Below are 56,302 nucleotides of genomic sequence, written 5' to 3'. Positions count from 1 at the left end.
CGCGACCCGGAGCGCCCCCGGCGGGCCCCGGCGCACCCCCTTCACACCCCCGTGCGCCGGGTTCGGCCGCGGTCGCCCGGGCATCGATGGATCGACCCGTAACAGTGGCGTACGTCCGACCGGGGGAGGCGCGCCGTGCACGGAGGGGCTCTGACCGGCTGGCTGCTGATGGCGTTGTGCGCGGTGAGCGGCGCCTACTGTCTGCTGCGCACCCGCACGGGGACGCCGCAGGAGCGGCGCACCGCACGCTCGGAGGCGCTCATGGGCTTCGGCATGGCGGCGATGGCCGTTCCGGCGGCGGTGCTGTCGCCCCCGGACTGGACATGGGCGGTGTACGCGGTGCTGTTCGGCGCCGCGGCGCTGCGGTCGCTGCGGCCCGCTCTGCGCGGCGGCCACCACCGGCATCATCTCGTCGGCTCGCTGGCCATGGTCTACATGGCCGTGGCGATGGCCCCGGCGGTCACGGGCAGCGGCGGGGGCGGGCACGCCGGGCACGGGGCGGGCGGCGGATCCGGTGGCATACCCCTGCTGACGGGGGCGCTGCTCGTCTACTACGCGTTCTACGTCCTGGGCTCGGCCGGCCGGCTGCTGCCCGGGACCGGAACGGCCGCGGTCCCGGTCGGCGGTGCGGGCGTCGGCGGGCGCGGCGCGGGTGGATTCGGGGGCGGGTCGGACGGCCGGCCCGAGCTCACGACGGCCTGCCGGCTGACGATGGGCATCGGCATGTTCGCCATGCTGCTCACTCTGTGAGACAGGAAGTGGGACAGAACCCCCGGCAAACCGTGGTCTACGTCACTTGCCGGTCGAGGCCGTACCCCGGCCGACGCGCCCCTCCTAAGCTGAAGCCATGCTGGTCTCCCTCGCGCTGCTGCTGCTCGGTGCACTGACCGCCGTGGTGACCCCGCGCCTGATGGCGCGCGCCCGGTGGCCGGAGCGCGAGCCGGTCGTGGCCCTGTGGGTCTGGCAGTGCGTGGTGGCCGGGGTGCTCCTGTCGTTCGCCCTCTCCATGACGCTGAGCGCGGCCGCCGCCTGGCAGGCGGTGCGCGGCCATGTCTTCGCCCCCGCCCCGCACGCCGTGGTCGAGGCGTACGCCCTGGCGGCGTACGGGCCGTGGTCGGCGGTCATCGCGGTGCTGCTGGCGCTGGGCGGGCTGTGGACCGGGGCGATGCTCCTGCGGGAGATCCGGCGGGCGCGGCGTCGCCGCAAGCAGCGCCGGGCGGAACTGCTGGTGCGCTCCCCGCTGATGCCGGGCGAGGAGCCGGGCGCCGACCGTCTCGTGGTGCTGGAGGGCGAGCGTCCCGACGCCTGGTGGCTGCCCGGCGCGGCTCCGCAACTCGTCATCACCACCGCCGCGCTGGGCCGGTTGAAGGGCCGTCAGCTCGATGCCGTGCTCGCCCATGAACAGGGCCACGCCCAGGCCAGGCACGACTGGCTGCTGCACTGCTCGTCGGCGCTGGCGATCGGCTTTCCACAGATCCCGGTGTTCGCGGCGTTCCGCGACGAGATGCACCGGCTGGTCGAACTGGCCGCCGACGACGTGGCGTCACGTCGCTTCGGCCGGCTGACGACCGCGCTCGCCCTGGTCGGACTCAACGAGGACCGCGGGGTGTTCGGCCCCTGCCCCACGCCGGACGCCCAAGTACCCCTCCGGGTCAACCGGTTGCTGGCTCCGGTCGACCGGCTGACGGCGGGCCGCAGGCTCCGGCTGACGGCCGCCGCCGCTCTGGTGCCGGTCGTCCCGCTGATCGTGACCTTCGTGCCGGGGCTGCGCGCGCTGGGCTAGGACCCGTCCGCCTCGGGTCGTTTCTCGTACCCCGAGTCGGTTCTCCGTGCCCCGGGTTGGCCATCGGGCGGTGTCCTCCGCGAGGATCCCCCTATGTCCTCCCCCCTCCCCCGCTCACCGGACCGCTCCCCCCGCACCGCGGCCGCCCTGTGGACCGGAGCCGCCCTTGTGGCGTCCGTGGCCCTGCTCGTACTGGTGGCGGCGCGCTGGCCGCCGCTGATGTCCCTGGACCGGACGGTCGCCGACGCGCTGCACCGGCACGCGGTGGCCGATCCCGGTCTGGTCCGGGTCAACCGGGTGCTGACCGACTGGGTGTGGGATCCCTGGACCATGCGCGCCCTGATCGCGGTGGCCGTGGTCGTCCTGTGGTGGCGGGGCGCGCGGCTGCTCGCCCTCTGGGTGGCCGCGACGAGTCTGCTCGCCTCGCTCCTCCAGCAGGGGCTCAAGGCCGCGGTGGGCCGGGAGCGCCCGCAGTGGCCCGATCCGGTGGACACCGCCCATTACGCCGCCTTCCCGTCCGGGCACGCCATGTCGGCCGTCGTGAGCTGCGGGCTGCTCGTCTGGCTGCTGCGGCTGTACGGCGCGGGCCCCGGTGCCCGGGGCGCGGCGCTGGCGGTGGCGGTGGTCTCGGCGGCCGGTGTGGCGGCGACCCGGTTGTACCTGGGGGTGCACTGGCTGACCGATGTGGTGGGCGGTGCGCTGCTGGGGGTGGCGGTGGTGGCGTTGAGCGCCGCCGGGTACGCCCGGTACGCGGCGCCCCGCGCCCCGGCGGAGGAGGACCGGCCCCTGCGGGCCTGAGCAGGGCGCTCTTGTCGGCGTGGGGACGGACCGGGAAGGATCGCGCCCATGGTGATCAAAGGTGCGCTGTTCGACTTCTCCGGAACCCTCTTCCGTATCGAGCCGGTCCGGGACTGGCTCGCCGCCGTACTGCGCGAGGAGGGCGTCGACGTCGCCCCGGAGGATTTCGAGCGGTACGTGAGCGGGCTCACGGCCGCCGGCGCCCTCCCGGGCGGCCCGCCTCCGGTCCGGGTGCCGGAGGAACTGGCGGAAGCGATGGCGCGCCGGGACCTGACCGCCGCCCTGCACCGTGCGGCGTACACCGGTCTGGCCCGGACCGTCGCCCTGCCCGATCCGGGGCTGTACGACGCGCTGTACGACCGCCATCTGCGGCCGGAGGCCTGGCAGCCCTACCCGGACGCCGCGGAGGTGCTGGCGGGGCTGCGGAGGGCGGGGATCGCGGTCGGCGTGGTCAGCAACATCGGCTGGGACCTGCGGCCGGTCTTCCGCGCGCACGGGCTCGACGCCCTGGTCGACGCCTATGTCCTGTCCTGCGAGCACGGGCTCCAGAAGCCCGCCGCGGGTCTGTTCCGTACCGCCTGCTCGCTGATCGGCCGGGATCCGGCGGAGGTGGTCATGGTGGGTGACGACCGCCACGCGGACGGGGGCGCGGCGGCCCTGGGCTGCGAGGTCCGGTTCGTGGACCATCTGCCGGTGTCGGAGCGGCCCGACGGCCTGCGCTCGCTGGGGCTGGTCCCGCGCTGAGGCCCGCGGCGATCCGAGGAAATCAGTGCGAGGTGTGAGGCATATCCCGCCGCGGAAGGGGTAGTGGCATCCGTTCGTGGCCGTAGCCTGGTGGGCATGTCCCCTATCGCGTCGTCCATGTCCGCCCGTTCCGCAGCCGAGGTCAACGCGGAGATCCGCGACCTGTGGCAGCGTTCGGGCGGGTGCCTGACGCCGCAGGACGAGGCGGATTACCAGCGGCTGCTGGTGGAGTGGGCCGCCGCCACCGGCAAGAGCGTCCGCAGCGCCGCCTGATCGCCCGAGCCGCCGTTCGCCGCGCCGAGGGCGGGTGAGGGAAGTCGCGCCCGATCCGACGATCCCCCGCGTCGCCGGATCCGGGCGCACCCTCGGCCTGTCACGTGGGACACGGCCGCGGACCGCGCCGGGGACCGGAGTTGCGGAGTCCGCCGTCGCAGGGATCCAGCATGTCCCCACCCGGCTCATCGGTCAATGAATTTCCGGCTCCGCACGCACCGGGGCCGGTGTCTCCCGGGCGGATGACCGCCCGGGAGACACCGGCCCCGGAATGCGTGACAGGTCGGCTACGGGAACCGCTGACGGATCAGCGGTCGAAGTAGTCCGGCTGCGTCTGCACGTTGAGCTCGTCCAGCTTGACCCGCTTGGCCGGGTCGGTGCGCTTGTCGTCGAGCTTCAGCACGTCGAAGCCCTTGGCGATGTCGCTGGAGTAGATGTGACCGTTGTAGTAGTACGCCGACCAGGGGCCGGCCGTGGTGACCTGGTCGAGCGTGACCGGGCCGCGCTCGAAGAAGGCGATCTCCTTGGGCTTGGCCGAGTTGGTGAAGTCCCAGACGGAGATGCCGCCCTGGTACCAGGCCTGCACCATCAGGTCGCGGCCCTTGACCGGGATGATCGAGCCGTTGTGGGCGACGCAGACCTCGACGTCGGCCTGGTGGCGGTCGATCTTGAAGTAGCTGCGGAAGACCAGCTTGCGCTTGTCGCCCTTGCCGACGATGTCGTAGATGCCGTCGGCGCCGCGCTTGGGGCCGATCTCCTCGTTGCAGGTGGCCGCACCGCCGCCGCCGAGCTCGTCGGTGAAGACGACCTTGTTCGCACCCTGGTTGAAGGTGGCCGAGTGCCAGAACGCGAAGTTCACGTTGTCCTGGACCCGGTCGATGATCTTCGGGCGCTCCGGGTCCTTGATGGAGAACAGCAGACCGTCACCCATGCAGGCTCCGGCGGCCAGGTCCTTGGACGGCAGCACCGTGATGTCGTGGCAGCCGGTCGTCTGGGAGACACCCGGGTTCGTGGGCGCTCCCGGGTTGCCGCCGTCCGGGAAGAGCACCGGGAAGTTGACGATCCGGGCCTTCTGGGGCGCCTTCACCGGCACCTTGATGATGGAGATCCCGTCGTGCGGCGGCTGGCAGTCCGGGAACGTCGCGTTGGGCGAGTACGAGGAGACGTACACGTAGACGTTCTTGCCGTCCGGCACCAGCGTGTGCGTGTGGGAACCGCAGGCGGTCTCCACGGCGGCGATGTACTTCGGCGCCCGCTTGTTGCTGATGTCGAAGATCTTCATGCCCTCCCAGGACGACTTCTCCGTGGCGGGCTGGGAGGTGCTGGAGCAGGAGTCGTCGCTGCGCGAGGAGTCCGTCGAGAGGAACAGCAGGTTCCCCGAGACCGAGATGTCGTTCTGCGATCCGGGGCAGAGGACCTGGGCCACCGTCTTGGGCTTCTTCGGCTTGCTGATGTCGTAGATGACGAAGCCGTCGTAGTTGCCGACGTAGGCGTACTTCCCCTGGAACGCGAGGTCCGTGTTGGTGCCCTTGAGGGCGCCCTTCGGCACGTTCGTCAGGTGCTTGATGTTGGAGCTGTGGACGATCTCGTCCACTCCGGGTATGTCGCCGCCGGCTATCGCGGCCCTGGCCTCGGCCTGCTCGCTCTTGGTGACGGACCCGCGCTCGACCGGGGCGTCGCCCGGGTCGGGGGTCGCGGCCGCTGTGGTGGCCGTCAGCAGCGTGGCGAGGAGTCCGGCCGCGGCTGCCACCGCGCCCAGACGTCTGCGCCGCACGCGGGTGGTGTGCAACGAGGTCACTGCGTCCTCCCTTGTATCCGTTCGGGGTCGAACGGTTCATGAACCCCCGGCAGTATCGTCCCTCCCATGTACACATCAACAGATGGCAACACAGACGTAATAAAAGTTTTTGATCTTCGGCCGGTGGAAGCGTGTTAGGACGGTCTGCAACAAACCATGTGGCACAGGAGGTCACCGTGTTGATCCATCGCCGGTCCGCGACTCTTCGCTCAACCGCTCTCGCGGCGATGGCGGTTGCCGCCGCGCTCGTCCTCGGAGCCTGTGACGCGGACAGCGGTGACGGAACGTCGGACAAGGCCAAAGACGCGGGTCCGGGCGTGGTCGCGCCCGGCAGACCGGGCGAACCCGCTCGAACGCTCTCCGCCGAGGACGCCGTCAAGGAGGCCGGGCAGGACACCGCCAACTCCGCGGACTTCCGCTACGCGCAGATGATGATCGAGCACCACGGGCAGGCGCTCGTCATGACCGAACTCGTCCCCGAACGGGCCTCCGCCGCCACCGTCAAGCGGCTCGCCGAACGCATATCGGCAGGCCAGAAGCCGGAGATCGGCGCGATGGAAGGATGGCTGAAAAGAAACGGCGGCGACAAGCGCAAGCAGCACCACGACCACGCGGGGATGCCCGGCATGGCGACCGACGCCCAGCTCAAGAAGTTGCGCGCCGCCGAGGGCAAGGCCTTCGACAAGCTCTTCCTGGAGCTGATGATCACCCACCACCAGGGGGCGATCACCATGGCCACGGAGGCGCTCACCGAGGGGAACGACGTCATCGTCGAGGAGATGGCCGGCGATGTGGTCGCCCAGCAGACCGTGGAGATCAACCGGATGCGCGGGCTGATGGACTGAGCCCCGCCCCGAGGCGTGCCCGTACCAACCACCCCGTGCACCGGCGGTGCGGATCGGCCCGGCGGTGCGATCCTGGAAGCAACCTCCGGGAAGAGGTGCGCCGTGCTCTCAGTCGCCGTCGTCGGTTCCGGTCCCAGCGGGGTCTACACCGCCCAGGCCCTGCTCCAGCAGTCGCTCGTGCCCGATGTGCGCGTGCACGTCCTGGACCGGCTGCCCACCCCGTACGGACTCGTGCGGTACGGGGTGGCCCCCGACCACGAGAAGATCAAGTCGCTGCAGAACAGTCTGCGGACGGTGCTGGAGGACGAGCGGGTCACCTTCGTGGGCAACGTCGGCGTCGGCGGGGCGGACGGCGTCTCCCCCGCCCGGCTCGCGGAGCTGTACCACGCGGTCGTCTACTGCGTCGGGGCCTCGGCCGACCGCCCGCTGGCGGTGCCCGGCGAGGGTCTGCCGGGCAGCTACTCCGCCACCCGCTTCGTCTCCTGGTACAGCGCCCACCCGGACAGCGGCGCCGATCCGTTCGCCCTGGACGCCCGCTCGGCCGTCGTGATCGGCGTGGGCAACGTGGCGGTCGACGTGGCCCGGATCCTGGCGCGCGGCGCCGACGAACTGCGGATCACCGACGTACCCCGCGCCGCGCTCAGCGCACTGGCGGCCAGCCGGGTGCGCGAGGTGCACATCGTGGGCCGACGCGGCCCCTCCCAGGCCCGGTTCACCACCAAGGAGCTGCGGGAGCTGGGGGCGCTGCCCGGGGCCCGGGTCGTCGTCGACCCGGCGGAGCTGGCGCTCGACCCGGCGTACGCCGCTCCGGACGGGCTGCCCGGAGCGCTGCCGCTGCCCGCCGTGGTGCGGCGGAACCTGGAGGTCCTGCGCGGCTGGTCGGCGGGCGGGGCCGGGTCGGACGGGGCTCCGGATGCGGCAGGCGCCGCGCGCCGCATCCGGCTGCGGTTCTTCCTGCGGCCGGTGGAGCTGCTGGAGCGCGGCGGGCGGGTCGCCGGGGTGCGGTTCGCCCGGACGGCTCCGGACGGCGCGGGCGGGGTCCGGGACACCGGCCGTTACGAGGACATCGAGGCGCGGCTGGTCCTGCGGGCGGTCGGCTATCGCGGGGTGGAGCTGCCGGGGCTGCCCTTCGACCCGGTGCGCGGCACGGTGCCGCACACGGCGGGCCGGGTGCTGCGGGACGGGGTGCCGTCGCCGGGCGAGTACGTGGCGGGGTGGATCAAACGGGGGCCGACCGGGGTGATCGGCTCGAACCGTTCCTGCGCCAAGGAGACGGTGGCCTCGCTCCTGGAGGACGCGGCCGGACTGACCCTGCGCCCGGTGGCCGCCGATCCGCTGGCCGTGCTGCGGGAGTGGGGGCTGCGGCCGGTGGAGTGGGGCGGCTGGCTGTCGATCGAGCGCGCGGAGGCGGAGCTGGGCCGTTCGCTGGGGCGCGGCCCGGTGAAGATCCCGGACTGGCCGGGGCTGCTGGCGGCGGCCCGGGACGAGAACCGCTGAGAAACGCCCGCGCCTTCGCTCCCGATGACTGAGAGGCCCCCGCGCTCTCGCTCCCGACCGCCGTGTGGCACCCCGCGCTCTCGCTCCCGGCCGCCGTGCGGCGCCCCGCGCCATCACTCCCGGGTCGCCACCACCAGTCGGGCGCGGGGGCTGCCGTCCGGGCGCAGGCCCAGTTCGGTCAGTGGCAGCAGCCGTACGACGAATCCGGCCCGGGTCAGGTCCGCCAGCACGTCGCCGAGCCGGAACGTGCGGTAGTACATGACGAACGTCGGCCGCCACAGGGCGTTGCGCACCCGCATCGCCGCGTCGAAGCCCAGCAGCGACCAGTAGGCGCGCGATCCCACCGGGGGCGGTGCGCCGATCGGGAAGACGAACTGTCCGCCCGGCCGGAGGGATCCGTACACCTCGGCGAAGAGGCCGAGGCGCTCGGCGGGCAGGAAGTGGCCGAACGCGCCGAAGCTCAGGGCGAGTTCGAAGGCCGGCGCGAAGGGCAGGGAGCGGGCGTCGGCCCGCACCCAGTCGATCGCCGGTCCTTCGCTGCCGGGCGACCTTCTGCTGCCCGCCGGTCCCTCGTCGTCCGCCGGTTCCCCGCTGCCCGCCGGCCCCTCGCCGTCCGGCGACGCCTCGCTCCCGGGCGGGAAGGCGGCCCGGGCCTCGGCGAGCATGCCCGCGCTGAAGTCGACCCCGACCACCCGTTCCCGGCACAGCCGCCGGAGCACGCCCACGCCCGCCCCGGTGCCGCAGCAGACGTCGAGTCCGGTGTCGAAGGGGCCGAGCTCACGCACCGTCCGGGTGACGGCGTCGAGCACGCGGTCAGGTGTGCGGTAGGGCGTCCGGTCGAACTTCGGGGCGAGGAGGTCGTATCCGCGCTCGATCGAGGAGAGCGCCTGGACGGCCAGTTCGCGCACGGTGGGGCCCTGCTCGGGGCCCTGTTCGGTGAACATCACGGACCACCCTACCGACGCGTGACCCGGCCCGGTGCCGCCGCGCTGCCGCCGGCCCCGATGCCGCCGCGCCCGTACGTCAACGGCCGCCGGGAAGACGCCGCTTGAGGGTGATGGCGGTATCCGCGGCGTACGCCTGGGTCCAGCTGCGGCCGGCCCCGGACTTCCAGGTGACGTGGACCGTGGAGCCGTCGGCGCGGGAGCTCTCCACGGTCATGGCCCGGTCGCCGTCGCGTACGTCGCCGCGGCGCAGTTCGACCGCCTCGACCGTGACGGGCCGCTCGCCCGGGGCGTTCTCGGTCTCCTCGGCCGCCCGGAGGAGTACGGCGGCCAGTTCCCGGGCCGCCTCGGGGGTGCAGGACCAGACGAGCTCGCCTGCCGGGGGCGAGAGCCGGATGCCGACGCGCGGAGCCGGGTCGGTCCCGCTCGCGGTTTCCGTGAGCGGGTCGGCCGCGCTCTCGGCGACCGTGGCCGGCGCGGGCTCGCCCGCGGTGACCGTGACCGGCACCGGGCGGCCGTCGGCGTCCGTGATCCCGCTGCCCATCGTCGTCTCCTCGGTGTCCCCTGCCGTTCCCGGGGCCGTACCCGGGTTCCCGTCCGGCCGCTGCCCGGCCCCCGCCAGCATGTCAGCTCTTGGCGGCGGGGTGGGACGCCGGTCCTCGTCGGCGTCGGACCCGGGCTGCGCGCCCACGCGGGCGGGCCTCGCCGCCGACCGGGTCCACCGGGCAGGGCCGGCTCAGGTCCGGTAGACGTCCAGGCGGCCGCACATGCCGAACCTGCCATGCTCGGACGGTCGTTCGGCGTGGACACGGGCGTCGGCGAGGTGCCCGGCCTCGCCCCGGTCCAGCGCGTCGAGCTGGCCGGCGGTGGCGGCGGCGGCCGCGGCGGCCCCCTTCTCCCAGCGGGTGCGCCACTCGGGCGTACGGGGGCGGACGAGCGCGGCGGCGGCGCGGTGGAACGCGGCCAGCGGCTCCGGATCGCCGCCCTCCACGGCCTCGCACAGGGCGAGGAACCCCTCCACCGCGAGGTCGCGCCGGGCCCGCGCCGCCCGCTCCTGCACGGCCTCCTCGGCGTCCACGGGCAGCGCCGCCGCCGCGCGATAGGTGTCCGGGTCCGCGAGGCAGCGCGGCGGCAGGGTGAGCACCGCGTCACCGGCCTCGGGCAGCCCGCTGTTCTGCATCAGCACGATGACGCGCAGCCCGTCCTCGTTGACCAGGCGGTGGATGGCGCCCGGGGTGAACCACACGAGCGCGCCGGGCGTCAGCGGGGTCTCCCGGAATCCGGTGGCCGTGAGGGTCTGCACGGAACCGCTCCCGGCGACCACGACGTACCCCTCCGAGCAGGTCAGGTGCAGATGCGGGGTGCCCCCGCGCAGCCCGTCGGCGGCGGGCCAGTCGTAGACGCTCAGATGCGAGACGGCGACGGCGCCGGGCAGTCCTTCGAAGGTCACCACGGGGGCTCCTGAGTTTCGGCGGCACGGCCCCGCAGCGACCTTCCGCAAGCGCTTTCTACGGCCACTGAAAGCTAGGCCCGCCGCCGGACACCGGTCAAGGGCGCCGCACGCGCCCGGCGGGCCGCGCCGGGCGGGCCCCGCCGACTCAGCCGGGGCCGCGAGCGTGTGCGCGGGCCACTGTCAGTGGCCGGGTGCACACTGGCACTGTTCCGGCACAACGGCGTATCGGAAGGTCCAGAACCATGACCGACGTACTGCTCACCGCAGGCACCCGCAAGGGTCTCTTCATCGGCCGCAGACGCGGCGGGACCTGGGAGATCACGGGCCCGCACTTCAACGCGCAGGCGATCTACTCGGTCGCCGTGGACACCCGCACGGACACCCCGAGAATCCTGGTCGGCGGGGACAGCGCGCACTGGGGGCCGTCCGTCTTCCACTCCGACGATCTGGGCGAGACCTGGGTCGAGCCGCGACAGCCCGCCGTGAAGTTCCCGAAGTTCACCGGAGCCTCGCTGGAGCGCGTCTGGCAGCTGCACCCGGCGGGCCCGGAGGCCCCGGACGTGGTCTACGCGGGCACGGAGCCGGCCGCGCTGTTCCGTTCCGAGGACCGGGGCGAGTCGTTCGAGCTGGTCCGGCCGCTCTGGGAGCACCCGACCCGCTCGCGATGGGTGCCGGGCGGCGGTGGCGAGGGGCTCCACACCGTTTTGACCGACCCCCGGGACGCCGGGGCCGTGACCGTCGCCGTGTCGACGGCGGGCGTGTTCCGGACGAAGGACGGCGGTGCGAGCTGGGCCCCGTCGAACAAGGGCGTCTCCGCGGTCTTCCTCCCCGATCCGGACCCGGAGTTCGGCCAGTGCGTCCACAAGGTCACCCGGGACGCGGCCGACCCGGACCGGCTCTATCTGCAGAACCACTGGGGCGTGTTCCGCAGCGACGACTCCGGCGACCACTGGAGCGACATCGGTGCGGGCCTGCCCTCCGACTTCGGGTTCGCCGCCGCCGCGCACCCGCACCGCGGTGACACGGCGTACATCTTCCCGATCAACGCCGACGCCGACCGGGTCCCGGCGGAACACCGCTGTCGAGTGTTCCGGACGACCGACGCGGGGCGCACCTGGGAGCCGCTCACGGAGGGCCTGCCGGACGGGGCGCACTACGGGACGGTGCTGCGCGACGCGCTGTGCACCGACGACGCGGATCCCGCCGGGGTCTACTTCGGCAACCGCAACGGCGAGTTGTACGCCAGCGCGGACGACGGGGACAGCTGGCGGCGGCTCGCCTCGCATCTGCCGGACGTCCTGTGCGTGCGGGCGGTGGCGCTCGGCTGACGGCAGTTGATCGGAGCGGTCGTATCAGCAGTAGAGTGCGGGCCGTGGCAGCACGACCGTTGAAAGAGATCATCGAGCCGGGGTGGGCCGACGCCCTCGAACCCGTCGCCGACCGCATCGCCGCTATGGGCGACTTCCTTCGCGCGGAGATCGCCGCGGGACGCACGTACCTGCCCTCCGGGGCTCATGTACTGCGGGCGTTCCAGCAGCCGTTCGAGGAGGTGAGAGTGCTCGTCGTCGGTCAGGATCCGTATCCCACCCCGGGACACGCGATCGGGCTGAGCTTCGCGGTGGCCCCCGACGTCCGGCCGCTGCCGGGCAGTCTGGAGAACATCTTCCGGGAGCTGCAGGCGGATCTGGGGCTGCCCAGGCCGTCCAACGGCGACCTCACACCGTGGACCCGGCAGGGGGTGCTGCTGCTCAACAGGGCGCTGACCACCGCGCCCCGGCGGCCCGCCGCCCACCGGGGCAAGGGCTGGGAAGAGGTGACCGAGCAGGCCATCAAGGCACTGGTGGCCCGGGGCACTCCGCTGGTGTCGGTGCTGTGGGGGCGCGACGCCCGCAATCTGCGCCCGCAGCTGGGCGACTTCCCCGCGATCGAGTCCTCGCACCCCTCCCCCATGTCCGCGGACCGGGGCTTCTTCGGCTCGCGGCCGTTCAGCCGCGTCAACGAACTGCTGGAGCGCCAGGGGGCTCAGCCGGTGGACTGGCGGCTTCCGTGACGCACCTCCCGGCGTCGCCGGGCCCGACCGGAACAGGCCCGGCCGAGCCCGGCGCGTATGTCCTCGGGGTCGACTCCGGGGGCTCCGGGCTGCGGGTGGCGCTCGGCCGGGTGGGGCTGCCCGGGCCGCTCTCGACGACGGTCTGCGCCGAGCCGGTGCGGACCGGGCCCGGCGGCATCGACGCCGGGCATCTGCTGGACCAGCTGCTGCCCGCCGCCCGGGAGTTGCTGGAGCGGGCGGGAGCCTCCGCGGCCGCCGACGACGCCCCGACGGGTGAGGTCGCGGCGCTGGCGATCGGGGCCGCCGGCATGGCCACCCTGGGCGAGCGGTTGCGGGCGGAGCTGCCCGGCGCGCTCGCGGACGCGCTGGGGGTGCGCCGGCTGGCGCTGGCAGCCGACGCGGTGACGGCCTACGCGGGCGCGGTGGGACAGCGCCCCGGGGCGGTCGTCGCGGGCGGCACGGGCATGATCGCCCTCGGCACGGACCTGACGGAGTGGCACAGGGCCGACGGGTGGGGTCATCTTCTGGGTGACAGTGGCGGCGGTGCGTGGATCGGCCGGGCCGGGCTGGACGCGGCGATGCGGGCCCATGACGGGCGGCGCGGCGGTTCGCCCGCGCTGCTGGACCGGCTGCGGGCCGTGTTCGGACCGGCCGAGGCGCTGCCGGGGCTGCTCTATCCACGCTCCGACCGGCCGGCCGTGCTGGCCTCGTTCGCGCCGGAGGTGGCGGCGTGCGCCGGAGCGGATCCGGTTGCGGCCGGCATTCTGCAGGCGGCCGCAGGACATATCGCCGAGGCGGCGGCAGCCGTCTGCCCGACGGCCGCGCACCCGACGACCGCCGGGCAGGACGGCGCGGCCGGCGAGCCCGGCGACGGCGGCGAAGTGGCCCTGACGGGCGGCCTGTTCCGGATGGGCGACCCTCTTCTCGTGCCGCTGCGCGAGGAGCTGGCACACCTGCTGCCGGGGGCCCGGGTGACCTCGGCGGAGGGCGATCCGCTGACCGGCGCACTCCGGATCGCGCGAGCCCTGGCGGCCGGGGATCTGCGCCTGCCGCGCCACCCGACGATGCTGTTCGTGCCCGTGGAGCACGAGACCGGGCAGCGGGCCGGAACGGCCGTGGGCGACGAGCCCCGGACCGGGTGATCGGCAGGGGCACGGAGGGGAGACGGAGCGGGGACGAAGGGCCGACGGAGGGGATCAACGGGCCGACAGACAGGGACACTCCGGTGGTACATCACTCATCGGACATAAGCGGATAGTTAACGCTCGACCGGACCCTCCCCGAACAGAGGGGCAGGCAAAACCAGTAGCATGCGGCGCCATGAGCACCCCCACTGGGCCCGCTTCCGGCCTGCCTGTACGAATGCCGCGACCTCGCCAGTCCGGACGGCACCGCCGCCCGGAGCCCGTGGTCGCACCCGAGGGCGCTGCCGCGCTCGTTCTCGCCGTTCCCGGTACCCCCTCTTCGGCCACGCGCAGCCTGGCCGAAGAGGTGATCAGCATCGCCCGTTCCGAGCTGCCCGGCCTCAACGCCCGGATCGGCTACCTCGACGGTGACGATGCCGAGTACCCGACCCTTGCCACCGTTCTCGCCCACACCGCCGCCGAGCGCGTCGCGCGCTTCGAGCAGGCCGTCGCCGCCGGCCGTGAGGTCGCCGAGCCCGCGGGTCCGCCCGCCGTCGTGGTCCCGCTGCTCGCGGGTCCCGACAGCGCGCTGATCCGGCGGATACGGCAGGCCGTGATGGACAGCGGTACGCAGGCCGAGCTGACCGATGTGCTCGGCCCGCACCCGCTGCTCGCCGAGGCCCTGCACGTACGGCTGTCGGAGGCCGGTCTCGCGCGCGCCGACCGCGCCAGGCTGTTCACCGTCGCCACCGCCGCCGACGGCATCGTGCTGGCCACCGTGGGCGGCGAGGAGGCCGTGCAGGCCGCCGGGATCACCGGCATGCTGCTGGCCGCCCGCCTCGCCGTGCCGGTGATGGCCGCCGCCCTGGACGTGGAGGGCTCGGTCGCCTCGATCGCGGAGCAGCTGCAGGGCTCCGGCTCCGCGCAGCTGGCGCTGGCACCGTACCTGGTGGGCCCGGAGGTCGACCCCGGTCTGCTGGACGCCGCCGCGAAGGAGGCGGGCTGCGCGACGGCCGAGCCGCTGGGCGCCTACCCGGCGATCGGCAAGCTCGTGCTGTCCCTGTACGCCACGACGCTGGGCATCACGCCGGCGACGCCGCAGGGCGCCCAGGGCGCTCAGGCTCACTGACCGGGTGCCGCCGCCCTCGGGCGGCGGCTCGGGAAGCCGGACAGCACCGCGGGCCCGGACCGGAGGAAATCCTCGGTCCGGGCCCGCGGTGCTGTCCGGGGCGGCTGTGCTGACCGGACGGCTGCGCTGCCCGGGACCGGTCAGCGGTCAGCGGTCAGCAGTCAGCAGTCAGCAGTCAGCAGTCAGCAGAAAACGACGCAGGAGGCCGCGGGGACCTCGATGGAGCCCGCGTGCTGCGGGACGCCCGTCTCGGCGTCCACGGCGAACCAGCTGACGTTCCCGGAGTGCTCATTGGCCGCGTACAGCCACTGCCCACTCGGGTCGAGGGTGAGATCGCGCGGCCAACGGCCGCCGCAGCCGACGGTGGCCACCAGGGCCGGCTTCTCGCCGCTCTCGTCGAGGGTGAGCACGGAGATGCTGTCGTGGCCCCGGTTGGCGGTCCACAGGAAGCGTCCGTCGTGCGCGACGACCACTTCGGACGGGTAGGTGCGCGCCGCGCCGTCGGCCGCCTCGTGCTCGGGCAGCACCGACGTCTCGCCGAGCACGTCGAAGCGGCCCGCCGCCGCGTCCCAGCGGCACACGGTGAGGGTCGGCTCCAGCTCGCCCAAAACGTAGGCGAGGGCGCCGGAGGGGTGGAAGGCCAGATGGCGCGGGCCCGTGCCCGGCCGCAGCGCGGTCTCGCCGTGCAGTCGCAGGGCGCCGGTGGCGGGGTCCAGGGCGCAGACGCGTACGGAGTCGGTGCCGAGGTCCACGCTGACCACCCAGTTTCCGGTGGGGTCGGCGAGCACCTGGTGGGCGTGCGGCGCCTCCTGGCGGCCGGTGTCCGGGCCGCTGCCCTCGTGCCGGAGCACCGAGGCCGCCGCCCCGAGCGATCCGTCGGCGAGGATCGGCAGGGCGGTGACGCTGCCGGAGCCGTAGTTGGCCGTGACCAGGTGGTTCGCGGCGAGCGCGAGGTGGGTGGGCGATTCGGCGTCGACGGCCTGTACGGGGCCCAGGAGGGCTGGTACGTCGCCGTCGAGGGCGAAGGCGGCGGCGACGCCGGGAGCGCTTTCACCGACCGCGTACAGGGCTGTGCCGCCCGTTCGGGGGCCGACGGCGAGGAACGAGGGGTCGGGCACGGCGTCCGTGGATCCGAGCACGGTCAGCGCGCCGGTGTCCCGGTCCACGGCGGCGGCGGTGATTCCGTGCCCGCCCGCCGAGGTGAACGACCCTATGAATGCCCGCCCGGCGCTGTTGCCGATCATCGCACTACCCCTCTTCCACCGTCGCCGCGATCTTCACGGCCGACGGTAGCAGGCAGCCCTCTGCGGTCCAGACCAATGCGGCGGGCGGGAATCGGCGTCCCGGCCGTGATCGACGCGGCAGCCCCGGGGGCGCGATCAGGCCGGTTCGGGCGCCCCTGCGGGTGTCCGGCCGCCCCGGCCCTGGAGCGGTGCCGCCAGTGCGGCGAGGGCCCGCTCCAGGCCGTGCAGATGAGCCAGCGCGGGGTCCGCTGCGGCCACGGGCAGCTCGGGCAGATGGAAGCCCCGGGAGCCTTCGGGTGCGGTGAGCGCCTCGACGGCCGCCTCGACGCGGGAGCACGCGGCCGACAGCCGCGCGTCGTGCGAGGCGTCCGGATCGGCGGCGATGGAGGCCAGCCCCCGTACCTCGCGTACGCAGTCGTCCAGCAGCGCGAGCACCTGCCGGGCGCGCGCCTTGCGGGCCGGCAGCGGGCTCAGAGGGTGCACCAGCGGCGCGAGCGAGAGCCGGACCCGGCCGAGCAGCACCTCCAGTTCGGCGACGCGGGGGCCGGGGTCGGCGAGCGTCGAGCCGGCGAGGCGGTCGGCGGCCTCGGCCGTGCAGGCGTGGACGCAGCGCAGCGCCTTCTGGATCCACGCGTCGGTGATGGCGTGGGTGGTGACGGGGAGGACCAGCAGCACGGCGAGCACCGCGCCGAGCGCGCCGACGGCGGTCTCCGCGACGCGCAGCCAGAGCAGGGCGGCGTCCAGGACGCCGAGCACGCCGTAGAGCACGCCGACCATCACCGTCACCCAAAACATCATCCAGCTATACGACACCGCCGCCGTGTAGAAGATGCCGAAAACGCTGACCGCGACGATGGCGGCGGTCGGGACGCCTGCGCCGTCGAGCGGGATGGCCACGGCGAAGCCCGCGACGATGCCGATCACGGTCCCCAGAACCCGCCGGAATCCCCGTACGAGGGTCTCGCCGCGCGAGGTGGTGTTGACGAAGACCCACCAGGTGGCGCCCACCGCCCAGTACCACCGCTGATCGGACAGGACCTGCCCCAGGCCGAGCGCGAAGGCCCCGCCCAGGGTGGCCTGGACGGCCTGCCGGGTGGTGATGCGCAGCAGGCCCCGGCCCTCCGGGGGAGCGGGCACGGCCACGACGGGCAGTCGCCGCTCGTAGCACCACAGGCCGAAGCGCACGGCGGACGAGGCGCACAGGGACAGGACCACGGCGAGGTACAGCTCGGGCAGCTGGCCGGGCACGGTGTGCAGGAACTGGGCGGCGAAGAACGTCATGAACGCGAAGACGCCCAGCGCGTGCCCGCGCGGCCCCCAGCGCCGGGCGTACACGCCCGCCCCCATCACGGCGAGGAAGATCAGGTCGCGGGCGACCGGCTGGTCGTGCAGCACGGCGGCGACGGCGAGGACGGGCAGACCGACGACGGGGAGCAGGGCGGTGGTGACCGCCTGCCCGCGCACCGTCGGATCGGTCACCGTGAAGAGAGCGAGCAGTGCCGCGAGGCCGCCGGTGATGGCCGCGACGAGCGAGAGCCCGGCGAGGCCGCACAGCGCGACCGCGAGACCGATGCCGAGAACGGCCCGGACGGCGAAGCGCAGCCGTACCCGCCCCGGGTCCGGCGCCACGAACACCCTCTTCAGCACGCTTCCACCCCTTCCGCGTCACCGCGGTACTCGCATGAAAAAGGCGCCGCGGAAGTCCGCAGCGCCATCGACATCACCATTGCAGCACCCATCGGGCCCATGGATCAAACCAAGGGGAATACCCTGTACCAATGGACCAGCGGAATGGCCGAGAGATCGACCATCAGCGTGCCAACGGACCATCCATGCGATGGGCACGGGATGAGTACGCGTACTCATCCCCGGGGGGCGGGTGCGGCGCACGATGCCGACATGGACACGAACATGGACATGCGCTCGACCGGGCTCCGGGAGGAGCGCGAGCCGCGGAGCGGCGCGATGAACCTCCTGGTGTTCCTGGCCCTCGTCCCGTTCGACGTTCTCGTGGGCGGCTACGCCTGGCTGGTGGTGGGCATGGAGGGCTGGGCCTCCGCGCACAACGGCGAGGACCCCACCCTTCCGGTGGCGGAGGTGGTGGGGAGCGGAGGCCTGCTGGTGGCCGTGGGCCTGGCGCTGTGCTGGGGCCGGTTCCGGGGCGCCGCCGTGATCCAGTTCGCCCTGACGGCGGTGCTGATGACCTGGCTGCTGTCGCCCTACGGGTGACGCGCCGTCGCCGCGAGGCTCCCCCTCGCGCTGGGTACAGTCGGAGCCGCACCGGACGGCTCGGAAGGAGATCTGCGGATCATGGCGGTGGACGCTCTCGACACCCGGATCCTGCGCCTGCTGATCGAGCGGCCGCGCACCAGCGTCCGGGAGTACGCGCGCATCCTCGGCGTGGCCCGCGGCACCCTGCAGGCCCGCCTCGACCGGCTGGAACGCGACGGCGTGATCACCGGCACCGGGCCGACCCTCTCCCCCGCGGCGCTCGGCCATCCCGTGCTCGCCTTCGTCCACCTGGAGGTCACCCAGGGGCATCTGGTCGAGGTGGGCGACGCCCTGGCGGCCGTGCCCGAGATCATCGAGGCGTTCTCGACGACGGGCGGAGGCGATCTGCTGACCCGCGTGGTCGCCCGGGACAACGGGCATCTGGAGGACGTGATCCAGCGGCTGATCCAGCTGCCGGGGGTCGTCAGGACGCGGACGGACGTGGCGCTGCGCGAGCGGGTGGCGCACCGGGTGCTGCCGCTGGTGGAGTCCGTGGGGCGCGCGGCGGGCGACCGGGACCGGCCGGGTCCCGGGACGGGTCAGGGGTGAGCTGCCCGGCCGGTCCGGGCTACGACATGCTGGGGCCATGACATCCCACCCCGTGACCGCGTCCGGCCTCCATGTGATCTTCGATCTCGACGGGACGCTGGTGGACAGTGAGCCGAACTACTACGAGGCGGGGCGCCGGCTGCTCGCCCGGTACGGGGTGCGGGACTTCGACTGGGACGTCCACGCCCGGTTCATCGGCATCAGCACCCTGGAGACGCTGACGGTCCTGCGCGCGGAGTACGGCATCGAGGCCCCGCTGGAGGAACTGCTCGCCGGGAAGAACGCCCTGTATCTGGAGCTCGCCGGGGCGTCGACGGAGGTCTTCCCGCAGATGCGGGTGCTCGTGGAGCGCCTGCACGCGGCCGGGGTGCCGATGGCGGTGGCCTCCGGTTCTTCCCGGGCCGCGATCGAGGCGGTGCTCGCGGTCACCGGGCTCGACGCCTGCATCCCGCTGTACGTCTCCGCCGACGAGGTCGCGCACGGCAAGCCCGAGCCGGACGTGTTCCTGGAGGCGGCCCGGCGGCTGGGGGCGGCGCCGGCGGACTGTGTGGTGCTGGAGGACGCCCCGGCCGGAGCGGCGGCCGCGCACGCGGCGGGCATGCGGTGCATCGCCGTGCCCTATGTGCCGGAGACCGCGTCCGACCCGGCGTTCAAGGCCGCCGATCTGCTGTTCGCGGGCGGGCAGTCCGCGTTCACCGCCGAGGCCGCGTGCCACCGGCTGTTCGGCTGAGACGGGGTCCGGCGGGCATTCCCGGCGTCGGGACAGGCGGGGAGAGGTGCCGGGCCGTCAGCCGAGCCCGGTGAAAGGGCCGTCGGGGCATCCGGGCCCCGCCGGACAGATATCCTGATCATGTCGTTCGCCGCACCGCCCAGGACTCCGCCGGAGCCCGGGGGCCCCGGGGGGCCGACAAGCCGGAGCGGGCCACAATTCGAGATAGGTGCACAGGTGCTGGTAGCTGGTCGGTACCGATTGGTATCCCCCATCGGTCGTGGCGGCATGGGCGAGGTGTGGCGCGCCACGGACGAGGTGCTGGGACGCGCCGTGGCCGTGAAGCTGCTGCTGGGCGACCAGGCGGACGCCTCGTCGACCGCCCGCTTCCGGCTGGAGGCCCAGACCGCCGCCCGGTTGAGCCACCCGCATCTGGTGGCCGTGTTCGACTTCGGGGCCTGGGAGGACCGGTTCTTCCTGGTGATGGAGCTGGTCGAGGGGCAGAGCCTCGGAGATCTGCTGGCCGCCCAGGAGCGGGTCCATCCCGAACAGGTCGCCCTGATCGCGGGCCAGGCGGCCGCCGGGCTGGCGGCCGCGCACCGCCAGGGCATCGTCCACCGCGACATCAAGCCGGGCAACCTGATGCTGGACGCGGACGGTTCGGTGAAGATCGGCGACTTCGGCATCGCCCAGTTCGTCGACGACCCGTCGACCGCGCTCACGACGGCCGGTCACATCGTGGGCACCAGCCTCTACCTGGCCCCCGAGCGCGCGCTGGGACGCACCGCCGACTCCGCGTCCGACATGTATTCCCTGGGCTGCGTCGTCTACCAACTGCTGCTCGGGCAGCCGCCGTTCAAGTCCGACACCGCGACCGCCACGCTGTATCAGCACGTCGACACCCCGCCGGTCCCGCTGCGGCAGCGCGGCGTGGACATCTCCGCCGCCTTCGACTCGTATCTGCTCGGGCTGCTGGCCAAGAAACCCGAGGAACGGCCCACCGCCCAGCAGGTGTCCGACTGGTTCCGCACCGATGCCTGGCGCGGCCGGCCGGAGCCCCTCCCGATGCAGACGCCCACGTCCCACCGGGCGTCCGCCCCCGTGGCCCCGAAGCCCTCCCCCGCCGCGCCGCCCGCACCGGTCGGCCCGACGACGTACCGGCTCCCGGGGCCCACCGGGCGAAGACGGCAGGCGCCGACCCGATCGGCTCCGGCCCGCCGTCGCAGCACCCGCGAGGCGATACGGCGGCGGCCCAGGGTGGCCAGTGCCATCGCGGGGACGGCGACGTTCCTGGCCGCGGTGTATCTGGGGATGATCCTGTTCTCCCCGGACTCCAGCTCCGCCGGCACACCGGACCGGAGCCCGTCCTCGGGCCCCTCGCAGGACGTCCGTGACGGCGGCGGACAACAGCCCGAGCAGCAAGGTCGGCCCGGCCAGCAGGGCCAACAGGGCCAGGACCAGCAGAACCAGGACCGGAACCGGGGTCAGCAGGACGGGGACGACGGGGACAGGGACGGGGACGACGAGCGGGACGACTGAGTCCCGCCCACCGCTCCCCCGCCCACGGTCACGGTCACCAGCGGTCGTGGACCTCCGCGCGGATGGAGCGGTCGTACAGCTCCCGTACGGCGTCCAGCGTGGACTGCGGCAGCGGCGGCAGCTCGGCCGCCGCCGCGTTGGCGCGGGCCTGTTCCACCGAGCGTGCGCCGGGGATCACGCTGGTTACGCCCGGCTGCTGGATGATCCAGCGCAGCGCGGTCTGCGCGGGGGTGGCTCCCTCGGGGGCCAGTTCGGCGAACTCGGCGGCCGCGGCGACGCCGGTCGCGTAATCGATGCCGGAGAACGTCTCGCCCTGGTCGAACGCCTCGCCGTGCCGGTTGTACGTCCGGTGGTCGTCGGGGCCGAAGACCGTCTCCTTGGTGTACCTGCCCGAAAGCAGACCGGAGGCGAGCGGGACCCGGGCGATGATGCCGACGCCCGCGGCGGCGGCCGCCGGGAGCACCTCGTCCAGCGGCTTGAGTCGGAACGGGTTGAGGATGATCTGTACGCTTGCGACGCCCGGGCGCGCGATGGCGGTGAGGGCCTCGGCACAGGTCTCGACGCTCACCGCGTAGGCGGCGATCCGCTGCTCGGCGACCAGGGTGTCCAGGGCGTCGTAGACGGCGTCCGAGGAGTAGACGGCGCTGGGCGGGCAGTGCAGTTGTACGAGGTCGAGCGTGTCGGTGCCGAGGTTGGCCCGGGAACGGTCGTTCCAGGCACGGAAGTTGTCCAGCACGTAGTTCTCCGGCACCTGGTCGACGCGGCGACCCATCTTGGTGGCGACGAAGACGTCCGCGTCGGGGCGGTTCTTGAGATAGCGGCCGATGAGCTGTTCGCTGCGGCCGTCCCCGTACACGTCCGCGGTGTCGAAGAAGGTGACGCCGGATTCGACGGCCGCGTCGAGGAGCCCGAAGGCGTCGTCCTCCGCGACCTCGCCCCAGTCGCCCCCGAGCTGCCAGGTGCCCTGTCCGACGACCGAGACGTCACGGCCGGTCCTGCCGAGTGTGCGCTGTTCCATGAGGATCATGCTATTCCGCTTCTTGCGTGGAGGTTCTCGGGTGGAAACTCGGGTGGAAAGGGGTGGACGGCGGCAGGAGCACCTCTGCCGCCGTCCACGTCTCTGGGCCCGCCCGGTGAGAGGGGCGGGCGGGGGTCAGCCCCGGTACTCCGCGAGGACCCGGGTGAAGTCCCACGGCTGCTGTCCGACACCGGAGCAGGTGTCGGCGCCGCCGCCGGTGCCGGAGATCTGTCCGACCGCGGCGACGGCCGCGCCGGCGGGGCTGCTCGGGGTCAGGAACGCGGCCGTGGCGGCCAGTGCCAGAGCGGGCAGCGCTCGGCGTCCCAGCCGCCTTCGCGGGGTCCGTGGGTGTCGCGGAGCCTCGGTCATGCGGTCACCGTCCTTGTCGGAATGAGCCGGTGCCCGTCCGCGGACTGCCGGGGACGGGCACCGGGGCTGCTGGTTCCGGTGGTCAGTCGCCGGTCGTCACGCGGACGTAGTCGATGACCATCTGCTGCGGGAACTGGGTGGAGCCGTCGGGGTCGCCGGGCCAGTAGCCGCCGACCGCGAGGTTCAGGATGAGGAAGAAGGGCTTGTTGAACACCCACTGGTTGCCGTTCAGGTCGGCGGGGGTGCGCTGCTGGAAGACGTTGCCGTCGACGGACCAGGTGATGGAGTCGGGCGCCCAGTCCACGGCGAAGGTGTGGAAGTCGTCGGCGAACGCCTGGCCGTTGGGCAGGGTGTACGCGGCGCCGATGCCGCCGGAGCCGGAGTATCCCGGGCCGTGCAGGGTGCCGTGGACGGTTCCGGGCTCGAAGCCGACGTTCTCCATCACGTCGATCTCGCCGCTGTCCGGCCAGCCGACGTTGCCGAAGTCGTCGCCCAGCATCCAGAACGCGGGCCAGATGCCCTGGCCGCGCGGGATCTTGATGCGGGCCTCGACATGGCCGTAGGCGGCGGCGAACTTGCCCGAGGTGTTGAGCCGGGACGAGGTGTACTCACAGGTCCCGTACCAGCACTGGTAGTTGCCCGGGTTCTCCTTCCGGGCGGTGATCACGAGGTTGCCCTGGCCGTCGAGTGCGGCGTTGTCGTTGCCCGGGGTGTAGTACTGCCGCTCGTGGTTGTTGACGTTGTCGCCGGTCTCCAGCTGCCACTTGCCGCCGTCCACGGCGGCACCGGCCGGTCCGTCGAACTGGTCCTCGAAGACGACCGCCTGGGCCCCCGGGCCGGGCGCCGGGGAACCGGCGGCGGGTGCGGCGGACGCTCCGCCGGGGAGTGCGGTCAGGATGGCGGAACAGCAGAGCAGCGAGGCCGCGTAGAGGGCGACGCGGCGACGCCGGGAGACGCTGCGCGCCGTGGAGTGCGTGGGGTGCACGGTCATCACATCACTTCGCGTGGGGGGCATGTGCATGACAGGTGAACGCCGAGAGGTGAACGGTTGGGGCGATCACCTCGGGCGCATATTTCAATTCTTGATTTAAGGGAGTGCCGCAGGAGCCGTCAATAACCTGGTCCAGACCGGAGGAGGAACGGCATGCGCCTCCGGCATATGCATCTGAAGACAGCCGCACATCGTGCGGTTCGCACCGTGCGGCCGCAGAGTGGAGATACAGGCGAGCGGAGCGGAGACCCGGGCGAAGGGAGCACGACGTGGAGAACGACGGCCTGCCACGACCCCACTTCGTCGTGCAGATCCATGACGCGCGCCGACTGCACTTCGACTTCCGGCTGGAGGTCGACGGCGTACTCAAGTCCTGGGCGGTGCCCCGCGGGCCGTCGGAGAACCCCAGCGACCGCCGGCTCGCCGTGCCGACGGAGGATCACGCCCTGGAGTACCGCGAGTTCGAAGGCGTCATCCCCCGGGGCGAGTCCGGCAGCGGCACGGTCATCGTCTGGGACCAGGGCACCTACCGGCCGCTCGGACACGACGGGCAGGGCGACCGTGTCCCCTTCGCCGAGTCCCTGGAGCTCGGCCATGCGACGTTCTGGCTGTACGGGGCGAAGCTGCACGGCGAGTTCGCGCTCACCCGCATCCAGAAGGGCGACGAGCCGGACAGCGGCGGCCACGAGGCATGGCTGCTGATCAAGGCCAACGACCGTCTCGCCGTACGCGGCAGGCCCGGCTCCCCCGACCCGTACCACGCCCGCTCCGCCCGTACGGGACGGACGCTGCACCAGGTCGCCGCGGCGGCGGCCCGGGAACACGGGGATCGCTAGGAGACACTCCCTGAGTTCCCGGGCCGAGGATCTCGGCGAGCACGTCGGTGTAGAGCGACCGCCGGTCGGGCCGGGCGTGGGCCTCGGCCCGGCGCAGCACCGGAACCGCCGCCCCGCCGAAGCGCACGAGCGCCTCCCGGGCCGCCCTGCGGACCACCGGCTTCGCGTGGTCGAGGAGCCGGACGAGGTCCGGCAGCGCGGGCTCCCAGGAGGCGCGGCCGAGCGTCCGGACCGCCATGCGCACCACGTCGGGCAGCGGATCGGACAGCAGGAGCGCGGTGAGCCGGGCGTGGGTGTCCCGGTCGAACAGGGCGCGCGAGGTCCGGTGGGCGTGCAGCCGCACCCCGGCGCGCGGGTGGCGCAGCAACTCCTCGACCAGTGCGCGCAGCCCCGGGTCCGGGCAGGCCCCGGGCTCCGGCGCGTGCTCCTCCACCAGCCGGGTGAGCACCCGGCGGGTCTGCTCGGGCGTTCCGGTGCGGGCGAGGCCGAGCAGTTCCGGCAGCGACGGAGGGGCCGCCGGGGCGGCCGGGGTCCGGGACGGGGTGCGCAGGGCGTCGAGCGCGGCAACGTCCTCGTGTCCGGCCCCGGGCGCGCGCAACGGGCCGTCGACGAGGACGAGCGCATCGGCCAGGGCGTCGCGGCCTTCGGTACGCAGAAGGCGCTCGGCCCTGGTCAGCGTGGGGGTCCGGAGCAGACGGAGACCGGTCAGCAGGTCGAGCAGCCCGAGGTCGCCCGCTTCGATGCGCGGCGTCAGGTGGTGGGCGAGCGCATCGGCCGGAACGCTGCGCACCGTGGTGCGGGCCGCCTCGTGGACGGCGGGCGGACCGTGTTCCCACCACCCGACGATCAGCGGGACGAGCGGGAGCAGGTCGTCCTCGGGCAGCCGTGCCGCCCAGCGCAGCGCCCGCTCGGGCAACACGCCGCGGGCGGTCAGCTCCGCCAGGGCGGGGTGGCCGTGGGGCTGGTCCTCGGCGTGACCCTCGGGGTCGTCCTCGGCGTGGGCGAGGAGGTCCAGGGAGGCGGCTTCGGGGAGTATGTCGACCCGGCCGCGCAGATACGCGCGCAGCACGGCGACCGAGGCCTCCGGCTCGGGCCAGTCGCGCAGGGCCCGCGCGGCGGTGGTGCGGCGCTCCGGCTGCTCGGCGTCCAGCATGGCCAGCAGCCGGGCCCGCTGGGCGGCCGACCGGGGCTGGTCGAGATCGTCCGCCCGCACCGGACGCGACGAGACTCCGGAAGCCGTGGCCGCCGCCCTGGTCTCGGCGAGTTCGCGCAGCGCGCCGGTCACGATGTCGTGCTCGGGCGCGTCGAGCAGCCGGACCAGCCGGCCGCGTACGAACGCCGGTGTGAGCAGTCCGGCGTGCAGCCCGTCGCGGGCCGTCCGCAGCGCCTCGGCCCGTAGGACCGGGTCCCCGCTGTCGACGAGTTCGGCCACGAGCAGGTCGGGGCGGTGCGCGTCGGCGGCGTCGCACGCGCGGACGGCCCGGTAGAGCGGTTCGCCCGCCGGCTCCGTGCGGAGGACCGCCGGGGTCGCCGAGGAGTTCGGTCCGCAGCCAGGCGATCCGTACCCGGGCGGGCAGCGCGGCGGCGCGCCAGTCGGGCAGCCGGTGGCGCGGCGTCTGCGTCACGAGCCGGGCGTGGAGTTCCGCGAGCAGGAGGGACTCCTCGGGCGACTCACCCGGAGAGCCGGGCAACAGGCGGGCCGGCAGCGCCGGATGGCCGGCCCGGTCCTCGCCTCCGGCCTCCCCTCTCCGGTTTCCGATGTCCGGAGTGTCGGTGCGTTCGACGAGGAGGGTGAGGCCCAGGTGCCGTATCCGGGCCGCGGGGTGCCGGACCAGCCGGGCGAGCAGCTCCGGCGGGCAGGTGCGGGCGTCGAGGCGTCGGGCGAGCAGACCGGCGTCGGCGCGGTCGAGGGCGTCGCTGATCGGTTCGTCCGGTGGGGTGGTCACCGACGGAGCGTAGACGGCCGGTTCACCCCTCCGCCTCGGGATATTCGGACGCCCGGTTCCGTACCGGCCCCGCCCTGATCGATGATGTGGCCCGGGGCCGCCGCCCCGGCAGGGGCAACAGCCGTTGGACGAAGGGGTTGTGATGCGGGAACTGCCACCGGACCCGGCGACGACGGACGCGCGGGAGGTGTCCCGTACGGGAGAGGACGCCCAGGTGATCGTGGTCGGGGCGGGCCCGGCGGGCTCGTCGGCCGCGTATCACCTGGCGCGGGCCGGAGTCGACGTGATCCTGCTGGAGAAGGCCCGCTTCCCCCGGGAGAAGGTGTGCGGCGACGGTCTCACCCCGCGCGCGGTGCACCAGCTCATCCGGATGGGCGTGGACATCACCACACCGGGCTGGACGCGTTCGCGCGGTATGCGCTGGGTGGCCGGGGAGCACCGGGTGCACATCGAATGGCCCGCGCTGGGCCGCTACCCGGACTTCGGCCTCTCCCGCAGCCGGCACGACTTCGACGACATCCTGGCCCGGCACGCCGTGGCGGCCGGGGCGCGGCTGTTCAGCGGCTGGAAGGCGGAGCGGCCGCTGACGGACCGGGCGGGCCGGGTCACCGGGGTCGCCGCGTCCTCGGACTCCCCGGACGTCCCGGAGCCGGTCGACTTCCGCGCGCCGATCGTCATCGCAGCCGACGGGGCGTCCGCCCGTCTCGCCCTGGCGCTGGGCCTGGAGCGGGCCCCCCGGCGGCAGATCGCAACCGCGGCCCGCCGCTACTACCGCAGTCCGGAGCGCTCCCGGGAGGAGTACCTGGAGCTGTGGGCCGATCTCCGCTTCCCCGACAGGGGCCCGTACCTGCCCGGCTACGGCTGGATCTTCCCGATGGGCGACGGCCGGGTCAACGTCGGGCTCGGGGCGCTTCCCCACCGGCGGCACGGCAAGGCGGACCTGCGCGCGACCCTGGACCAGTGGCTGGCCCGGACCCCGGAGGAGTGGGGGCTGCGCGAGGAGAACGCCGAGGGCCCGGTTCGCAGCGCGGCCCTGCCCCTCGGTTTCAACCGCCATCCGCTGTACGCCCGGGGGCTGTTGCTGGTCGGCGACTCCGGCGGGATGGTCAGCCCCTGGAACGGCGAGGGCATCGCGCAGGCGATGGAGGCGGGCGAGGTGGCCGCCGAGAGCGCCGCCCTCGCCCTGGCCCACCCTCAGGGGCCCCGCCGCGAACAGCTGCTGCTCGGCTACCCGGTGGAGATGAACCGCCGCTGGGGCCGCTACTACCGCCTGGGCAACACGGCCGCCGACCTGATCTTCAGCCGCTCGGGCTTCCAGCCGGTGCTCAACCGGTACGTCATGGGCTCGCCGTTCCTCCTCGACGCGCTGGCCCGGCTGCTCACCGACCTCACGGACAAGCCCTCGCGCGATGTGATCGACCATGTCCTCAACACGGCGTTCCGTCTCGTCCCGGCTCCGAAGTCGGGCCTGCGCGGCGGCGGCCGGCCCCGGAAGCGCTGACCGTAGGGCGGGAGGCGGAGGGGCGGAGGGACTGTCGGCGAAGACGGATCAGCTCTGCTCGGCGAGGTGGGTGCCGAGGGCGAGGAAGGCCTGGATCAGGGGCACTTGGGGGGTCGACGGCGACATGACCTGTGCGCCGAAGTGCACGACGACGAGGTCGAGCCCCGGGGAGACGAAGAGGCGCTGTCCATGGATGCCGCTCGCCATGTAGGAGCCGTGGGGATCGTTCGGGATCCACCAGAGGTCGTGGTACGAGAGGGTGGCGGGCGCGGAGGCGGGAGCGACGGGGAAGCGGACCTTCCGGGGGCAGCACTCCGGGACCTTGCTCACGATGGTGGACGCCACCGCTTCCGGCACCACCTGCCGGTCACCGGCCGCTCCGCCGCGGCGCAGCATCTCGCCCAGCCTGGCGACATCGCGGGCGGTGGCGCTGAAGCCCCCGCTGGCGGCCTCGGTCCCCTCCGCGTCGACGGCGTAGTAGGCGTCCTCCTCCGCCCCGATCCCGGACCAGAGGAGCTCGCCGAGAAGCGCGGAGGTGGTCAGCCCGGTGACCCGCCGCAGCACCTCGGCGAGCGCCTCGACGTTCCCGTTCTCGTAGCGGAACTCCGTGCCGGGCTCACCGGTCGGCCGCGCGGTGGCCAGGTGCTCGCGGACGGTGGCCGGACCGGTGTATCCGAAGGGGCGCAACTGCGGGGCGAGGATGGCGAAGTAGCGCTGGGCTTCGAGGGCCTTGTCGAAGGGGCGGCCCGCGTAGCTCATGAGGGTGCCCATGTGGAGCAGATGGTCGACCCGGGCCTCGCCGAAGGCGGTTCTGGCCAGTTCGGGCACGTACGAGGACACCTGGGCCGTACGGTCGAGCTGCCCCTGGTGTTCGAGGACGGCCGCCGCGAGGCCGAGGTAGGACTTCGCGGCCGAGGCGTTGAAGTGCGGTATGCGGGCCTCGCACCCGTGCAGATAGCGCTCCAGGACGATCCGGCCCCGGTGGAGGACGAGCAGCGCGTCGGTCTGTGCGCCGGCGAGAACGTCCGTGAGGGTGAGCTCGCGGCCGTCCGGCGTCGGCGTCCGCACGCTGTCGAGGTCGGGCCGCAGGTCGACCGGCAGGGCGGTGGGTGCACCGGATCCGCGCCACACGCGCCGGGTCGGCAGGATCTCCCGGGCGGAGGTCATGTGCAGCCGGACCCACGCCGGGTCGGTGAAGCCCCGCGCCCAGGTCAGATCGGCCAAGGAGTACGAACTCATACTGTGCCCACTCTCCGTATGCGCTGTCAGTGGGCCAGAACCATACATGCTGTCTGGTAAAGCTTCTCCGGGGCATCCGGCCTCCCGGCCGCCGAGGTGCCGCGTCAGGCGCGTGCGTCGAGCGCGCCGGGGGCGTCCGAGGGGGCCAGCCCGGAGGCCCAGACCCGGCCGTAGACGGACAGGTCCCGCAGATGGGCGGTGATCTCGCGGGCGGTGTATCCGGTGTCGCCCTCCACCCACCACGTCAGGACGCCGACGAGTTCCCCCGTCCAGGCGCGGGCGATCACGTCGAAGGGCATCCGCGGCGTCACGTCGAGCTGTTCGGCGCGCCCCCGGAATACCTGTTCCACCCGCTCGCAGATGATCTCGGTGAACTCGCGCAGCGCCCGCCCGTCGCCCTCACCCCGGAGAATCACCTGGTAGAGGGGCTTCTCCTGCTCCGCGTGCTCGAAGATGTACAGCACCGGCAGCCCGGTGAAGCTCTGGCTCTGCGCCTGCTCCACGGCCGGCAGCAGCCGGTCCCGGTCGGCGGTGAGGTCCCGGACCACCCCGACGAGCAGGTCCTCCTTGTCGCGGTAGTGCGCGTAGAAGGTCGCCCGCGCCACATCGGCCCGCTCGACGATCTCCTCGACGGTGAGCGCGTGGAACCCCTTGGCCAGGACGAGTTCCACGAGCGCCGAGCGCAGGGCGTGGCGGGTACGGCGGACACGACGGTCTTCTGCGGGGCTCATGACCGAATTATTTCCTGTTCCTTCGAAGCGTTGACCTGGCGGACACCCCACACTACGTTGCCGTACACATCATTCATTAACAGACAGTATGTTCAGTAACTGCGTCAGGGAGTGTTCTCGATGAACCTTGGACGGTACGTACGGCGGACGAGCCGCCACCACCCCGAAGCCGAAGCCGTCGTCTGCGGCCGCACCCGGCTGACGTACGCGGCCCTGGACGAGGACGCTGACCGGCTCGCCACCGCGCTGGGCGCGCTCGGTCTTCGCAAGGGCGACTGCGTGGCGACCCTCTCGGCCAACCGAGCGGAACTCGTCGTCGCCGAAGTCGCCCTGTACAAGGCGGCATTGGTGCGCGCACCGATCAACGCCCGGCTCGGCACCGATGAGGTGGCCCACCTGCTGCGCGAGTCGGCGGCCCGGGTGCTCCTCGTCGACTCCGGCCATCTGGCGGCCGCCGCCGAAGCGATGCCGGGCAGCGGCGTCGAGGCCGTGATCTGCTTCGACCGGCGGCCGGAGGCCGGAGCGGACGACAGCGCCGACGGCACGGGCCGCAGCCGACCCGCCATGCCCCCGACCCCGACTCCGGCCCCGGCCGCCGTCCCGGTGCTGCGGTACGAGGAGGTCCTGCGCACCGCCCCCGCCGGGGCCGTGGACGTGGACTGCGCCGCCGACGACAGCGCCGTGCTCCACTTCACCTCCGGCTCCACCGGCCGGCTCAAGGCGGCGATCCAGACGTACGGGAACAGGCTGGCCCTGATGCGCAAGATGGTCATGGGGCCCGACACCCGGGTCGGTCCGGGTGACCGGCAGATCCTCGCCGGACCGATCACCCACGCCTCGGGCATGCCGCTGATGGGCATCTTCTTCGCCGGCGGCTGCGCGGTCGTGCTGGAGCGGTGGGACGCGGAGACCTTCCTGGCCACCGTGGAACGGGAGCGCGCGACACACGCCTTCCTCGTTCCCACGATGGTCAACACCGTCCTCGCCCTGCCGAACGCCCGCGACCACGACGTCTCCAGCCTGCGCCAGCTGATCTACGGCGCCGCCCCGATGTCCCCCCGCCGCATCCGCGAGGCCTGGGACCTGTTCGGCCCGGTCCTCTCCCAGGGCTACGGCTGCGGCGAGACGACCTCCGGGGTGATGTTCCTGTCGACCGAGGACCATCGGCGCGGCATCGAGGGGCAGGACGAGGAACTGCTGCTGTCCTGCGGACGCCCGACCGGCGAGGCGGAGGTGGACATCGTCGACGACCGGGGCCGGCCGGTGCCCGACGGGGAGATCGGCGAGATCACCGTACGCGGCCCGGACGTGGTCCCCGGCTACCTCGACGAACCACGCCTGACCGCCGACACGTTCGTCGACGGATGGTTCCGCACGGGCGACCTCGCACGCCGCCGGAGCGACGGGTACGTCTTCATCGTCGACCGCAGGAAGGACATGATCATCTCGGGCGGCTTCAACATCTACGCGGTGGAGGTGGAAGCCGCGCTCCATCAGCATCCGGACGTGTTCGAGGCCGCCGTCGTCGGCGTACCGGACGAGCAGTGGGGCGAGGCCGTCAAGGCGGTCGTGGTACCCCGGCCGGGTGCGCGGCTCGACGAGGAGACGCTCGTCGAGTTCTGTGCACGGCGGTTGGCCCGGATGAAGAAGCCGCGCTCGGTCGACTTCGTCGCCGCACTGCCGCACAACCCCAACGGCAAGGTCGACCGCCGCGCACTGCGCGCCCCCTACTGGGCGGGCGCCGAACGCCGCGTCCACTGAGCGACGCCCCGCGCCCGATCACGCGCCCCTCACCACTCGCACCACACCCCGCCTCGCCCCGGCGCTCACGCACCACCGAACGGAACCTCATGCCCTTCACCCTCGAACCCTCCTACGACGACAGCCCTCGCCTGCGGGAGCTCGTCGGACGACTGCGCGGCTATCTGCGCGACGAACTTCTCCCGTACGAGCGCGCTCACGGCATCACGCCGGAGTCCGCGCTCGACCGGTCCACCCTCGAACACGTCTGGAGGCGCAGCCGGGAGCTCGGCTTCTACGGTGTCAGCCTGCCGGCGGAACTGGGCGGCCAAGGTCTGACGCTCGTCGAACTCTGCGCGCTCAAGGAAGAGTTGACCGCCTCGGGCGCCGCACTTTCGCACTCGGTCCTCGGTGACCTGGGCGGCCCGCTGCGGGCCGGCGCCATCGCCCGCCACGCCACGCCCGAGCAACTGGAGCGCTACGTCATGCCGGTGGTCCGGGGCGAACTCGCCTGCTGCTTCTCGATCACCGAGCAGGACGCGGGTTCGGACGTACGCCGGATGACCACCACCGCCACCCCGGACGGCGACGGCTATGTCCTCGACGGCCGCAAGGTGTTCAGCTCCGCAGCACCGTTCGCCGACTTCGCGATCGTCGTCGCCCGGATGGCCGGATCCGATGAGACCTACAGCGCCTTCCTCGTCGATCTCGACCGCCCCGGCTGCCAGGTACTGCCGGGCGAAGTCCCCATGTCCGGACAGCAGATGGAGGGCGATCTGCTCTTCGACAACTGCCGGATCCCCGCCGAGAGCCTGCTCGGCGAGATCGGCCAGGGCCTGCGCATCGGCATCGGGCGCATCACCCTCAACCGGCTGCTGCACTGCCCCTCCCTGATCGGCGCCGCCCGACGCGCCTGGGACCTCTCGCTGGAACACGCCAGGACCCGTGTCGCCTTCGGACAGCCGCTGTTCGCGCTCCAGGCCATCCAGCACAAGCTCGCCGAGATGGCCACCGACCTCTACGCGGCGCGGGCCACGGTCATGACCACCGCGGCCCGCGCGGACCAGGGCGAGAACATCTCCGCCGAGGCGAACATGTGCAAGCTGCTCACCGCGGAGTCCTGCTTCCGCGTCGCCGACCAGGCCGTACAGATCCACGGCAAGGCCGGGCTCACCCGGGGCCACGAGGTGGAGCAGATCTTCCGCACGCTGCGGATGTTCCGCATCGTCACCGGCACCAGCGAGATCCACAAGAACGCGATCGCCAAATCCCTGGTCTGAGCCGTCGCGTCGGCACGCCGGGCGGGGCACAGGTGCTCCGCCCGGCCCGCCCGCCACCCGCCCGCCCGCCCTTCGGGGCCCTCCTCCGGCGGGCTCTTCGCTCCTCCTCCTCTTCCGCAGGAGCCACCCATGCTCAAAAGGTCCACCGAATCCACCCCCGCGCACCTCCGCCGCCCCGACCGCCGGGCGTGGCTCGTCACCGCCATGATCGTCATGTTCATGGTCATCAATTTCGCGGACAAGGCCGTCCTCGGCCTCGCCGCCCATCCGATCATGGAGGAGCTGGACATCAGCAAGAGCACCTACGGTGCGATCTCCAGCTCCTTCTACGTCCTGTTCAGCCTCTCCGGACTGGTCGTCGGCTTCTTCTCCACCCGGATCTCCAGCCATGTGCTGCTCTGCGTCATGACCGCCCTGTGGGCCGTCGTGCAACTGCCCGTCCTCGTCGTGGCAGCCGTCCCGACCCTCATCGCGGGCCGGGTGCTGCTCGGCGCGGCCGAGGGGCCTGCGGCCTCCATGTCGATGCACGCCCTGTACAAGTGGTTCCCCGCCGAGCGACGCGCGTTCCCCTCGGCACTCCAGATCAGCGGGGCCGCCCTGGGAACCCTCATCTCCGCTCCCCTGCTGACCTGGGTCATCACCGCGCACGGCTGGCGCGCGGCCTTCGCCTCCCTCGCCGTCGTCAGCGCGGGATGGAGCCTGGTCTGGTTCCTGATGGGGCAGGACGGCCCGTACGGTGAAGAGCACCCCGCCCGGCACGGCACCGGGCCCGCCGACCGCCCCGGCGTCACGGCGACCACGCCGGTCCCCTACCGGCGGCTGCTCCTCAACGGCACGGTCATCGGCAGCATCGCCAGCGCGTTCGGCGCGTCCTGGGCGCTGTCGCTCAGCAGCGCCTGGCTGCCCGTCTACCTCAGCAGCCAGCTGGACATGACGCCGGCCCGTGCGGCGACCACCATCAGCATCATCTCCGGCCTGAGCCTCGTCCTGCTGCTGGCCGTGTCGCCGGTCGTCGACGCGCTCAAGTCCCGCGGTGTCAGCAGCCGTTGGTCCAGCGGTGCGCTCCAGGGCGGGGCCGTGGTCGTCGCGGGCTGCGCCATGGCGTCGTTCCCTCTGGTCGACGCCACCGGCCCGCGTCTGATCCTGATCGCGGTGGCCTTCGGCGGCCACGCCATCGCCATCCCCCTGCACTATGTGACCACCGCCGAGGTGGTGCCCACGGGCCGGCGCGGGGCCGTCTTCGGCATCGTCGCCGCCACCGGCACCCTGCCCGGACTGGTCGCGCCGTTCCTCAGCGGGCGCGTCATCGACGGAGCGGCGAGCGAACAGGCCGGCTATGCCACGGTGTTCCTCATAGCGGCCGCGGTCATGGTGGTCTCCGGGGCCGCCGCGATGAGCGCCATCCACCCGGAGCGGGACGCCCCGCGGATCCGGGCCGCCGGGAAACACCCGTAGGACCGCCGACGCAGGTTCCGGTGGGAGCGGACAGGGTCCCGGGTACGTGTCCGCGACCGCCCAGGAGCGAACACCGCTGATGGGCGTACGGTTTCGACGACAGCTGACCGGTGGGCCGGAGAAACAGCCCGAGGAATGGATCGATGACGGCATGAGGATCACCGCACGGGGGCTCAACCGGTCGACGCTCGCCCGGCAGTTGCTGTTGCGGCGGGAGGCGTTGGACGCCTCCGAGGGGGTGCGGCGGGTGGTCGCGCTCCAGGCACAGCAGCCGGCCTCGCCGTATGTCGCGCTGTGGAACCGGCTCGCCGGGTTCGACCCGGCCGGGCTCGACGCGGCGTTCACCGATCACCGTGTGGTCAAGGCGACCATGATGCGGCTCACCCTCCACGCCGTGCACGCGGACGACCATCCGGCCTTCCGGGAGGCCATGCACCCGGTGGTGCGCGCCGCCCGGCTGGGCGGTCGCTTCACCGCGTCCGGGCTGACGGCGCAGGACGCGGACGCGCTGGTCCCCCGGCTGCTGGAGTTCGCGGACCGGCCCCGGACCACCGCCGAGTGCGAGGCCTGGCTGGGCGAGCAGCTGGGGGCGCCGCCGAAGGCCGGGGCATGGTGGGGGCTGCGGCAGTACGCGCCGCTGCTCCACGCGCCGACCGCGTCGCCGTGGTCGTTCGGCCACCGGCCCTCGTACATCGCGCCGCGGACCGGTTCGCCACGGACGGATCCGGAGGCGTCGGCCGCGTCCCTGCGGACGCTGGTCCTGCGCTACCTCTCAGGGTTCGGGCCCGCCTCGGTCGCGGACGTGGCGCAGTTCGCCATGGTCACGCGGGCCGGGGCGCGGGCGGCGCTGGCGGACCTGGCCGAGGGCCTGGAACGGCTGGCGGGGCCGGAGGGCGAGGAGTTGTTCGACCTGCCGGGCGCTCCGCGGCCGGACGGGGCGGAGCCGGCGCCGCCCCGGCTGATGGCGATGTGGGACAGCGTGCTGCTGGCGTACGCGGATCGTGGCCGGGTCCTCCCGGAGACGTACCGCAGGACCGTGATCCGCGCGAACGGCGATGTGCTGCCGACGTTGCTGGTCGACGGGTATGTGGCCGGGGTGTGGCGGCCGGTGGCCGGGGGCGTCGAGGCGACCGCGTTCCACCCTCTGCCGGACGAGGTCTGGGAGGGGCTCGCCGCCGAGGCCCGGTCGCTGGTGGGGTTCCTCGCCGACCGCGAACCGGAGGTCTATCGGCGCTACGGCCACTGGTGGAGCCGCCTCCCGGACGCCACCGTGCGGCTGTTGCCCGGGAGTTGATCCGGGAGTCGATCCGGAGGCGTGATTCGAGGACCGGCGAACGGATGCTCTACAGCCCTGTAGATTCTGCCCTGCAGATGCAGCGTCCAGTCCGCCCCAGAGAAAGCAGCGACCATGTTCGGGATCGGCGAACTCACCATCCTCCTCCTGGTGATCGTGGCGGTGCTGGCCGTGAAACGGCTGCCCGATCTCACGCGGTCGGCCGGTAAGGCGGCGCGCATCCTCAAGAGCGAGAAGCAGGCGCTCAAGGAACAGGACGGCCCCGCTGCCGGTACGACGACGGGCGACGGCGAGGCGCCCCGGACGTCTCCCCGGGTGATCCGCGGCGAGGCGACCGAACGCGAGACGCCGCAGTGACGGCGGCCTCGGCCGCCATCGTGGTGACCACGAAGACACCGGTCGGCCGCTCCGCGTTCCGGTGCGATGGGCGCGGGCCCATGCCAGGTGGTCCCCATCGCCGGCCCACTGCGCGTGGAAGAGGAGTCTGCCGCCGTCGGTGGGCAGGAAGACGTGCCGCGCCAGGCGCCGCGGTCGAGGTCAAGCGCGTGGCGGGAATCCTTCCGTCGCGGACACTCCGGGGAACCGCGCGGACACCCTCCGCAGTTGTGCGAGTGGTCCCGCCCGGGGCCGCCCGCCGTCAGGGCGGGGAGACACACTCCCAGGAGGCAGCAGTGGCCCGGATCGACCTGGACAAGGTGCTCGACAAGGCTTACGCGGACCAGGACCTCACCACGATTCTCTCGGCTCCCGTCTCGGCCCTGAAGGGCGTCTCGGACCGCGACGGCGAGCTGCTCCAGGAGGCGTTCGGCGTCAAGACGGTGGCGGATCTGGCCAACTTGAAGTACGTCCGCTGGGCCCAGGCACTCGCCGCGCTGGACACCGGCTCGTCCTGACCCGACGGCGCCGGCCCGCCGGAGCGATCCGGTGGGCCGGCGCCCCGCGAGGGTTACAGCGGTGTCGCCGCCTCCAGGACGAGGAACAGCGCGACGGCCGCGTTCAACGCGGACAGCGCGGAGACGGTCGTCCCGGCCGCGGCGACGAGCGCGGCCACGCCTGCCGGGGTGAGGGCGGGGGGCCAGCCCCGGTCCGGCGGTACCGGGCCCAGGAGGGCCGCCACCCGGCGCGGCACCGGGCCGGCGGCAGCGAAGGCGGCGAAGGCCGTGCCGCCGGGGACCGGGCGGGAGACGAGTGCCGCCTTGCCGACCGCGCGTGCGGTCAGGCGGCGGTCGCCGGTGACCCGGGCCGCCTCCTCGTCCGCCCAGCGCTCGGTGCTGTAGACGAGGGCCCCGAGCAGCGGCCACAGCAGCGGGTTGACGCAGCCGGCCAGCCGCGTCGCGAGCAGCAGGCGGTGGTGGCGGCCCGTCAGATGGGCCCGCTCGTGGGCGAACAGCGCCCGGTGCTCGGCCGGTTCGAGGGAGGCGAGCAGGGCCGTGGAGACCATCACCCGCCCCGGGGAGCCGGGGAGCGCGTAGGCGTACGGGACGTCGTCGGGCAGCACGGCGACGTCGCCGCCGCCCGGCAGACCCGCGAGCGCCCGGTGGGCCCGGGCCCGGAAGCGGTAGTGGCGGTGGACGGTGAATCCGCAGGCCGCCGTGACGGCGACGAGCGCCAGGATGGACGCCTTGCCCGCGAACGCGTCGTGCGGCACGGCGTCGCGGACCTCGTCGTCGGACCAGCCGTCGGGCAGCGGGTTGCCGGGCAGCTGGGCCGTGCCCACGACCACCAGCAGCCCGAGGCACACCAGGCTGCAGGAGGCGAGGATCACGGCGACGGTGGTCAGCAGCCGGGCGGCCCTGCGGGGGTGCAGGTGCTGTTCGGCCAGGCGTGCGATCGGCAACGCGGTCAGGGGCAGGACGAGGGGCAGATAGACGAAGACCCCCATCGTCAGCGCTCCGGCCGGTCCGAGGGCGCGCCGGTGCCGTCGGGACCGCTCTCGGCGAGCAGGGCCCGCAGCAGGTCCTCGTCGTGCGAGGAGAGGACGGAGACGAAGCTGGAGAGCACCGCGTCACGGTCGCTCTGCTTGTCGAGAAGCCGGCGCATCCGCAGGGCGGCGAGCCCCGCCTCGTTCGCCACGGGCTCCCACAGGACGGGGCGCCCCCGTCCGGTGCGGGTGACGGCCTGCTTGGCGTGCAGCCGGGTCAGGATCGTGATGACGGTGCTGTACGACAGGCCCGCGCCGAGCCGTTCCAGCACCCAGGCGGCGGTCACCGGCTCGCTCGCCCCGCCCAGCACCGACAGCACCTGGGCCTCCAGCTCGCCCTGGCCACGCCTGCGGACAGGCGTTTCCCGTTCGCCACCGGCTCCTTCGGCGTCCACGGCCCGCCCCCTTTCTCCTTCTCGCCGCCCGGGCGCGGCACTTCGCCCGCCGGGCATCGGGAAATCGTATCCAGCCGGCGGCGGCACCGGCCACCGGCCGGGGCCGGACCGCTCGCCTCCTGGCACCGAACCTTCTGGCCCCGAAAATCTACAGTGCTGTAGATTTTGTTCATGGTCGCAGTGTGTCCGCGCCGTCACCCGTGGCGTGGCCACCGGCACGTGAACACCCGTCACCGCACAAGGGAGAACATCATGGGCGTGAGCCTGGCCAAGGGCGGAAATGTCTCGCTGAGCAAGGAGGCTCCGGGGCTGACCGCGATCCTCGTCGGTCTCGGCTGGGACGTCCGCACCACCACCGGCGCCGACTACGACCTGGACGCGAGCGCGCTGCTCTGCGACGAGGCGGGCAAGGTGCAGTCCAACGAGCACTTCATCTTCTACAACAACCTGAAGAGCCCCGACGGTTCGGTCGAGCACACCGGCGACAACCTCACCGGTGAGGGCGAGGGCGACGACGAGATCGTCAAGGTCGACCTCTCCTCGGTGCCCGCGACCGTCGCGAAGATCGTGTTCCCGGTCTCGATCCACGAGGCGGAGGGCCGGGGCCAGAGCTTCGGCCAGGTACGCAACGCGTACATCCGTGTGGTGAACCAGGCGGGCGGCGCGGAGATCGCCCGCTACGACCTCAGCGAGGACGCCTCCACCGAGACGGCGATGGTCTTCGGCGAGCTGTACCGGCACGGCGCGGAGTGGAAGTTCCGTGCGGTCGGGCAGGGTTACGCATCCGGCCTGAGCGGCATCATCGCCGACTTCGGCGTCAGTCTCTGAGCCGCCGGGATCCGGACCCGCACCTCCCACCCACGTCACGACAGGCACCGAAGGCGGAACGATGACGATCAACCTCACCAAGGGCCAGCAGGTCAGCCTCACCAAGTCCGGCGGCGGCGAGCTCGACGTCGTACGGATGGGGCTGGGCTGGAAGTCCGCTCCCCGTAAGGGGTTTCTGGCACGGCTGACCGCCCGCGAGATCGACCTGGACGCCTCGGCGGTGCTCTTCGCGGGCCGTGATCCGCAGGACGTGGTCTTCTTCCAGCATCTGACCAGCGACGACGGTTCGGTCCAGCACACCGGGGACAACCGGGTCGGCGGGGCGGGCCAGGGCGGCGACGACGAGTCCATCGTGGTCGATCTGCGGCGCGTGCCGGCCCATGTGGACCAGATCGTCTTCACGGTGAACTCGTTCACCGGCCAGACCTTCGAGGAGGTCGAGGCGGCCTTCTGCCGGCTGGTCGACGAGAGCAACGGCCAGGAGCTGGCCCGGTACACCCTGACCGGCGGCGGGCGGCACACCGCGCAGATCATGGCCAAGGTCCAGCGGACCGGCGCGGGCTGGCAGATGACCGCGATCGGCGCGGCGGCGGACGGGCGGACCTTCCAGGACCTCATGCCCGCGGTCGTGCAGCACCTCTAGGAACATCTCGCCGGACACCGGCGGGCACCACTCCCACCACGCCTGTATCGACAGTATCGACCGAGGGACAGCATGGGCAGACCTTCCCGGCTCGGGGACGAGGACAGATCCGACTACGCGAGCGCGCTCGACGAGGTGATCGCCTCGCCGGACATCCGACGCCTGCTCGAACGCTCGGGGCTCCCCGGCGGTCGGCTGCGTGTGCTGGGCCTGGCGGCCGTCGCGCGCACGACCGCCGACGCCGACGCCGAGTACCGGCGGTACGCGGCTCTGCGGCGGCAGGCGCGGGGCGGGCGGCCGGACGCCGGGATGTCTCCGCTCTCCGGGCCGGGCGACCAGGAGCGGCCGGGCGCCGGAGTGCTGGCGGTCCTCGGGGTACTGACGCCGGTGCTCGCCGCCGTGGCCGCGGCGACGTTCCTGGTCCTCGGGTACGGGCTGCGGCTTTCCGGGAGCCTGCCGGCCCTGGCGGGCACGCTCGTCGGCGTCGGCTGGTCCAGTCTGGTGGTCGCGGCGGTCACGGGCCTGGTCAGCGTCGTCGCCCTCTACCGCAAGGCGGCGAAGCGGTCGGCGGACGGCACGGCGGCCGTGCCCGAACGGTCGCCCGCTCTCCAGGACGCCCGTGAGGCGTGGCTCGCGGCGCTGCGCGACCGGGGGATCCGGCCGTTCCTGCTCGAGCAGCTCGCCGGGATGGCCTCGCCTCCGACGGGCCGGGGCGAGGGCCACGGCTCCGGCTTCAGTTCGCCGGCGTTCGCGGGGCCCGAGTTCTCCGGTCCGGGCTTCGAGGGTTCCGGCGGGGCCGCGGGGTCGCGCCTTCCCGACACCCGCCGCTGAGACCGCGCCGCGCCGCCCCGACATCGCCGACAGGCTCAGCTGAGCTCAGGCGCGTAGGGGCGCTTCCGCGGCGGGCCGGGCGTCGGGCAGGCCCGCCGCTCCCCCGGCGGCCCGGACCAGGGCGGCCATGACCCGGGTGTCCTCGCCCATCTCCGGGTGCCACTGCACGCCGAGCACCAGGCTCCCGTGCCCAGGGAGCTCCAGGGCCTCCACGGTCCCGTCGGGCGCGTGGGCGGAGGCCACCAGACCGGCGCCGAGGCGGTCGACCGCCTGGTGGTGGTAGGCGGGCACCACGGCGGTCTCCGGTACGGCGTCCGCGTACGCGCTGCCGGGCACGGGGGTCACCGGGTGGCTGCCGAAGACGCCGAGGCCGCCGGTGTGGTCGTCCAGATGCTGGTGCAGGGTGCCACCGAGGGCGACGTTCAGGAGCTGCATGCCCCGGCAGATCCCGAGCAGCGGAACCCGCTGTTCGACCGCCGCCCGGATCAGGGCCAGCTCCCAGGCGTCGCGTTCGCGGGCCGGGGGGCCGGTACGGGGGTCGGCGACCGCCCCGTACCGTGCCGGCTCCACGTCCGCTCCGCCGGCGATCACCAGCCCGTCCAGGGCGGCGACGGTGTCCCGGGCCGCGTCCGCCGCGTCGTCGGGCGGCAGCAGCACCGCGAGCCCGCCCGCCGCCCGGACGAGGCGCGGGTAGGCGGCGGGCAGCAGCACCGCGGGCATCTCCCACACGCCCCAGCGGGCCGGGTCCTGGTAGGTGCTGATGCCGATGACGGGCCGGGGCATGGAACGTACTCCTTCGGGTCGAGCGGAACACGGTGATCGTCGGCGGGCGACGGGCTCAGTCGCGGGCGAGTTCGGCCTCGGCCGCCGCCAGGGCGGCGAACTCCTCCTCCGGGGCTCCCGCGACCAGCCGGTGGCGGCTGTAGAGGGCGAAGTAGGCCAGTGCCACCGCGTACACACCGAGCGCGATGAACGCCGCGTCGCGGTCCACCAGGAAGGTCGCCACCAGCGCCGAGCATGCCAGAACGAAGGCCACGGACGAGGTGAGCGCGCCGCCGGGGGTGCGGTAGGGGCGCGGCAGCTCCGGTTCGCGGCGGCGCAGCATCATGTGGGAGAGCGCCATGAGGGCGTAGCTGATCGTGGCGCCGAAGACGGCGACGTTCAGCATCCGGCCGCCGTTGCCGCTCCAGGCGGCGAGCGTGAACCCGATGATCCCGGGGATCAGCAGGCCGAGGTAGGGGGACTTGCGGCGGTTGGTCAGCGAGAGGAAGCGCGGCAGGTAGCCGGCCCGGGAGAGGGCGAACAGCTGACGGGACCCGGCGAAGATCAGGGAGAAGAAGGAGGCGACCAGGCCGGCGAGGCCCGCGTAGTTCACGAAGCGGCTCAGGACGGTCGGCTCGCCGCTGCCCTGCAGGGCCACCACCAGCGGGTTTCCGGCCTCCTTGATGGCGTTGGCGCCCTGGGCGCCGGTGGCGGAGACGAAGGTGATGAGGGCCAGGAAGACCAGGACGGCGAGCGAGATGGCCAGGGCCTTCGGCATCGAGCGGACCGGGTCCTTGGCCTCCTCGGCGGCGAGCGGCACGCCCTCCACGCCGAGGAAGAACCACATGCCGAAGGGGAAGGCGGCCCAGATGCCGAGGAGCCCGTAGGGCAGCCAGGAGTTGGAGCCGAAGGCGGAGGCGTCCGCCGGGATGTCGTTGAGGCGGCCCGCGTCGAACTCGGTGAACGCGCCGACGGCGAAGATCAGGAGGGCGGCCACCGCGATGGCGGTCACCACCAGGCTGAAGCGGAGCGCCTCGCCGACGCCCCAGAGGTGGATGCCGATGAAGATCGCGAAGCAGGCGAGATAGACGGGCCAGCCGGAGGTGAGCCCGAACAGGCCGAGTGATTCGACGTAGTCGCCGATGAAGAGGGAGATGGCGGCGGGGGCGAGGATGTACTCGATGAGGATGGCCGTGCCGGTCAGGAAGCCGCCCCAGGTGCCGAGCGCCCGCCGGGCGAAGCCGTAACCGCCGCCCGCCGTGGGCAGGATGGCGGAGAGTTCGGCCAGGGCGAAGACCAGACACGCGTACATGACGCCCATCAGGACCATGGCCGCGGCGAGTCCGCCGAAGCCGCCCTTGGAGAGGCCGATGTTCCAGCCGGAGAAGTCGCCGGAGACGACATAGGCGACGCCGAGCCCGGTCAGCAGGAGCCAGCCGGCGCTGCCCCGGCGCAGGGTGCGGCGGTGCAGATACGCGTCCGTGCCGGACGTTCCCGGATCTGCGCCGCCGGATGGTCCGGCGGGTGTTTCGGTTCCCTGAGCCATGGGCGCTCCCGATGTCTGTCGGCTCCGCGGTGGGGAGTCGATGGCACTGCGTCGGTCAAAGGTTCGTCGGCACACCTTTGTGGAACGGATGAGCGGATGGCAAGGGCCGTGCGTTAAAGAGTGGTTACGGATTCGGCGCGCCGGTCCGTCGGGGATCGGCTCAGGCGAGGAAGCCGCGCAGCAGGGCCGCCGTGCCGCCGCAGTGTTCGCGCATCATCTCGCGCGCCGCGTCCGGATCCCGGTCGAGGACCGCCTCGACGACGGCCGCGTGCTGCTGCTGGGAGTGCTCCAGGTTGCGCACGAGCAGCGGGATGCCGTCGAGCAGTTCGTTGAGGGTGGCCCGGACCGCGGCGTACTGGGCGGCGAGGGTACGGGAGCCGGAGAGTTCGGCGAGGGTGAGGTGGAGCAGGGTGTCCTGGCGGCGGTAGTCCTCCAGCCGTGCCCCCTGAGTGGCGTCGAGCGCCCCCCGCAGCCGGGTCTCGCCGTCGGCCGTGAGCCCTTCGGCGCACAGGCCCGCCGCCCCGGCCTCCAGCACCTCACGGAAGCGCAGGGTGTCCTCCACGTCGACGGCGGCGATGCGGCGGCGCAGTTCGTCGCTGCCGTCGGGGGCGGCGGTGCGCGGCAGGACGAACGTTCCTCCGTAGCGGCCGCGGCGGCTCTCGACCATGTTCTGGTCCTGGAGAACCTTGAGGACCTCGCGCAGCGTGACCCTGCTGATCCGCAGCTGCTGGGACAACTCGCGTTCGGAGGGCAGCCGTTCGCCGGGCGGGACCAGGCCAAGCCGCAGGAGTTGGAGGACCTGTTCCAGCGCCTCCTCGAAGCCGTTGCCCGCGCGGACGGGGCGCAGCACAAAGGCCGGCCGGCCGATCGCGGCGCCCGGCTCGCCCGCCGTCGCGTCGGTGGCGGCTGCCGCCGGACGGGTGTCGTCCACTCTCTCCCTCGTGGCCACTGGCGGATCCCCTTCCCAAGCAATGGTTCCCTGTCATACCTTAAGCCTCCCGGTTCACCCAAGGAGGCATCCCGTGGCAGACCGCACACCCCCGCTCGGCGTCGACGAGCTCCGCTCACGTGTCGCGGACGGGTCGATAGACACTGTGGTGCTGGCCTTCCCGGACATGCAGGGCCGGCTTCAGGGGAAGCGGTTCGCGGCCGGGTTCTTCCTGGACGAGGTGCTGGAGCACGGTACCGAGGGCTGCAACTACCTCCTGGCCGTGGACACCGAGATGCGGACCGTCGACGGCTACGCGATGTCCTCGTGGGAGAACGGCTACGGCGACTTCGGCATGGTCCCCGACGCCGCCACGCTGCGCCCCGTGCCCTGGCACGAGGGCACCGCCCTCCTGATCGCGGATCTCGCCTGGCACGACGGCAGTCCGGTCGTCGCGGCGCCGCGCCAGATCCTGCGCCGTCAGCTCGACCGGCTGGCGGAGCTCGGCTACACGGCGCAGGTGGGCACGGAGCTGGAGTTCATCGTCTTCCGGGACAGTTACGAGGAGGCCTGGGACCGCGACTACCGCGGGCTGACCCCGGCCAACCAGTACAACATCGACTACTCCATCCTCGGCACCGGCCGGATCGAGCCGCTGCTGCGCCGCATCCGCAACGAGATGCAGCAGGCCGGGCTGACCGTCGAGTCCGCCAAGGGCGAGTGCAATCCCGGTCAGCACGAGATCGTCTTCCGCTACGACGAGGCGCTCACCACCTGCGACCAGCACGCCGTCTACAAGACGGGCGCCAAGGAGATCGCGGCCCAGGAGGGCGTCTCGCTGACCTTCATGGCCAAGTACGACGAGCGCGAGGGAAACTCCTGCCACATCCACCTCTCGCTGACCGACGCGGACGGCGAGAACACGATGGCGGGCGAGGGCGAGGACGGCATGTCCGAGCTGATGCGGCACTTCCTGGCCGGCCAGCTCGCCGCCCTGCGCGACTTCTCCCTCCTCTACGCGCCCAACATCAACTCCTACAAACGCTTCCAGCCCGGCTCCTTCGCCCCCACCGCCGTGGCCTGGGGCGTCGACAACCGCACCTGCGCCCTGCGGGTCGTCGGCCACGGGCGCTCGATGCGCTTCGAGAACCGGCTGCCCGGCGGCGACGTCAACCCGCATCTGGCCGTCGCCGGTCTTGTCGCCGCCGGACTGTACGGGGTCGAGCACCGGCCGCCGCTGCCCGAGGCGTGTACGGGCAACGCCTACACCGGGGACTACGACCAGGTGCCGACGACGCTGCGCGAGGCGGCCGAGCTGTGGGAGGCCAGCCCCATCGCCAAGGAGGCGTTCGGCGAGGAGGTCGTCGCGCACTACCTCAACATGGCCCGGGTCGAACTGGCCGCGTACGACTCCGCGGTGACCGACTGGGAGCTGCGCCGCTCCTTCGAACGCCTCTGACCGCTCCCTCTTCCTGATCGAGGTCCGTACGTGTCACAGCACTCCGCGGCGTCCACCCTGGACGTCCTGAACCCGGCGACCGCCGAGGTCGTCGCCACCGTCCCCGCCGCCTCCGCCGCCGATGTGGACGCCGCCGTCACCCGCGCGGCGGCCGCCCAGGGGCGCTGGGCGGCCGCCGCGCCCGCCGACCGGGCCCGGCTGCTGCGCCGCTTCGCCGTGGTCGTCGACGAACACATCGAGGAACTGGCCAAGTTGGAGGTCCGCGAGGCCGGCCACACCATCGGCAACGCCCGGTGGGAGGCGGGCAACGTCCGCGACCTCCTCGACTACAGCGCGGGCGGGGCGGAGCGGCTGCTCGGTCGGCAGATCCCGGTCGCGGGCGGTATCGACTTCACCGTCCTGGAGCCGCTGGGCGTCGTCGCCGTCATCGCACCGTGGAACTTCCCGATGCCGATCGCCGCCTGGGGTCTCGCCCCGGCCCTCGCGGCGGGCAACGCCGTCCTCCTCAAGCCCGCCGAGACGACCCCGCTCACCGCTCTCCGGCTGGCCGAACTCGCCCTGGAGGCCGGTCTTCCCGACGGTCTTTTCCAGGTGCTGCCCGGCGAGGGCCCGGTGGCCGGAAGCGCCCTGGTGGAGCACCCGGGCGTCGCGAAGATCGTGTTCACCGGCTCCACCCGGACCGGCAAGCACATCATGACCCGCTGCGCGGAGCGCGTGAAGCGGCTCACCCTGGAGCTGGGCGGCAAGAGCCCCAACCTCGTCTTCGCCGACGCGGATGTGGCGGCCGCCGCGGCGGCCGCCCCGATGTCCTTCCTGGACAACGCCGGTCAGGACTGCTGCGCCCGGACCCGGATCCTGGTCGAGCGGTCCGTGTACGACCGTTTCCTGGAGCTGCTCGTACCGGCCGTCGCCGCCGTGGTGGTGGGCGACCCGGCCGACGAGAAGACGCAGATGGGCCCGCTGATCTCGGCGCTCCAGCTGGACCGGGTGCGGGGCTTCGTCGACGGGGACCGTGGCGCCGACGGCGTACGGACCATCCTCGGAACGGCCCCCGATGGCCCCGGGTTCTGGTATCCGCCGACCGTCCTCACCGGCGTCTCGCCGGATGCGCCGGTGGCCGTGGAGGAGGTCTTCGGGCCGGTCGCGGTGGTCCTGCCGTTCGAGGACGAACAGGACGCGCTGCGGCTGGCCAACGCCACCGAGTACGGCCTCGCCGGCTCGGTCTGGACCCGGGACGTCGGGCGCGCGCTGCGCGTCGGACAGGGGCTGCGGGCGGGCAACCTCTCGGTCAACTCGCACTCCAGCGTGCGCTATTCGACCCCCTTCGGCGGCTACAAGCAGTCGGGCCTGGGCCGCGAGCTCGGCCCGGACGCCCTGGCCGCCTTCACCGAAACCAAGAACGTCTTCATCAGCACGGAGGCCTGAGCACCATGACCGACACTTCTTCCGTCTGCCGCCGCCTGGTCGGCCGCACCGCCGTCGTCACCGGAGCCGGCAGCGGCATCGGTCTGGCCACCGCCCGGCGGCTGGCCGCCGAGGGCGCGCACGTCGTCTGCGCCGATGTGGACGAGGAGCGCGGCAAGGCCGCCGCCGAGGAGACGGGCGGGCTCTTCGTCCGTACCGACGTCACCGACGCCGAGGAGGTGGAGGCCCTCTTCAAGGCCGCGTTCGACACCTACGGCTCGGTCGACATCGCGTTCAACAACGCGGGGATCTCGCCGCCCGACGACGACTCCATCCTGGACACCGGCCTGGAGGCCTGGCGGCGGGTGCAGGAGGTCAATCTGACCTCCGTGTTCCTCTGCTGCAAGGCGGCCATTCCCTATATGCGCGCGCAGGGCAGGGGCTCCATCATCAACACGGCCTCGTTCGTGGCCCGGATGGGCGCGGCCACCTCGCAGATCTCGTACACCGCGTCCAAGGGCGGGGTGCTGGCGATGTCGCGCGAGCTGGGTGTGCAGTTCGCGCGCGACGGCATCCGGGTCAACGCCCTGTGCCCCGGGCCGGTCAACACCCCGCTGCTCCAGGAGCTGTTCGCCAAGGACCCGGAGCGGGCCGCCCGGCGTCTGGTGCACATCCCGGTCGGCCGGTTCGCCGAGCCGACCGAGATCGCCGCGGCGGTGGCGTTCCTGGCGAGCGACGACTCCTCGTTCGTGAACGCCACGGACTTCCTGGTCGACGGCGGGATCGCCGGGGCCTACGTCACCCCGGTCTGATCCCGAAGCTCCCCCCACGGCCCCGGCGGCCGGACGTCCTTGGACGTCCGGCCGCCGGTCGCCGTTCAGCGCGGGGCCGGGGCCAGCTCGCCCCTGAGGCGTTGGGCGCGGAGCACCAGCAGCATCTCGAAGCGCTGGTCCGGTTCGTCGATGGCGTCGCCCCACAGCTCGCGGATCTGCCGCAGCCGGTAGCGGGCCGTCTGCGGGTGGACGCCGAGGCGCGCGGCCACCTCGGGGGCGCCGCCGGGGGTCTCGATCCAGGCGAGCAGCGTCTCGGCCAGCCGCTTCGTCTGCGTCGGGCTGAGGCCGTCCAGCGGGGCGAGGCAGCGGCGGGCGGCGGCGTCGATCAGCTCCTGGGCCGGGAGGAGCAGCAGCTCCTCCGTCCGTTCGGTGCAGTACAGCACCTCGCCCTGCGGCAGCAGATCCTTCTTGATCAGCTGGACCGCTGTCTCGGCCCAGCGCAGCGAGGTCGCCGCGGCCGCCAGCGGGACCGCCGGGCCGATCGCCCCGGACCAGCCGGCCGTGGCGCGCCGCAGGATCTCCGCGCGACCCGCCGTGTCCGGATCCGGGATGACGATGCGCGGCTGCTCGCTCTCCATCTCCAACAGGATGCCCTGCCCCACCGCGGGGGCCACGGCCTCGCGGGCCGGGCGCATGAGCACGCCCACGGCGATCGTCTCCGGCAGCTCCCAGCCGATCCGGGCGGCCCGCTCGGCCAGGCCCCGGGCCGCGTCGCCGCGGTGTTCCATCAGGAGGAGCTCGATCAGCTGGCGCTGGAGGCGGAGCCGTTCGCTGGCGCGCCGGGCCGCCGCCTCGGCGTAGCCCCGTACCGACTGTTCCACGAGCCCGTCCAGATACTCGAATCCCGATTCGGCCAGCTCGTACATGGCGGGCGCGGGGATGTCGACCTGCTGGCCGATCTCGGCGAGCCTGCGCCAGGTGAGCCGGACCCCGAGGCGATAGATGGCCTGCAGCGCGTCGAGGCTGCGGCCCTCGAGGCCCTCACCCCGGCCGAACTCCTGGAACATCTCCGGCGGCACCCGTGGGTGGGCGCCGGCGGTGAGGTTGTGGACGAAGCCTTCGATGGCGCGGCGGATGCCGACGAGGGCCAGCGGCTCCCCGGACTCGTCCTCGACCAGGTGCAGATAGGGATATTCCTGGCGTATCTGGTACAGGATCGTCTGGGCGAGCTCCGGGGCCTCGGACCGGGCGATCTCCTCGAAGCGGTCGAGCTTCGACCGGGGGACCTCCTGCCAGGCGGGGCGCGTCACGGAGCTGCCGGGCCGGTGTCATAGCTGATCAGGGGGGTGTTGGGCTGGTCGGGAGTGGCGTCGAGCAGTGCCACGATGCCGACCGCCGCACCAACGGCGAAGCTCGCGGCCACCAGAACGGTGACAGCGGCGGCGATGAGTCTGCGCATAGTCGGGTCAGCTCCTTGCTGGAGACGATCCCCACCCCTTCAGCCGGGCCCCTCCGGCTGGGACACAGTGTCGACAGCACATTGACATTCCGTCAAGGGCTTGCTTACTGTTCACGCCAATCAAGGGCTGACCGGCCCGGGGCCCGTGCACCTCCGCGAAGAGATTCGACCCAGGAGTGCCCGGATGCGCCACAACGCTTCACCCCTGTCGCTTGTCCTGCTGGGGGCAGGGGTCTTTCTGCTCGTCCTCGCGCCGCTGCTCGTCTGGTACGTCCAGCCGCATGCCAAGCGCACCCCCATAGACATCGACACCACCACCGTCTTCACCGGGACGGGCAGCTACTTCGACACCTCCGAGGTGGAGACGGTCGAGGGCAGAACGATCACGATCACCCGGCAGGTGCGCGGGGACGTGGCCGACAGCGAGAAGAGCGGCAACGCCGTGTGGGACGTGTCCACCTCGGTCGACCACCAGGGCACCCTGCCCGCCTCGGACCCCCGTGACGCCCTCCAGTGGACGCTGGAGCGCTGGGTGACCGACCGCTCCACCAACGAGCCGGTGCACTGCTGCGAGGAGTCCCCGACCTTCGACGGGGAGGCGTACCTGAAGTTCCCCTTCGACGTCGAGAAGCGCTCCTACCGCTGGTGGGACAGCACGCTCGGCGGTGTGGTGCGCCTGTCCTACGCCGGTGAGAAGGAGATCCAGGGCTACTCCGGCTATCTCTTCAAGGGCGAGGTGGAGCCCACCAGGACCGGCGTGCGCCAGGTGCCGGGGCTGCTCGTGGGGAAGAAGAAGACCCCGCAGGTGCTGGCCGAGGAGTGGTATTCCAACAGCGGCATCGAGCTGGTCGTGGACCGGCGGACCGGCCGCATCATCAACGCGGCGATCGGGCCGAAGAAGACGCTGCGCGCCCCGGGCTCCAAGAAGGACGCCGTCGTGCTGCTGGAGAGCAAGCGGGTGGAGTTCACCGAGGAGACCCAGCTCAAGCAGGTCGAGCTCGCTTCGGCGGACAGCGACCGGCTGGCGATGCTCGGCACGACCGCGCCGGCCGGGGCCCTCGGACTGGGCGGCGTGCTGGCGATCGCGGGCGTCGTGCTCGTCGTGCGGGGGCGTCGGACGGAGCCAGAAGCTCCGAATACTCACATGATGACGATTCCGCACACCTGAGTTACCGGCAAGTTGTTGCACCGGTGAGTAGCCGGGCGCGTACCCGTGCCGAAAACTGTCTATCCCCACCAGAGCACGGCCCCCCGGTCTCGTCCTTCCCTTTCCCCTTCTCCTTCCTTCCTCGTTCTTCTCCGTACTTCGCTCTTCTCCGTACTCCGCTTCTCCTCCACCCTCGTCCCGCTCCCCGCCCCGTACCGCACGGCCCTCGACCCCGTGGGCCGCTCCCCCGATGTCCCCGCACCCCGAGCCGAGTTGGAGCACCGATGCCCCAGCACGTACCTCCCCCACTGCTCGACGCCGCCGCACGTCCGGGTCAGGGCCCGGCGTCCGTCCCGGTTCCCGCCGCCCCCAGACGCATCGTCTTCCTCGCCCACCGCGACCTGGGCAATCCGGCCGCCGGCGGCTCCGAGCTGCTGGTCGACCAGCTTGCCCTCGGCCTCACCGAGCAGGGCCACGACGTCACGCTGCTGTGCGGCGGGCAGGCCGCCCGCCGGCCCTACCGGGTCGTCTCGGCGGGCAGCACGCTGGGGCACTACGTCGGCGCACGGTCCGCGTTCGCCCGGCACATCGGGGCGTGCGACCTGCTCGTCGAGGTCTGCAACGGCATGCCGTACCTGGCGCCCCTGTGGCACCGCGGACCCACGGTGTGCCTGGTCAACCATGTGCACACCGACCTGTGGGACATGCGCTTCCCGACGCCGGTGGCCCGTGCCGGGCGCAAGCTCGAACACTGGGCGCTGTCCCGGGCCTACCGCGACCACCTGATGATCGCGGTGTCCCCGTCCACGGCGGGCGCCCTGCGTGAACTGGGCGTGCCCGACCGGCGGATCCGGGTGGTGCACAACGGAGTCCAGGAGCCGAGCCCGCAGGGCGAGAGGTCCGCCACACCGCTGTTCGTGGCGCTGGGCCGGCTCGTCGACTACAAGCGCATCGATCTGCTGCTCCAGCTCTGGGAGCGGGTCCGGCCGGTCACCGGCGGCCGGCTCGTCATCGTCGGTGACGGCCCGGAGCGGGCCCGGCTGGAACAGCTCGCCGGTCCCGGTGTGGAGTTCGCCGGTCATGTGACCGAGGCCGAGAAGCACCGGCTGCTCTGTGCCGCGTGGATGCTGCTGCACCCGGCGGCCGTGGAGGGCTGGGGGCTCGTCGTCACGGAGGCGGCGGCCCGGTCCACCCCGACCCTGGGCTTCGACGTGCCGGGGCTGCGCGACTCCGTCGAGGACGGTGTCACCGGGATCCTCGCTCCGGGCGCGTCCTCCTTCGCCGCCGCCTGGTGTGCGCTGGCCCTGGACGACGAGCGGCGCGAGACGATGGGCAAGGCGGCCCGCGAACGCGCCGCCGACTACCGGTGGACCGCCAGTGTGCGCCGGTTCGCCGCGGTGGCCGCCGAGGCGGCCGCCGGTGCGGCGAACGGCCCGAGCGCCCCGGCGATCGGTGCGAGCGCGTGAAGGACCCCTCGTTCCGGCGGTCGGCCGCCCTGTTCCGCGCCTTCCTGCGCGAACAGGGCGACCCCGCCACCGCGTACACCCTGCTGGCCCGTGACGCGGCCGACCAGGTCGAGCGGCACGGTCCGCTCCGGGACAAGGTCGTCGTGGACATCGGCGGCGGCGACGGCTACTTCACCCGGGAGTTCCGGCGGCGCGGTGCGCACAGCTACCTCTTCGAACCGGATCCGGCGGAGATCGGCCCCGGGCAGCGCGCGGACACCGTCGTCGCCGACGGTTATCTGCTGCCGCTCGCCGACGGCGCGGCCGACGTCTGCTTCTCCTCCAACGTGCTGGAGCACGTCGCCGACCCCCACACCTTCCTCAGCGAGATGGCCCGGGTGACCCGCCCCGGCGGCCTCATCTACGTCTCCTACACCAACTGGCTCTCCCCGTGGGGCGGCCACGAGTGGGCGCCCTGGCACTACCTCGGCGCCGAACGCGCCCGGAGCCGCTACGAGCGGCGCACCGGCGGCCCGGCCAAACACCGGCTCGGCGAGAACCTGTTCAAGATCGGCGTCGGCGAGACGCTGAGCCATGTCCGGAGCCGCTCCGACGTGGCCGTCGTCTCGGCCCGCTCGCGCTACTGGCCCGTCCTTCCCCAGCTCGTGCCGCGGATCCCCGTACTGCGGGAGTTCGCCACCTGGAACCTCCTCCTCATCCTCCGGCGGTGTTCATGACCAGCGCTGTCCACCCACCCCGGCCCACGGCCCCGGACGGCGCGGGTCCCGTGCCGCCGGGCTCCCCCGAGGGCCCGCCCCCGCCCCGGTCGCGGCGTTGGCTGCTGGGCTTCTGGGCCGCCGTGTTCGCGGCGTTCCTCGCGGTGTCGCCCGGGCGGATGACGTTCGACACCAAGCTCGGCGTCGTCGCGGACCCCTGGCGTTTCCTGGGCGACCTGGGCGAGCTGTGGCACAGCCGGGCCGGGTTCGGCGGGATCGCCGACCAGTACGTGGGCTACGCCATCCCGATGCTGCCGTACTACGGGGCGGCCGACCTGCTGCACGTACCGGTCTGGCTCGCGGAGCGGCTGTGGCTCTCGCTGATCGTGGCGACCGCCTTCTGGGGTGCGCTGCGGCTGGCGGAGCGGCTGCGCGTGGGCTCCCCGGCCACCCGGCTGCTGGGTGCGGTGGTGTACGCGCTGTGGCCGACGTACACGATCGTCGTGGGCTCGACCTCGGCCGCGGCCCTGCCAGGCGCCCTGCTGCCGTGGGTGCTGCTGCCGCTGACGAACCCGCGGCTGGCGCCGAGGATCGCCGCGGCCCGCTCCGCGCTGCTGATCCCGCTGATGGGCGGGGTCAACGCCGCCTCCACGCTGGCCTCGCTGCTGCCGGTGGGGCTGTATCTGCTGTCCCGGCCGGGCGGACCGCGCAAGCGCGCGCTGCTGGCCTGGTGGATACCGGGCGTGATCCTGGCGACCGCCTGGTGGATCGTGCCGCTGCTGCTGCTCGGAACCTTCGGCGAGAACTTCATGCCGTACGTGGAGTCCTCGTACACCACCACGACGACCATGTCAGCGACGGAGATGCTGCGCGGCGGCGGGAACTGGGTCGGCTATCTGAACTTCGGCGAGGCCTGGCTGCCCGCCGGCTGGACCGTCGCCACCGCGACCGTCACCATCCTCGGCTCGGCGCTCGCCGCCGCCCTGGGGCTGGCGGGTCTGGCGCGGCGTGATCTGCCCGAGCGCCGCTGGCTGGTGCTCACCGTCCTGAGCGTCGCGCTCGTGACGCTGGCCGGTTACGGCGGCGCGCTGGGCGGGCTGTTCCACGGGACCGTGCAGGAGTGGCTGGACGGCTGGCTGGTGCCGTTCCGGAACATCTACAAGTTCCAGACGGGTGTGGCGCTGGCCCTGGCTCTGGGGCTCGCGCACGTCACGGCGGTGGCCTCCGTCGCCGTCGCGGCGCGCGGTGGCGGCAACGCGGTGCGGGCCCGCCGGCTCGCGCCGGTGGTCGCCGCCGTGATCGTGCTGCCGGGCCTGGCCTGGCCGTACGTCAACGGCTCGATCCTGCAGACGGGTTCGTTCCAGCAGCTGCCGAAGTACTGGGAGGCGACCGGGGGTTGGCTGAAGAAGAACTCGGCGAACGACCGCGCCCTGGTGGTCCCGGCGACCGCGCACGGCATCTACACCTGGGGCTCCCCCATCGACCAGCCGCTGGACGTGCTGGCGAACTCACCCTGGGCGCAACGGGATTACGTTCCGTTCGGCACGCCGGGCAACCGGCGGGCGATGGACGCCGTCGAGCAGGCGCTGACCTCCGGCGGCGAGGTTCCCGGGCTGAGCGAGTATCTGAACCGGGCCGGTCTGCACTATGTGGTGGTCCGCAACGACCTGGATCCCGACCAGCTCGGGTACGTCCCCACGACGACGGTGAAGCGCACGCTGGAGGCCTCCGGGTACCAGCGCGTGACCGGGTTCGGTCCGGTGATGACCGGCGGCCGGATCGCCGCGGACACTCCCGTACAGGTCGAGGGCCTCTATCCGCGGCAGCGGGCCGTGGAGATCTACGAGCCGCCCGCCGGGACGGAGCGTCCGGGCCGGGCGAGCACGGCTCCGGTGGCCTCGACGGCCGTCGTGAGCGGCGGGCCGGAGTCGCTGCTCCCGCTGTCGGCGAGCGGCGCGCTGGAAGGCCGGCCGGCCGTGCTGGCCGGTGACGCGCACCCGGGCCTGGGACGGCCCTCGCTGTACGCGGCGGGCGACGGGCTGCGGCGCGCCGACACCCGGTTCGGGCTGGTCAACTCCAACACCTCGTACACGTACACCGCGGATGAGCGCAACGCCGCCGAGGCCGCGCAGGATCCGGGCCGGAGCCCCCGGCAGATCCTGCCGACGTCCGGCGCGGAGCATCAGACGACCGCCGTGCTGCGCGGGGCGAAGAAGGTCAGCGCCTCGTCGGTGGGCAACTGGCTGTTCCATCTGCCGCAGTACGACCCGGTCAACGCGTTCGACGGCAATCCGGACACCGGCTGGGCGGAGGGCTCGCCGGGCTCGCCCGAGAACGAGTGGGTGCGGATCGACTTCACCACCCCGACGGACCTTCCGGGCTCGCTCCAGGTGACACCGCTGCCCAGCGCGAACGTGCGGGCCGCGCCGACCGTCGTCCGGGTCGAGACCGACCGGGGCTTCAAGGACAGTCCGCTGCGGGCGGACGGGTCGGCGCAGCAGGTGGCCGCGCCCGCCGGGCAGGCGGCCTGGCTGAAGGTGACGATCCTGGAGTCCCAGCAGGGGCGTCCGGGTCTCACCGGAGCAGGCTTCACCGATATCGCGATCCCCGGGGTGCAGGTGACCCGGATGCTGGAGCTGCCCACGGACGCGCCGCGTGAGGGCGCGGACTCCACGGTCTACTCGCTGCGGCGCGGCAGTGACCCGGGCGGTCTGTCGTCGGTGGCGGCCGAGGTCGGTCTGCACCGGCAGTTCACCGCCCAGGAGGCGGGCACGTACAAGGTGTCCGCGAGTGCCGTTCCGGTGCCCGGGGACGACCTGGACAAGCTGCTGTTCGAGCTGACGGGCGAGCGGGACAAGATCGAGGTGAGCGCCGACTCCACGGCACGGCTGGGCACCAACCTCAGTCCGCGCAATCTGACCGACGGTGATCTGACCACGGCGTGGATCGCAGGCGAACGCCCCGTACTGCATCTGTCGTGGCCGGAGAAGAAGGAGGTCGGCGAGATCGTCTTCGCGGCGGCCGGCGGTCTGTCCACCCGGCCCGAGCAGGTGCAGATCAGCTCACCGGACGGTACGGCGGTGGCGGCCGTGGACGAGAACGGCATGGCCCGCTTCTCGCCGATCAACACCGACCGGATGGACATCACCATCTCGCGTCAGGCGCCGCTGACCGTCCACAACCCGGTCGCCGACGACCAGTTGCAGCTGCCGGTCGGTCTGAGCGAGGTCTACATCCCGGCGCTGGAGGAGTACCGCTCACCGCAGCCGAAGCCGGACAAGACCTTCAGCCTGGCCTGCGGCAAGGGCCCGGTCCTGTCGGTGGGCGGCACGTTCCTGGAGACCCGGGCCGAGGGCCGGGTGCGGGACCTGACCCAGCGCCGCCCCATCGAGGTCACGCCGTGCACGAAGGACGGCTCGGTGGAGCTGGCCGCCTCGTCCACCACCGTCGAGGCGGGGGACGCGGGACCGCTCGCCATCACGGACGTCACGCTGAGCAACGGCACGTCCGAGGCCGGGGCGAGCACGCCGCGGTCGGTGGACGTCGAGCAGGGCGACGGCGACCGGCGCACGATCTCCGTCGGCTCAGGCGCGGCCTCCTACCTCCAGATCCACGAGAACCACAACGCGGGCTGGAAGGCCACCCTGGACGGCGAGGAGCTGACGCCGCTGCGGATCGACGGCTGGCAGCAGGCCTGGCTGGTCCCGGAGGGCGAGGGCGGCAAGGTCACCCTGGAGTACGAGCCGGCCCGGATCTACCAGGTGGGTCTGATCGGCGCGGGGGCGCTGCTCCTGGTGCTCGTGGGACTCGCCTTCGTACGCCGTCGGGGAGCCGGGTCGTACGCGGCCGAGGAGCAGCCCGTGCCGCCGGGGCCGGGTCTGGTGCTGGGCACGGTGGCGCTCACCCTGGTGGGTGTGGTGATCGCGGGGCCGCTGGCCCTGGCGGTGCCCCTCCTCGCCGTACTCGCCCACTTCCGGCCGCGGTTGCTCGCTCCGGTGGCGTTCGCGGCGATGGCCGCCGCGGGTGTCGTCGCGGCGGTGGGCACCGGGGACACCACGGCATCGGACGAGGGCGCGTTCGGTGCGACGGCCCAGTTCCTGGCCCTGGTCGGCCTGTTCGCGGCGCTGGTCACGGTCGGACGCGGACCGCTCGGCCGGCGGGCCGCCGGTGGCCCGGGCACGGCCGCCCCGGCCACGGCGGGCGGCGAGGCGCCCACGGTTCCGGCGCAGGCCGCCTCGCCCTCGGGCCGGACGGTGTCCACCGACCCGAAGCGGCCGCAGGGAACTCCGCCGCCCGCTCCCGGAGTCGGGTACGGGTCCGAGGCGGGCGACGGCGGTGACGCTCCGGCACAGCGGCCGGGCGGTCAGCAGCCGCCGCCCCGTCCCGGAGGGAGCGCCTGATGGCGACCACACAGCCGTCGCGGGCGCGGGGCGGCGTGCCCCGGCCCGGGCCCCCGGCCCGGGTGCCGTTCCCGGTGGTCGACGAGGTGGCCCGGCACTGCGAGCAGGACGCCGAGCCGAACACGGTGCACATCGAGATCCATCTGCCCGGCCGGGTGGACGAGGGGCGGCTGCGCTCCGCGTTCGCCGAGGCGCTGGCCCGGCACCCCCGGGCGCTGATGCGGGAGCGACCCCGGGGCGCGTTCGCCCGGCGCTACGAGTGGGAGCTGACCGGGAGCGCCGACGCGGATCCGGTCTCCTTCCCGCCGTCCGGGCCCGGCGCCCTGGCCCGGGCCCGGGCCAGGGCGCTGGACCAGGCCCCGCCGCTGACCGCGTCGCCGCCGCTGCGGCTGGACGTGGTCCGGGAGCCGGGCGGCGAGGGCTGTGTGCTGGTGTTCGCCGTGCACCACACCGCTCTGGACGGCCCGGCGTGCATGCGGCTGGCGGCGACGGCCG

Annotated in this window: 51 protein-coding genes and 2 pseudogenes; 34 read left to right on the top strand and 19 right to left on the bottom strand. The window is 73.0% G+C overall.

The window, feature by feature from the left end; translation table 11 throughout:
• Positions 1–135 precede the first annotated feature (135 nt).
• From G3I54_RS32495 to G3I54_RS39140, 5 genes are all read left to right on the top strand, one after another.
• Positions 136–750: a DUF5134 domain-containing protein gene (locus tag G3I54_RS32495; protein ID WP_164619998.1), complete on the top strand. Its 615-nt coding sequence runs from the start codon at positions 136–138 to the stop codon at positions 748–750.
• 97 nt (positions 751–847) lie between these two features.
• Positions 848–1,783: a M56 family metallopeptidase gene (locus tag G3I54_RS32490; protein ID WP_164619996.1), complete on the top strand. Its 936-nt coding sequence runs from the start codon at positions 848–850 to the stop codon at positions 1,781–1,783.
• Between the two features lie 93 nt (positions 1,784–1,876).
• Positions 1,877–2,581, top strand: a complete 705-nt coding sequence (locus tag G3I54_RS32485) for a phosphatase PAP2 family protein (protein WP_164619994.1) — start codon at positions 1,877–1,879, stop codon at positions 2,579–2,581.
• Between the two features lie 48 nt (positions 2,582–2,629).
• Positions 2,630–3,325 carry an HAD family hydrolase gene (locus G3I54_RS32480; protein WP_164619992.1) on the top strand — a complete coding sequence of 232 codons (696 nt, stop codon included), beginning with the start codon at positions 2,630–2,632 and terminating at the stop codon, positions 3,323–3,325.
• A gap of 96 nt (positions 3,326–3,421) precedes the next feature.
• Positions 3,422–3,598 (top strand): hypothetical protein, encoded by a 177-nt coding sequence (locus G3I54_RS39140; protein ID WP_203687483.1) that lies wholly within the window; start codon positions 3,422–3,424, stop codon positions 3,596–3,598.
• A gap of 307 nt (positions 3,599–3,905) precedes the next feature.
• Here G3I54_RS39140 and G3I54_RS32475 read toward each other — a convergent pair whose 3' ends face one another.
• Complete coding sequence (locus G3I54_RS32475; RefSeq protein ID WP_164619990.1) at positions 3,906–5,396, bottom strand: hypothetical protein; 1,491 nt, start codon at positions 5,394–5,396, stop codon at positions 3,906–3,908.
• Between the two features lie 158 nt (positions 5,397–5,554).
• On the opposite strand from G3I54_RS32475, the gene G3I54_RS32470 reads away from it, so the two are divergent.
• Together G3I54_RS32470 and G3I54_RS32465 are read left to right on the top strand one after the other, a co-directional pair.
• Positions 5,555–6,241 (top strand): DUF305 domain-containing protein, encoded by a 687-nt coding sequence (locus tag G3I54_RS32470; protein WP_343240486.1) that lies wholly within the window; start codon positions 5,555–5,557, stop codon positions 6,239–6,241.
• Between the two features lie 102 nt (positions 6,242–6,343).
• Positions 6,344–7,738, top strand: coding sequence for an FAD-dependent oxidoreductase (locus G3I54_RS32465; protein ID WP_164619987.1), 1,395 nt, complete (start codon positions 6,344–6,346; stop codon positions 7,736–7,738).
• A 113-nt stretch (positions 7,739–7,851) separates the two neighbouring features.
• Here G3I54_RS32465 and G3I54_RS32460 read toward each other — a convergent pair whose 3' ends face one another.
• From G3I54_RS32460 to G3I54_RS32450, 3 genes are all read right to left on the bottom strand, one after another.
• Positions 7,852–8,682: a class I SAM-dependent methyltransferase gene (locus tag G3I54_RS32460; protein ID WP_164619985.1), complete on the bottom strand. Its 831-nt coding sequence runs from the start codon at positions 8,680–8,682 to the stop codon at positions 7,852–7,854.
• Between the two features lie 79 nt (positions 8,683–8,761).
• Positions 8,762–9,226: a hypothetical protein gene (locus tag G3I54_RS32455; RefSeq protein WP_164620022.1), complete on the bottom strand. Its 465-nt coding sequence runs from the start codon at positions 9,224–9,226 to the stop codon at positions 8,762–8,764.
• A 192-nt stretch (positions 9,227–9,418) separates the two neighbouring features.
• Positions 9,419–10,135 carry a cupin gene (locus G3I54_RS32450; protein ID WP_164619983.1) on the bottom strand — a complete coding sequence of 239 codons (717 nt, stop codon included), beginning with the start codon at positions 10,133–10,135 and terminating at the stop codon, positions 9,419–9,421.
• Between the two features lie 242 nt (positions 10,136–10,377).
• Here G3I54_RS32450 and G3I54_RS32445 point away from each other — a divergent pair, with 242 nt between their 5' ends.
• The 4 genes from G3I54_RS32445 to G3I54_RS32430 all read left to right on the top strand — a co-directional run bounded on the left by G3I54_RS32445 (position 10,378) and on the right by G3I54_RS32430 (position 14,438).
• Positions 10,378–11,463 carry an exo-alpha-sialidase gene (locus G3I54_RS32445; RefSeq protein ID WP_164619981.1) on the top strand — a complete coding sequence of 362 codons (1,086 nt, stop codon included), beginning with the start codon at positions 10,378–10,380 and terminating at the stop codon, positions 11,461–11,463.
• A gap of 44 nt (positions 11,464–11,507) precedes the next feature.
• On the top strand, positions 11,508–12,185 hold the full coding sequence (locus G3I54_RS32440; RefSeq protein ID WP_164619979.1) for a uracil-DNA glycosylase: 678 nt from the start codon (positions 11,508–11,510) through the stop codon (positions 12,183–12,185).
• Positions 12,182–13,327 carry a BadF/BadG/BcrA/BcrD ATPase family protein gene (locus G3I54_RS32435; protein ID WP_164619977.1) on the top strand — a complete coding sequence of 382 codons (1,146 nt, stop codon included), beginning with the start codon at positions 12,182–12,184 and terminating at the stop codon, positions 13,325–13,327. Before G3I54_RS32440 ends, G3I54_RS32435 begins: the two co-directional genes overlap by 4 nt.
• A gap of 178 nt (positions 13,328–13,505) precedes the next feature.
• Positions 13,506–14,438 (top strand): hypothetical protein, encoded by a 933-nt coding sequence (locus G3I54_RS32430; protein WP_164619975.1) that lies wholly within the window; start codon positions 13,506–13,508, stop codon positions 14,436–14,438.
• A gap of 182 nt (positions 14,439–14,620) precedes the next feature.
• On the opposite strand, the gene G3I54_RS32425 is transcribed toward G3I54_RS32430, so the two are convergent.
• Together G3I54_RS32425 and G3I54_RS32420 are read right to left on the bottom strand one after the other, a co-directional pair.
• On the bottom strand, positions 14,621–15,682 hold the full coding sequence (locus tag G3I54_RS32425; RefSeq protein ID WP_164619973.1) for a lactonase family protein: 1,062 nt from the start codon (positions 15,680–15,682) through the stop codon (positions 14,621–14,623).
• A gap of 135 nt (positions 15,683–15,817) precedes the next feature.
• Positions 15,818–17,329, bottom strand: coding sequence for an FUSC family protein (locus G3I54_RS32420; RefSeq protein WP_164619971.1), 1,512 nt, complete (start codon positions 17,327–17,329; stop codon positions 15,818–15,820).
• A 252-nt stretch (positions 17,330–17,581) separates the two neighbouring features.
• Between G3I54_RS32420 and G3I54_RS32415 the strand changes: the two genes are divergently transcribed.
• The 4 genes from G3I54_RS32415 to G3I54_RS32400 all read left to right on the top strand — a co-directional run bounded on the left by G3I54_RS32415 (position 17,582) and on the right by G3I54_RS32400 (position 20,750).
• The gene (locus G3I54_RS32415; RefSeq protein WP_164619970.1) at positions 17,582–17,911 is read left to right on the top strand and encodes a hypothetical protein; all 330 of its coding nucleotides are present in this window, start codon (positions 17,582–17,584) and stop codon (positions 17,909–17,911) included.
• Between the two features lie 81 nt (positions 17,912–17,992).
• Complete coding sequence (locus G3I54_RS32410; protein WP_164619968.1) at positions 17,993–18,502, top strand: Lrp/AsnC family transcriptional regulator; 510 nt, start codon at positions 17,993–17,995, stop codon at positions 18,500–18,502.
• Between the two features lie 37 nt (positions 18,503–18,539).
• On the top strand, positions 18,540–19,232 hold the full coding sequence (locus G3I54_RS32405; protein ID WP_164619966.1) for an HAD family phosphatase: 693 nt from the start codon (positions 18,540–18,542) through the stop codon (positions 19,230–19,232).
• Positions 19,233–19,448: 216 nt separating this feature from the next.
• Positions 19,449–20,750 (top strand): serine/threonine-protein kinase, encoded by a 1,302-nt coding sequence (locus G3I54_RS32400; protein WP_343240485.1) that lies wholly within the window; start codon positions 19,449–19,451, stop codon positions 20,748–20,750.
• 34 nt (positions 20,751–20,784) lie between these two features.
• On the opposite strand, the gene G3I54_RS32395 is transcribed toward G3I54_RS32400, so the two are convergent.
• The 3 genes from G3I54_RS32395 to G3I54_RS32385 all read right to left on the bottom strand — a co-directional run bounded on the left by G3I54_RS32395 (position 20,785) and on the right by G3I54_RS32385 (position 23,128).
• Complete coding sequence (locus G3I54_RS32395; protein ID WP_164619962.1) at positions 20,785–21,777, bottom strand: aldo/keto reductase; 993 nt, start codon at positions 21,775–21,777, stop codon at positions 20,785–20,787.
• A 126-nt stretch (positions 21,778–21,903) separates the two neighbouring features.
• Positions 21,904–22,137: a hypothetical protein gene (locus G3I54_RS32390; RefSeq protein ID WP_164619960.1), complete on the bottom strand. Its 234-nt coding sequence runs from the start codon at positions 22,135–22,137 to the stop codon at positions 21,904–21,906.
• An 82-nt stretch (positions 22,138–22,219) separates the two neighbouring features.
• Positions 22,220–23,128 (bottom strand): glycoside hydrolase family 16 protein, encoded by a 909-nt coding sequence (locus G3I54_RS32385; RefSeq protein WP_164619958.1) that lies wholly within the window; start codon positions 23,126–23,128, stop codon positions 22,220–22,222.
• 269 nt (positions 23,129–23,397) lie between these two features.
• On the opposite strand from G3I54_RS32385, the gene G3I54_RS32380 reads away from it, so the two are divergent.
• Positions 23,398–23,964, top strand: coding sequence for a DNA polymerase ligase N-terminal domain-containing protein (locus G3I54_RS32380; protein ID WP_164619956.1), 567 nt, complete (start codon positions 23,398–23,400; stop codon positions 23,962–23,964).
• Positions 23,965–24,079: 115 nt separating this feature from the next.
• Here the strand turns inward: G3I54_RS32380 and G3I54_RS39845 are convergent.
• Positions 24,080–24,202: pseudogene (locus G3I54_RS39845) on the bottom strand (hypothetical protein); the annotation flags it as partial.
• 1,850 nt (positions 24,203–26,052) lie between these two features.
• On the opposite strand from G3I54_RS39845, the gene G3I54_RS32370 reads away from it, so the two are divergent.
• Positions 26,053–27,411, top strand: coding sequence for a geranylgeranyl reductase family protein (locus G3I54_RS32370; protein ID WP_164619953.1), 1,359 nt, complete (start codon positions 26,053–26,055; stop codon positions 27,409–27,411).
• Between the two features lie 48 nt (positions 27,412–27,459).
• On the opposite strand, the gene G3I54_RS32365 is transcribed toward G3I54_RS32370, so the two are convergent.
• Entirely contained in the window at positions 27,460–28,650 is a 1,191-nt protein-coding gene (locus G3I54_RS32365; RefSeq protein ID WP_164619951.1) for a serine hydrolase, read from the bottom strand.
• 104 nt (positions 28,651–28,754) lie between these two features.
• Positions 28,755–29,381, bottom strand: a complete 627-nt coding sequence (locus G3I54_RS32360; protein ID WP_164619948.1) for a TetR/AcrR family transcriptional regulator — start codon at positions 29,379–29,381, stop codon at positions 28,755–28,757.
• A 120-nt stretch (positions 29,382–29,501) separates the two neighbouring features.
• Between G3I54_RS32360 and G3I54_RS32355 the strand changes: the two genes are divergently transcribed.
• From G3I54_RS32355 to G3I54_RS32330, 6 genes are all read left to right on the top strand, one after another.
• Positions 29,502–31,142 (top strand): long-chain fatty acid--CoA ligase, encoded by a 1,641-nt coding sequence (locus tag G3I54_RS32355; protein ID WP_164619946.1) that lies wholly within the window; start codon positions 29,502–29,504, stop codon positions 31,140–31,142.
• A gap of 89 nt (positions 31,143–31,231) precedes the next feature.
• Entirely contained in the window at positions 31,232–32,401 is a 1,170-nt protein-coding gene (locus tag G3I54_RS32350) for an acyl-CoA dehydrogenase (RefSeq protein WP_164619944.1), read from the top strand.
• A gap of 129 nt (positions 32,402–32,530) precedes the next feature.
• Positions 32,531–33,856 carry an MFS transporter gene (locus tag G3I54_RS32345; protein ID WP_164619942.1) on the top strand — a complete coding sequence of 442 codons (1,326 nt, stop codon included), beginning with the start codon at positions 32,531–32,533 and terminating at the stop codon, positions 33,854–33,856.
• A 151-nt stretch (positions 33,857–34,007) separates the two neighbouring features.
• Complete coding sequence (locus G3I54_RS32340) at positions 34,008–35,150, top strand: winged helix DNA-binding domain-containing protein (RefSeq protein WP_164619940.1); 1,143 nt, start codon at positions 34,008–34,010, stop codon at positions 35,148–35,150.
• Positions 35,151–35,264: 114 nt separating this feature from the next.
• The gene (locus tag G3I54_RS32335) at positions 35,265–35,507 is read left to right on the top strand and encodes a twin-arginine translocase TatA/TatE family subunit (RefSeq protein ID WP_164619934.1); all 243 of its coding nucleotides are present in this window, start codon (positions 35,265–35,267) and stop codon (positions 35,505–35,507) included.
• A gap of 314 nt (positions 35,508–35,821) precedes the next feature.
• Complete coding sequence (locus G3I54_RS32330; RefSeq protein ID WP_164619932.1) at positions 35,822–36,043, top strand: hypothetical protein; 222 nt, start codon at positions 35,822–35,824, stop codon at positions 36,041–36,043.
• A 53-nt stretch (positions 36,044–36,096) separates the two neighbouring features.
• On the opposite strand, the gene G3I54_RS32325 is transcribed toward G3I54_RS32330, so the two are convergent.
• Both G3I54_RS32325 and G3I54_RS32320 read right to left on the bottom strand, forming a co-directional pair.
• Positions 36,097–37,032: a M56 family metallopeptidase gene (locus G3I54_RS32325; protein ID WP_164619930.1), complete on the bottom strand. Its 936-nt coding sequence runs from the start codon at positions 37,030–37,032 to the stop codon at positions 36,097–36,099.
• A 2-nt stretch (positions 37,033–37,034) separates the two neighbouring features.
• Positions 37,035–37,466, bottom strand: coding sequence for a BlaI/MecI/CopY family transcriptional regulator (locus tag G3I54_RS32320; protein WP_086778814.1), 432 nt, complete (start codon positions 37,464–37,466; stop codon positions 37,035–37,037).
• Positions 37,467–37,718: 252 nt separating this feature from the next.
• Here G3I54_RS32320 and G3I54_RS32315 point away from each other — a divergent pair, with 252 nt between their 5' ends.
• The 3 genes from G3I54_RS32315 (at position 37,719) to G3I54_RS32305 (ending at position 39,768) form a co-directional block, all read left to right on the top strand.
• A complete protein-coding gene (locus tag G3I54_RS32315; RefSeq protein WP_103508141.1) occupies positions 37,719–38,294 on the top strand; it encodes a TerD family protein in 576 nt (191 codons plus the stop codon).
• Between the two features lie 61 nt (positions 38,295–38,355).
• Complete coding sequence (locus G3I54_RS32310; protein WP_164619928.1) at positions 38,356–38,937, top strand: TerD family protein; 582 nt, start codon at positions 38,356–38,358, stop codon at positions 38,935–38,937.
• A 72-nt stretch (positions 38,938–39,009) separates the two neighbouring features.
• Positions 39,010–39,768, top strand: a complete 759-nt coding sequence (locus tag G3I54_RS32305) for a hypothetical protein (RefSeq protein ID WP_164619926.1) — start codon at positions 39,010–39,012, stop codon at positions 39,766–39,768.
• A 45-nt stretch (positions 39,769–39,813) separates the two neighbouring features.
• Here the strand turns inward: G3I54_RS32305 and G3I54_RS32300 are convergent, their stop codons facing one another.
• The 3 genes from G3I54_RS32300 to G3I54_RS32290 form a co-directional block, all read right to left on the bottom strand.
• Positions 39,814–40,551, bottom strand: a complete 738-nt coding sequence (locus G3I54_RS32300; protein ID WP_164619924.1) for a gamma-glutamyl-gamma-aminobutyrate hydrolase family protein — start codon at positions 40,549–40,551, stop codon at positions 39,814–39,816.
• Between the two features lie 55 nt (positions 40,552–40,606).
• Positions 40,607–42,076, bottom strand: a complete 1,470-nt coding sequence (gene eat / locus G3I54_RS32295) for an ethanolamine permease (RefSeq protein ID WP_164619922.1) — start codon at positions 42,074–42,076, stop codon at positions 40,607–40,609.
• A 160-nt stretch (positions 42,077–42,236) separates the two neighbouring features.
• On the bottom strand, positions 42,237–42,944 hold the full coding sequence (locus G3I54_RS32290) for an FCD domain-containing protein (protein WP_343240487.1): 708 nt from the start codon (positions 42,942–42,944) through the stop codon (positions 42,237–42,239).
• Between the two features lie 154 nt (positions 42,945–43,098).
• On the opposite strand from G3I54_RS32290, the gene G3I54_RS32285 reads away from it, so the two are divergent.
• The 3 genes from G3I54_RS32285 to G3I54_RS32275 are packed head-to-tail and all read left to right on the top strand — an operon-like array spanning position 43,099 to position 46,679.
• Positions 43,099–44,463 (top strand): glutamine synthetase family protein, encoded by a 1,365-nt coding sequence (locus G3I54_RS32285; RefSeq protein WP_164619918.1) that lies wholly within the window; start codon positions 43,099–43,101, stop codon positions 44,461–44,463.
• Positions 44,464–44,493: 30 nt separating this feature from the next.
• Positions 44,494–45,888, top strand: coding sequence for an aldehyde dehydrogenase family protein (locus tag G3I54_RS32280; protein ID WP_164619916.1), 1,395 nt, complete (start codon positions 44,494–44,496; stop codon positions 45,886–45,888).
• Between the two features lie 5 nt (positions 45,889–45,893).
• Positions 45,894–46,679, top strand: coding sequence for a 3-oxoacyl-ACP reductase (locus G3I54_RS32275; RefSeq protein WP_164619914.1), 786 nt, complete (start codon positions 45,894–45,896; stop codon positions 46,677–46,679).
• 65 nt (positions 46,680–46,744) lie between these two features.
• On the opposite strand, the gene G3I54_RS32270 is transcribed toward G3I54_RS32275, so the two are convergent.
• Both G3I54_RS32270 and G3I54_RS39135 read right to left on the bottom strand, forming a co-directional pair.
• Positions 46,745–47,950 (bottom strand): helix-turn-helix domain-containing protein, encoded by a 1,206-nt coding sequence (locus tag G3I54_RS32270; protein ID WP_164619912.1) that lies wholly within the window; start codon positions 47,948–47,950, stop codon positions 46,745–46,747.
• Complete coding sequence (locus G3I54_RS39135) at positions 47,947–48,099, bottom strand: hypothetical protein (protein ID WP_203687480.1); 153 nt, start codon at positions 48,097–48,099, stop codon at positions 47,947–47,949. Before G3I54_RS39135 ends, G3I54_RS32270 begins: the two co-directional genes overlap by 4 nt.
• A 184-nt stretch (positions 48,100–48,283) precedes the next feature.
• Here G3I54_RS39135 and G3I54_RS32265 point away from each other — a divergent pair, with 184 nt between their 5' ends.
• The 5 genes and pseudogenes from G3I54_RS32265 to G3I54_RS32245 all read left to right on the top strand — a co-directional run.
• Positions 48,284–49,267, top strand: a complete 984-nt coding sequence (locus G3I54_RS32265; RefSeq protein ID WP_164619910.1) for a DUF3068 domain-containing protein — start codon at positions 48,284–48,286, stop codon at positions 49,265–49,267.
• Between the two features lie 263 nt (positions 49,268–49,530).
• Positions 49,531–50,712 carry a glycosyltransferase family 4 protein gene (locus G3I54_RS32260; RefSeq protein ID WP_164619908.1) on the top strand — a complete coding sequence of 394 codons (1,182 nt, stop codon included), beginning with the start codon at positions 49,531–49,533 and terminating at the stop codon, positions 50,710–50,712.
• Positions 50,709–51,428 carry a class I SAM-dependent methyltransferase gene (locus G3I54_RS32255; RefSeq protein ID WP_030083088.1) on the top strand — a complete coding sequence of 240 codons (720 nt, stop codon included), beginning with the start codon at positions 50,709–50,711 and terminating at the stop codon, positions 51,426–51,428. Before G3I54_RS32260 ends, G3I54_RS32255 begins: the two co-directional genes overlap by 4 nt.
• A complete protein-coding gene (locus G3I54_RS32250) occupies positions 51,425–55,807 on the top strand; it encodes an alpha-(1->3)-arabinofuranosyltransferase family protein (RefSeq protein WP_164619905.1) in 4,383 nt (1,460 codons plus the stop codon). The genes G3I54_RS32255 and G3I54_RS32250 overlap by 4 nt, the downstream gene beginning before the upstream one ends.
• Positions 55,807–56,302 (top strand): annotated as a pseudogene (locus G3I54_RS32245) (condensation protein); the annotation flags it as partial. The gene G3I54_RS32250 and the pseudogene G3I54_RS32245, both read left to right, overlap by 1 nt.

This window comes from Streptomyces sp. SID14515, from assembly GCF_010548505.1.
Taxonomy (GTDB): Bacteria; Actinomycetota; Actinomycetes; order Streptomycetales; family Streptomycetaceae; genus Streptomyces; species Streptomyces caviscabies.
Note: the sequence above shows the minus strand (reverse complement) of the source record. Positions and strands in the feature narration are given on the sequence as shown.

Coding starts and splice junctions, on each gene's coding strand:
- G3I54_RS32345 (WP_164619942.1), top strand. CDS start 32,531: ATGCTCAAAAGGTCCACCGAATCCACCCCCGCGCACCTCCGCCGCCCC.
- G3I54_RS32300 (WP_164619924.1), bottom strand. CDS start 40,551: ATGCCCCGGCCCGTCATCGGCATCAGCACCTACCAGGACCCGGCCCGC.
- G3I54_RS32490 (WP_164619996.1), top strand. CDS start 848: ATGCTGGTCTCCCTCGCGCTGCTGCTGCTCGGTGCACTGACCGCCGTG.
- G3I54_RS32355 (WP_164619946.1), top strand. CDS start 29,502: ATGAACCTTGGACGGTACGTACGGCGGACGAGCCGCCACCACCCCGAA.
- G3I54_RS32395 (WP_164619962.1), bottom strand. CDS start 21,777: ATGATCCTCATGGAACAGCGCACACTCGGCAGGACCGGCCGTGACGTC.
- G3I54_RS32430 (WP_164619975.1), top strand. CDS start 13,506: ATGAGCACCCCCACTGGGCCCGCTTCCGGCCTGCCTGTACGAATGCCG.
- G3I54_RS32265 (WP_164619910.1), top strand. CDS start 48,284: ATGCGCCACAACGCTTCACCCCTGTCGCTTGTCCTGCTGGGGGCAGGG.
- G3I54_RS32315 (WP_103508141.1), top strand. CDS start 37,719: ATGGGCGTGAGCCTGGCCAAGGGCGGAAATGTCTCGCTGAGCAAGGAG.
- G3I54_RS32385 (WP_164619958.1), bottom strand. CDS start 23,128: ATGACCGTGCACCCCACGCACTCCACGGCGCGCAGCGTCTCCCGGCGT.
- eat (WP_164619922.1), bottom strand. CDS start 42,076: ATGGCTCAGGGAACCGAAACACCCGCCGGACCATCCGGCGGCGCAGAT.
- G3I54_RS32370 (WP_164619953.1), top strand. CDS start 26,053: ATGCGGGAACTGCCACCGGACCCGGCGACGACGGACGCGCGGGAGGTG.
- G3I54_RS32310 (WP_164619928.1), top strand. CDS start 38,356: ATGACGATCAACCTCACCAAGGGCCAGCAGGTCAGCCTCACCAAGTCC.
- G3I54_RS32410 (WP_164619968.1), top strand. CDS start 17,993: ATGGCGGTGGACGCTCTCGACACCCGGATCCTGCGCCTGCTGATCGAG.
- G3I54_RS32360 (WP_164619948.1), bottom strand. CDS start 29,381: ATGAGCCCCGCAGAAGACCGTCGTGTCCGCCGTACCCGCCACGCCCTG.
- G3I54_RS32480 (WP_164619992.1), top strand. CDS start 2,630: ATGGTGATCAAAGGTGCGCTGTTCGACTTCTCCGGAACCCTCTTCCGT.
- G3I54_RS32260 (WP_164619908.1), top strand. CDS start 49,531: ATGCCCCAGCACGTACCTCCCCCACTGCTCGACGCCGCCGCACGTCCG.
- G3I54_RS39135 (WP_203687480.1), bottom strand. CDS start 48,099: ATGCGCAGACTCATCGCCGCCGCTGTCACCGTTCTGGTGGCCGCGAGC.
- G3I54_RS32485 (WP_164619994.1), top strand. CDS start 1,877: ATGTCCTCCCCCCTCCCCCGCTCACCGGACCGCTCCCCCCGCACCGCG.
- G3I54_RS32405 (WP_164619966.1), top strand. CDS start 18,540: ATGACATCCCACCCCGTGACCGCGTCCGGCCTCCATGTGATCTTCGAT.
- G3I54_RS32340 (WP_164619940.1), top strand. CDS start 34,008: ATGAGGATCACCGCACGGGGGCTCAACCGGTCGACGCTCGCCCGGCAG.
- G3I54_RS32415 (WP_164619970.1), top strand. CDS start 17,582: ATGGACACGAACATGGACATGCGCTCGACCGGGCTCCGGGAGGAGCGC.
- G3I54_RS32365 (WP_164619951.1), bottom strand. CDS start 28,650: ATGAGTTCGTACTCCTTGGCCGATCTGACCTGGGCGCGGGGCTTCACC.
- G3I54_RS32445 (WP_164619981.1), top strand. CDS start 10,378: ATGACCGACGTACTGCTCACCGCAGGCACCCGCAAGGGTCTCTTCATC.
- G3I54_RS32335 (WP_164619934.1), top strand. CDS start 35,265: ATGTTCGGGATCGGCGAACTCACCATCCTCCTCCTGGTGATCGTGGCG.
- G3I54_RS32325 (WP_164619930.1), bottom strand. CDS start 37,032: ATGGGGGTCTTCGTCTATCTGCCCCTCGTCCTGCCCCTGACCGCGTTG.
- G3I54_RS32390 (WP_164619960.1), bottom strand. CDS start 22,137: ATGACCGAGGCTCCGCGACACCCACGGACCCCGCGAAGGCGGCTGGGA.
- G3I54_RS32305 (WP_164619926.1), top strand. CDS start 39,010: ATGGGCAGACCTTCCCGGCTCGGGGACGAGGACAGATCCGACTACGCG.
- G3I54_RS32350 (WP_164619944.1), top strand. CDS start 31,232: ATGCCCTTCACCCTCGAACCCTCCTACGACGACAGCCCTCGCCTGCGG.
- G3I54_RS39140 (WP_203687483.1), top strand. CDS start 3,422: ATGTCCCCTATCGCGTCGTCCATGTCCGCCCGTTCCGCAGCCGAGGTC.
- G3I54_RS32460 (WP_164619985.1), bottom strand. CDS start 8,682: ATGTTCACCGAACAGGGCCCCGAGCAGGGCCCCACCGTGCGCGAACTG.
- G3I54_RS32250 (WP_164619905.1), top strand. CDS start 51,425: ATGACCAGCGCTGTCCACCCACCCCGGCCCACGGCCCCGGACGGCGCG.
- G3I54_RS32275 (WP_164619914.1), top strand. CDS start 45,894: ATGACCGACACTTCTTCCGTCTGCCGCCGCCTGGTCGGCCGCACCGCC.
- G3I54_RS32425 (WP_164619973.1), bottom strand. CDS start 15,682: ATGATCGGCAACAGCGCCGGGCGGGCATTCATAGGGTCGTTCACCTCG.
- G3I54_RS32455 (WP_164620022.1), bottom strand. CDS start 9,226: ATGGGCAGCGGGATCACGGACGCCGACGGCCGCCCGGTGCCGGTCACG.